This is a genomic window from uncultured Bifidobacterium sp. (assembly GCF_945269915.1).
In the GTDB taxonomy this organism is placed as follows: Bacteria; Actinomycetota; Actinomycetes; order Actinomycetales; family Bifidobacteriaceae; genus Bombiscardovia; species Bombiscardovia indica.
In genome coordinates, this window is the sequence record NZ_CALYOY010000011.1 from 1 (window position 1) to 53,919 (window position 53,919).

44 protein-coding genes are annotated in these 53,919 nt (G+C 63.6%); 7 read left to right on the plus strand and 37 right to left on the minus strand.

The features are described 5' to 3' along the window. Window positions 1-301: 301 nt before the first annotated feature. From Q0K62_RS03200 to Q0K62_RS03210, 3 genes are all read right to left on the minus strand, one after another. Window positions 302-838, minus strand: coding sequence for a PIN domain-containing protein (locus Q0K62_RS03200; protein ID WP_297316540.1), 537 nt, complete (start codon window positions 836-838; stop codon window positions 302-304). Then, entirely contained in the window at window positions 835-1,626 is a 792-nt protein-coding gene (locus tag Q0K62_RS03205; RefSeq protein ID WP_297316541.1) for a hypothetical protein, read from the minus strand. Before Q0K62_RS03205 ends, Q0K62_RS03200 begins: the two co-directional genes overlap by 4 nt. 203 nt (window positions 1,627-1,829) lie before the next feature. Beyond that, on the minus strand, window positions 1,830-2,096 hold the full coding sequence (locus Q0K62_RS03210; RefSeq protein WP_297316542.1) for a hypothetical protein: 267 nt from the start codon (window positions 2,094-2,096) through the stop codon (window positions 1,830-1,832). A 105-nt stretch (window positions 2,097-2,201) separates the two neighbouring features. Between Q0K62_RS03210 and dtd the strand changes: the two genes are divergently transcribed. Then, a complete protein-coding gene (gene dtd, locus Q0K62_RS03215; protein WP_297316543.1) occupies window positions 2,202-2,696 on the plus strand; it encodes a D-aminoacyl-tRNA deacylase in 495 nt (164 codons plus the stop codon). Between the two features lie 98 nt (window positions 2,697-2,794). Here dtd and Q0K62_RS03220 read toward each other — a convergent pair whose 3' ends face one another. The 12 genes from Q0K62_RS03220 to mraZ form a co-directional block, all read right to left on the minus strand. After that, a complete protein-coding gene (locus Q0K62_RS03220) occupies window positions 2,795-3,964 on the minus strand; it encodes an FtsQ-type POTRA domain-containing protein (RefSeq protein ID WP_297316544.1) in 1,170 nt (389 codons plus the stop codon). Next, a complete protein-coding gene (gene murC / locus Q0K62_RS03225) occupies window positions 3,961-5,571 on the minus strand; it encodes a UDP-N-acetylmuramate--L-alanine ligase (protein WP_297316577.1) in 1,611 nt (536 codons plus the stop codon). Before murC ends, Q0K62_RS03220 begins: the two co-directional genes overlap by 4 nt. A 159-nt stretch (window positions 5,572-5,730) precedes the next feature. Next, on the minus strand, window positions 5,731-6,951 hold the full coding sequence (locus Q0K62_RS03230; protein WP_297316545.1) for a UDP-N-acetylglucosamine--N-acetylmuramyl-(pentapeptide) pyrophosphoryl-undecaprenol N-acetylglucosamine transferase: 1,221 nt from the start codon (window positions 6,949-6,951) through the stop codon (window positions 5,731-5,733). A gap of 14 nt (window positions 6,952-6,965) precedes the next feature. Further along, window positions 6,966-8,183 carry a putative peptidoglycan glycosyltransferase FtsW gene (locus Q0K62_RS03235; RefSeq protein ID WP_297316546.1) on the minus strand — a complete coding sequence of 406 codons (1,218 nt, stop codon included), beginning with the start codon at window positions 8,181-8,183 and terminating at the stop codon, window positions 6,966-6,968. Beyond that, window positions 8,167-9,600 carry a UDP-N-acetylmuramoyl-L-alanine--D-glutamate ligase gene (murD, locus tag Q0K62_RS03240; RefSeq protein ID WP_297316547.1) on the minus strand — a complete coding sequence of 478 codons (1,434 nt, stop codon included), beginning with the start codon at window positions 9,598-9,600 and terminating at the stop codon, window positions 8,167-8,169. The genes Q0K62_RS03235 and murD overlap by 17 nt, the downstream gene beginning before the upstream one ends. 88 nt (window positions 9,601-9,688) lie before the next feature. Continuing rightward, window positions 9,689-10,792 carry a phospho-N-acetylmuramoyl-pentapeptide-transferase gene (gene mraY, locus Q0K62_RS03245; protein WP_297316548.1) on the minus strand — a complete coding sequence of 368 codons (1,104 nt, stop codon included), beginning with the start codon at window positions 10,790-10,792 and terminating at the stop codon, window positions 9,689-9,691. Between the two features lie 74 nt (window positions 10,793-10,866). Beyond that, window positions 10,867-12,393 (minus strand): UDP-N-acetylmuramoyl-tripeptide--D-alanyl-D-alanine ligase, encoded by a 1,527-nt coding sequence (gene murF, locus Q0K62_RS03250; protein ID WP_297316549.1) that lies wholly within the window; start codon window positions 12,391-12,393, stop codon window positions 10,867-10,869. A 9-nt stretch (window positions 12,394-12,402) separates the two neighbouring features. Then, a complete protein-coding gene (locus Q0K62_RS03255; protein WP_297316550.1) occupies window positions 12,403-13,281 on the minus strand; it encodes a UDP-N-acetylmuramyl peptide synthase in 879 nt (292 codons plus the stop codon). 48 nt (window positions 13,282-13,329) lie between these two features. Continuing rightward, window positions 13,330-15,096 carry a penicillin-binding protein 2 gene (locus Q0K62_RS03260; RefSeq protein WP_297316578.1) on the minus strand — a complete coding sequence of 589 codons (1,767 nt, stop codon included), beginning with the start codon at window positions 15,094-15,096 and terminating at the stop codon, window positions 13,330-13,332. A gap of 14 nt (window positions 15,097-15,110) precedes the next feature. Continuing rightward, window positions 15,111-15,578: a hypothetical protein gene (locus Q0K62_RS03265; protein WP_297316551.1), complete on the minus strand. Its 468-nt coding sequence runs from the start codon at window positions 15,576-15,578 to the stop codon at window positions 15,111-15,113. Next, window positions 15,578-16,672: a 16S rRNA (cytosine(1402)-N(4))-methyltransferase RsmH gene (gene rsmH, locus Q0K62_RS03270; RefSeq protein WP_297316579.1), complete on the minus strand. Its 1,095-nt coding sequence runs from the start codon at window positions 16,670-16,672 to the stop codon at window positions 15,578-15,580. The genes Q0K62_RS03265 and rsmH overlap by 1 nt, the downstream gene beginning before the upstream one ends. A 38-nt stretch (window positions 16,673-16,710) precedes the next feature. Further along, complete coding sequence (gene mraZ, locus Q0K62_RS03275) at window positions 16,711-17,145, minus strand: division/cell wall cluster transcriptional repressor MraZ (protein WP_297316580.1); 435 nt, start codon at window positions 17,143-17,145, stop codon at window positions 16,711-16,713. Between the two features lie 483 nt (window positions 17,146-17,628). Between mraZ and Q0K62_RS03280 the strand changes: the two genes are divergently transcribed. Continuing rightward, window positions 17,629-19,905 carry an AAA family ATPase gene (locus Q0K62_RS03280; RefSeq protein ID WP_297316552.1) on the plus strand — a complete coding sequence of 759 codons (2,277 nt, stop codon included), beginning with the start codon at window positions 17,629-17,631 and terminating at the stop codon, window positions 19,903-19,905. A gap of 2,454 nt (window positions 19,906-22,359) precedes the next feature. Here the strand turns inward: Q0K62_RS03280 and Q0K62_RS03285 are convergent. From Q0K62_RS03285 to Q0K62_RS03295, 3 genes are all read right to left on the minus strand, one after another. Then, entirely contained in the window at window positions 22,360-22,518 is a 159-nt protein-coding gene (locus Q0K62_RS03285) for a hypothetical protein (protein ID WP_297316553.1), read from the minus strand. 251 nt (window positions 22,519-22,769) lie between these two features. After that, window positions 22,770-23,231 (minus strand): transcriptional regulator NrdR, encoded by a 462-nt coding sequence (gene nrdR, locus Q0K62_RS03290; protein ID WP_297316581.1) that lies wholly within the window; start codon window positions 23,229-23,231, stop codon window positions 22,770-22,772. A gap of 116 nt (window positions 23,232-23,347) precedes the next feature. Then, entirely contained in the window at window positions 23,348-23,611 is a 264-nt protein-coding gene (locus Q0K62_RS03295) for a LysM peptidoglycan-binding domain-containing protein (RefSeq protein ID WP_297316554.1), read from the minus strand. A gap of 404 nt (window positions 23,612-24,015) precedes the next feature. Here Q0K62_RS03295 and lexA point away from each other — a divergent pair, with 404 nt between their 5' ends. Further along, the gene (gene lexA, locus Q0K62_RS03300; protein ID WP_297316582.1) at window positions 24,016-24,699 is read left to right on the plus strand and encodes a transcriptional repressor LexA; all 684 of its coding nucleotides are present in this window, start codon (window positions 24,016-24,018) and stop codon (window positions 24,697-24,699) included. A 96-nt stretch (window positions 24,700-24,795) separates the two neighbouring features. On the opposite strand, the gene Q0K62_RS03305 is transcribed toward lexA, so the two are convergent. The 3 genes from Q0K62_RS03305 to hflX form a co-directional block, all read right to left on the minus strand. After that, complete coding sequence (locus Q0K62_RS03305) at window positions 24,796-25,734, minus strand: cation diffusion facilitator family transporter (protein WP_297316555.1); 939 nt, start codon at window positions 25,732-25,734, stop codon at window positions 24,796-24,798. Window positions 25,735-26,031: 297 nt separating this feature from the next. Beyond that, window positions 26,032-26,994: an L-lactate dehydrogenase gene (locus tag Q0K62_RS03310; protein WP_297316556.1), complete on the minus strand. Its 963-nt coding sequence runs from the start codon at window positions 26,992-26,994 to the stop codon at window positions 26,032-26,034. 214 nt (window positions 26,995-27,208) lie between these two features. Continuing rightward, window positions 27,209-28,684: a GTPase HflX gene (gene hflX, locus Q0K62_RS03315; protein ID WP_297316583.1), complete on the minus strand. Its 1,476-nt coding sequence runs from the start codon at window positions 28,682-28,684 to the stop codon at window positions 27,209-27,211. 276 nt (window positions 28,685-28,960) lie between these two features. Between hflX and Q0K62_RS03320 the strand changes: the two genes are divergently transcribed. Genes Q0K62_RS03320 through Q0K62_RS03330 form a run of 3 tightly spaced genes read left to right on the plus strand, consistent with a single transcriptional unit; the run spans window position 28,961 to window position 34,635 of the window. Further along, the gene (locus Q0K62_RS03320) at window positions 28,961-29,617 is read left to right on the plus strand and encodes a methyltransferase (RefSeq protein ID WP_297316557.1); all 657 of its coding nucleotides are present in this window, start codon (window positions 28,961-28,963) and stop codon (window positions 29,615-29,617) included. Continuing rightward, a complete protein-coding gene (hrpA, locus tag Q0K62_RS03325; RefSeq protein WP_297316558.1) occupies window positions 29,614-33,738 on the plus strand; it encodes an ATP-dependent RNA helicase HrpA in 4,125 nt (1,374 codons plus the stop codon). The genes Q0K62_RS03320 and hrpA overlap by 4 nt, the downstream gene beginning before the upstream one ends. A 3-nt stretch (window positions 33,739-33,741) precedes the next feature. After that, entirely contained in the window at window positions 33,742-34,635 is an 894-nt protein-coding gene (locus Q0K62_RS03330; RefSeq protein ID WP_297316559.1) for a hemagglutinin, read from the plus strand. A gap of 96 nt (window positions 34,636-34,731) precedes the next feature. Here Q0K62_RS03330 and Q0K62_RS03335 read toward each other — a convergent pair whose 3' ends face one another. The 16 genes from Q0K62_RS03335 to Q0K62_RS03410 all read right to left on the minus strand — a co-directional run bounded on the left by Q0K62_RS03335 (window position 34,732) and on the right by Q0K62_RS03410 (window position 53,385). Further along, on the minus strand, window positions 34,732-36,069 hold the full coding sequence (locus Q0K62_RS03335; protein ID WP_297316560.1) for a glutamine synthetase family protein: 1,338 nt from the start codon (window positions 36,067-36,069) through the stop codon (window positions 34,732-34,734). Between the two features lie 46 nt (window positions 36,070-36,115). Beyond that, window positions 36,116-36,847 carry a bifunctional 1-(5-phosphoribosyl)-5-((5-phosphoribosylamino)methylideneamino)imidazole-4-carboxamide isomerase/phosphoribosylanthranilate isomerase PriA gene (priA, locus tag Q0K62_RS03340; RefSeq protein ID WP_297316561.1) on the minus strand — a complete coding sequence of 244 codons (732 nt, stop codon included), beginning with the start codon at window positions 36,845-36,847 and terminating at the stop codon, window positions 36,116-36,118. 1 nt (window position 36,848) lies between these two features. After that, complete coding sequence (gene hisH / locus Q0K62_RS03345) at window positions 36,849-37,613, minus strand: imidazole glycerol phosphate synthase subunit HisH (RefSeq protein ID WP_297316562.1); 765 nt, start codon at window positions 37,611-37,613, stop codon at window positions 36,849-36,851. Window positions 37,614-37,643: 30 nt separating this feature from the next. Continuing rightward, window positions 37,644-38,393 (minus strand): hypothetical protein, encoded by a 750-nt coding sequence (locus Q0K62_RS03350; protein ID WP_297316563.1) that lies wholly within the window; start codon window positions 38,391-38,393, stop codon window positions 37,644-37,646. Continuing rightward, the gene (hisB, locus tag Q0K62_RS03355) at window positions 38,390-38,992 is read right to left on the minus strand and encodes an imidazoleglycerol-phosphate dehydratase HisB (protein ID WP_297316564.1); all 603 of its coding nucleotides are present in this window, start codon (window positions 38,990-38,992) and stop codon (window positions 38,390-38,392) included. Before hisB ends, Q0K62_RS03350 begins: the two co-directional genes overlap by 4 nt. Window positions 38,993-39,128: 136 nt before the next feature. Beyond that, window positions 39,129-40,277 (minus strand): histidinol-phosphate transaminase, encoded by a 1,149-nt coding sequence (locus Q0K62_RS03360; protein WP_297316565.1) that lies wholly within the window; start codon window positions 40,275-40,277, stop codon window positions 39,129-39,131. Then, a complete protein-coding gene (gene hisD / locus Q0K62_RS03365) occupies window positions 40,274-41,671 on the minus strand; it encodes a histidinol dehydrogenase (RefSeq protein ID WP_297316566.1) in 1,398 nt (465 codons plus the stop codon). The genes Q0K62_RS03360 and hisD overlap by 4 nt, the downstream gene beginning before the upstream one ends. An 83-nt stretch (window positions 41,672-41,754) precedes the next feature. Further along, window positions 41,755-45,312, minus strand: a complete 3,558-nt coding sequence (dnaE, locus tag Q0K62_RS03370) for a DNA polymerase III subunit alpha (protein WP_297316567.1) — start codon at window positions 45,310-45,312, stop codon at window positions 41,755-41,757. A 77-nt stretch (window positions 45,313-45,389) separates the two neighbouring features. Beyond that, a complete protein-coding gene (locus Q0K62_RS03375; protein ID WP_297316568.1) occupies window positions 45,390-46,319 on the minus strand; it encodes an RluA family pseudouridine synthase in 930 nt (309 codons plus the stop codon). Further along, a complete protein-coding gene (locus Q0K62_RS03380) occupies window positions 46,316-46,879 on the minus strand; it encodes a signal peptidase II (RefSeq protein WP_297316569.1) in 564 nt (187 codons plus the stop codon). Before Q0K62_RS03380 ends, Q0K62_RS03375 begins: the two co-directional genes overlap by 4 nt. Window positions 46,880-46,889: 10 nt before the next feature. After that, entirely contained in the window at window positions 46,890-48,221 is a 1,332-nt protein-coding gene (locus Q0K62_RS03385) for a DivIVA domain-containing protein (RefSeq protein WP_297316570.1), read from the minus strand. 97 nt (window positions 48,222-48,318) lie between these two features. Beyond that, entirely contained in the window at window positions 48,319-48,603 is a 285-nt protein-coding gene (locus Q0K62_RS03390; protein ID WP_297316571.1) for a YggT family protein, read from the minus strand. A 70-nt stretch (window positions 48,604-48,673) separates the two neighbouring features. Then, window positions 48,674-49,138: a cell division protein SepF gene (locus tag Q0K62_RS03395; protein WP_297316572.1), complete on the minus strand. Its 465-nt coding sequence runs from the start codon at window positions 49,136-49,138 to the stop codon at window positions 48,674-48,676. Window positions 49,139-49,155: 17 nt separating this feature from the next. Further along, window positions 49,156-50,337 (minus strand): cell division protein FtsZ, encoded by a 1,182-nt coding sequence (ftsZ, locus tag Q0K62_RS03400; protein ID WP_297316573.1) that lies wholly within the window; start codon window positions 50,335-50,337, stop codon window positions 49,156-49,158. A gap of 290 nt (window positions 50,338-50,627) precedes the next feature. Next, complete coding sequence (gene dusB / locus Q0K62_RS03405; protein WP_297316574.1) at window positions 50,628-51,854, minus strand: tRNA dihydrouridine synthase DusB; 1,227 nt, start codon at window positions 51,852-51,854, stop codon at window positions 50,628-50,630. Between the two features lie 13 nt (window positions 51,855-51,867). Next, window positions 51,868-53,385 (minus strand): glycine--tRNA ligase, encoded by a 1,518-nt coding sequence (locus tag Q0K62_RS03410; protein ID WP_297316575.1) that lies wholly within the window; start codon window positions 53,383-53,385, stop codon window positions 51,868-51,870. A 197-nt stretch (window positions 53,386-53,582) separates the two neighbouring features. On the opposite strand from Q0K62_RS03410, the gene Q0K62_RS03415 reads away from it, so the two are divergent. Then, window positions 53,583-53,919 (plus strand): MTH1187 family thiamine-binding protein (locus tag Q0K62_RS03415; protein WP_297316576.1); only part of this gene is annotated, 337 nt, incomplete at its 3' end.

Here is a 53,919-nt window from a genome sequence, read left to right on the forward strand (position 1 = left end):
CAGCTCCACTCGAACACAGCCGCCCGGGTTCGCCCGGACGGCTTTTTGCTGCTCTCCTTGATTTCATCCTGGGAACCGCAGATTGTATTGGACGGTGCCTGGATGGTTGCCAGGACCCTCCCCGTCGCATAACAACGTGGAACTGCAGATCAGCAGAGCGAAACGACTGTGCCAATAGCCCGGAATACAAATTCAACAAATCCCTGTTCATACCAGTAGAGCAATACTTCCAATGCCATATCGCACTATTCTCAACACACTACGCACACATATTCATCGGTTGGCACTTATCGAATAGACCTCATTCATCGAACAGGGTGATTGGACATTCTGGAGGGTGGCGAACACTGATGCCGATACTCGCTGTGGCATTGGCTTTCTTGACGAATTCAATGAATTTATCATCCCACGAATATACTACGGTGGCATTCGCGTATTTTGCCGTAGCCAATATCGCAGAATCGATAGGACGGATACACTGTATTGACGTATTATCGTGGTACCACTCGGCAGCAGGCAAGGTAAGATCCGCAAAATCAAGCGTGGAATCCTCACACCACTGCATCACTTGCTGTTTCATTTCTTTGTATTGTCTTTTAGTCGGGTTACCGTCCGCATGAATAATATGGTCCGACGACAGTTCAATCAGGGCGATGGAAGGAAGCAGAAGTTCAAACTGCCCACTGATGGCATCATCCAACAATCGTTTTGATCGGTCCAAACACGTCGCGGGGAGATTGTCCATCTTCCCCAGAGCGACGTTCAAGATAACGTTGGTATCAACAATGGCACGCGCGGGGTAACGAAGTCCATCTTCCCTCTCCATATTTAGGGTCATTGGCTATCCCCTCTGGTGATCCGTTGCTCTCCGCAGCTTCTCAGCGAGTCGATGATACTGACAGAGTTCACACCTGACGGCAACTGTATCTTTATGGTATTGACCAAGTCATCAGCCGTGACCGGTGCGCGATGCTTCTTCTGAATCGTTTGAATTCCTTCAGCATCCATCGAGAGACAATCATCAGCATCAAGCCGAATAAACCCCGTAACCTCTATCAGCCTTCCAGGATTGAGCGTGCTCACGACACCATCAAGATCACTCGGGAAAGTGACCTTTACCCTTCTACCGCTCGATTTATCCACCAGCCCGATCGACCTATGATTCCTCTGTAATATGAGCTTGTCGATTTTCCCCTGAATGCGACCGAAGGAACGACGTGCAGCCTTCTTGAGAAGACGCTCTAAGTTCTCAAGCAACTGTTGGTCGAGGATGCTAATCTGACCATCGATATTCAGAATCAGGTCTGATTGAGTTTCATGAACAAGAGCGTTGGAGTTTTCTATGACCCGTTTAAAAGTAATCAACGCAACCTGATTAGGTTCAGCCGATGAGGCCATGCCGGCAAAGGACCTCATCACTTGTAAAGATCGATTGGCCAAGGAATCATAAACAAGAGGTTCAGCAGTCATATGGACGCTCGCTATACGTGCCTCGGTGACTATCCAATCGTCGGCCTCTGCTTGAGACAACAATTGAGAAAATGCCTCAGCCGCCAGATTAAAAGCTCTAGCCGTAACTTTTTCAGGAGGGCAATTGACTTCAAAACTAAAGTGCGGCACGTCCATTGTCCCTCCCTCCGATCCTACTGGATAAGCGTATCATTGACCACCCGTATGCCATAGGAATCAATCGTTTGGAAAATAACCGATCTGGCGCTGTACCGTACACAGCACAAAACGGAACTGATCTAATCGAATATTGACTTTGCAATACCGATCAGCGCCCGAGCACCAAGCAGGTCGTCATTCAGTGCGCCTTTGCTCGGCAATCAGGAGTATCTCCGCTCAAGCTGTGCATAACGGGATTCGCGGGCGCCCAGGCGGATGGATTCGATATCGGCTTTGACCTGACGGTACCGGGCGGCCAGATCGTCGCGTCGGGATGGCGACAGGGTGGGGTCATCCAGCTGGTAGAGGATCTGATCCTTGCGCTTCTCCAGTAATGTGCGGATACGAGTGTGGTATTGGTCGAGCAGCTCAGGCCCGGAATACCCGGGTGAGCGCAGAACTACATCTGCCGGGTCCTGATACTTCATTGGAGCGAATATACCGGTCCGTGGATTAATACAAGCTTTATCTCGCCATAGGCATAGGCGGCCACGGATCGGCGCGGTCCTGTGGTCGCCTCTAGACTGGCAGACATGAGAATCGTCATACAACGTGTTTCCAGGGCACATGTGGATGTGGTCGATGACCGGGGCCAGCCCGATGGGGAATTCGAACCACAGCAGATCCGGCAGGGGCTGCTGCTCCTGGTGGCGGTCAGTGACCAGGACGGCCCTGAGCAGGTGGCCTATGCGGCCCGGAAAATTGCCAAGATGAGGATTTTCGAGGACGACCAGGGCAAAATGAACCGTTCGGTGGTCGATTGCCGGGGGCGGATCATGTCGGTCTCCCAGTTCACCCTCTATGCCGACATCCGCCACGGCAACCGTCCCAGCTTCATCGGAGCCGGCAGGCCCGACCATGCCGAAGAGGTCTGGGAGGACCTCAATCAAGCCCTGTCGGAATACGGCATCGAGGTGATCACCGGCAGCTTCGGTGCCCACATGAGGTTGGACTTCGTCAACGACGGACCTGTGACCATCCTCCTGGACACGGACGAGCTGATGCAGGCACCCGCCCACCAGGGCTGACTTTACGCAAACGAAGGAGGGCGCAAACCACCGCAGCCGGTCAATGGCTCGATGGACACATTCCTGCTGAGGGCAATATGAAACGGCTGTACCACCGCTTACTTGACGATGGGTCTGAGCGGGGCGGAGACATCGAGCTGGTGTTTGTCACCGATCTTGCTGGGATCATTGATGATCTTGTCAACGACGGCCAGCTTGAGCTTCAGGTCGGAACCATCTCCCCAGATGATCACACGCTCCCCCCTGTTCAGCTCCGTGGTGATGGAATCCTGGGTGTCGGCGGTCACCTTGGTCACTGAGTGACGCATGTCCTCGGGCATGGAGGAGAGGATCAGCAGGGTCTGCTTGACGGTCCGGTCGCTCTTGCCGCGCTCCAGATTGGCCACCTGGATGATGGGGATGTTCTTGGCCGGCCTGTCGACGGCGTTGAGCACCCGCCCCTTCCGGTCGACGGCGGTCAAAGTGCCCTGGGAATCCTTGAGGATGGCCGTGGGCTCCTGGGCCCTGAAAGTCACATCCAGGCCATGGGGGAAGTGCTTGTGCACCTGGGCATCGGTCACGCCGGCCATACCGCCGATGTCCTCTTCAATCGACTTGGTCGAAACCAGCATGAGGGAACGGTCGCCCTGCTCCCTGACGATGGACTCCACCTTCTTGTTCGCCACCCAGGCGTTGCCGCCGGAGACCTCGATATCCTCGGCTTGGAGCCGGAAGACCGGTGATATGAAGAGAAGCCAGACCAGGGCCGCGATGAGGGTCAGAACCAGGAAGGTGACACCGGCGCGGATAAGGATGACACGGCGGCTGGCCGACTTCTTCTCGTTGACCCTGGCCTCGAAGTCGATGACCTTGGGACGGACGAAGACCCCCATGCCCTCCTGGTCCCGGTCGACCCCGATGCGATTCGACACGGCCTGGTCGGAGGGCATGGCACGGGCATCAACGAAATCGTCGGCCCGGCTTTCCTGCTCCGAGCGAATCGCGCGCGGGGACGACTGGTCGGCAGTGGTCGCAGTCTTCCCCTTGGATCTCCGACGGGAGGGAATCAGTTCCTTGGATCGACGGCGCCTCCGGGACTTCCCGGACTCCGTGGGTTCCCCGGAGTGCCCGACCTGTTTGGAACGCGGACCGCCGCCCTGTCTGGAACCCTCTTGCGACACAGCCCCGTCCGCACCCGACACCGCATCCTTGGAGCGGGAGCGGATGGATCGCCCGGACCGTCCATGCCCGTCCGGGTTCCGGGAGCTGACGACTCTGCGGGATGTCACCGTGTCTCCTCTTTCCTACCCTGGCCTGAGAACCTGACGGAGAGTTCATCAAGGATGACCTGCCCCATGGTGGTGATGTCGCCTGCACCGACCGTGATGATGACATCACCGGACCGGGCACGGTCGGCCAGGTCCAGAGCCGCCTGGTGCATGTCCCGGCAGGCATGGAAGGAGGCCTGATGCACATCTCCGGCGGCTGTGGTCTGGCGGGCCTGCAGAATGGTGTCGGGACCAACCTCGGGGTAGTCCTCCTGGCGTTCCCGGGCGGGGAAGATACCAGTCACGGTCACATCATCGGCCCGGTTCAGGGCCGAGGCGAACTGGTCGGCGAAGATTCTGGTCCTGGAGAAGAGATGAGGTTGGAAGAGCACACGGATGGTCCGGTCCGGGTAACGTCTGCGGGCGGCATCCAACAGGGCGGCGATTTCAGTGGGATGATGGGCGTAATCGTCCACCAGGGTCACCCCACCGACCTCTCCCCTGACCTCGAACCGCCTGGAGGCCCCGCGGAAACCACCCGCCGCACGGGCCGCGGCCCGAGGGTCCAGGCCCAGGAGGGTGCAGGCGATGATGGCCGCTGTGGCATTTCGGGCGTTGTGGATGCCGGGTATGGCCAGATCGACTGGCACCTCGACGCTCCGGTCCGCACTATCCCCGGAATTCCCTGAATCTCTGCCGGTATCGTCCCCGGCCCGGTCAAGGAGGTCGGCCGGAATCTGCAGAGTGCAGTGCTCACGGCCCGATCCACTGGCCTCGGACTCGGATACGATCCTGACCAGGCTGGCCCCCTTCAGGGCCTCTCCCAGCTCCGAGCGCGTTTCGGTCGAGTAGACCACCACCCTGGCCTTGCAGGTCCCGTTCAGGTCCCGCAGGACCTCCAGGGCACCCTGGTCATCTCCGCAGATGACCAGATACCCCTGGGCATGGCGGACATGGTCGACGAAGGCCTGGCGGAAGGCGGCCGGGGTTCCGTAATGGTCCAGGTGGTCGGGTTCCACATTGGTCACGATGGCGATGGTGGGGCGGTACTTGCCGAAGCTCCCGTCCGACTCGTCCGCCTCGGCCACCAGCACGTCACCCTGGCCGACATGGCCCCCGTCGATGGCCCCCCGTGCGGTCTGGATGGAACCCCCGATGGCATAGCTGGGGTCGGCGAGCCTGCCGGTTCCGGCATTGGCCAGAATGTGGGCGGTCAAGGCGCTGGTGGTGGTCTTGCCGTGGGCTCCGGCCACGGTGACCGAACGCCTGGAGGCCATGAGGAGGGCCAGGATGTCGCTCCGGTGCAGGAGTCGGGCACCCTGGGCTCGGGCCGCCAGGATCTCGGGGTTGTCGGGCTTGATGGCGCTGGACCAGACCACGGTCCGGGCACCCGCCACGTTCCCGGCGCTCTGCCCCAGGCGGACCGTGATACCCAGCCGCTCCAGGCGGTCGGTCTTCTCGCTGGCCTGCCTGTCGGAACCGGAGACCTGCACGCCGACCTGGTGGAGCATCTCGGCCAGGACACTCATTCCGGCACCCCCGATACCGATGAAGTGGGTGGCTCCCAGGTCCTGGGGGTCGGTGATCCCCGTTCCGGCCAGGGCATCCCGGGTCGGGTCCAGGGGCAGGGCAGACGGGTCCGCTTCCCCGGTGGTTGGGTTCCTACGATCAGTGCTGGGCAAGATACATCTCCTCGGACGATTCCATACTGACTCCATTATGACGGCAGACCTGTACGCGCAGGGTGGCCCTATCCGCCCACCGACCCTGCCTGCCCCACCGGGCCTTCAGCCCTTTTCGGCCACGGAAAGAATCCTGGAGGTCATGACCTGGGCCGCATCGCGGATGCCGTAATCCCAGGCATGGTGCCGCATGGTGCCCAGCCTGTCCACATCGGCCAGGAGGGCGGGCACCTGCTCTTCGATCCAGGCGGGGGTCAGGTCGGCATCGGCCACCATCAGCCCTCCCCCGGCCTCGACGACCGGCTGGGCGTTGAACCGCTGCTCCCCGTTGCCGATGGGCAGGGGAACATAGACGGCCGGCAGGCCCAGGGCCGTCAACTCGCTGACCGAACCTGCCCCGGACCGGCAGATGACCAGGTCGGCACAGGCGAAGGCCAGATCGATACGTTCCAGGTATTCGGCCATGTGGTAATCACCGGAACCACGGTGGGCCGGATCCAGGTCGGTGACCACCCCATCGCCCAGATCGCGGACAACCTGCTCCTGCACCTGGCCGCTCTTGCCGCGCCCGGTCAGGTGCACCACCTGCCCAAGTTCCAGAAGCCTGCCCGCACAGGCGGATACGGCCCTGTTGAGGCTGGCCGCGCCCAGAGAGCCGCCGGTCACCAGGACCACCTTCCGCTCGGGGTCCAACCCCAGCTGTGCCGCGGCCTGGACCCGGGCAGCCCGGGAGTCACGCTCCATTTTCACGACCAGGTCGGCGATGGCAGGCCGCAGGGGCAGCCCGACCCGTTCGACCGGGATACCCGGACGGGCCTTGATGCCGGTGTGATCATAGGCCGTGCCCACATAGTCCGCCCACCGGGCACCCAGCTTGTTGGCCATGCCGGCCCTGGCATTCTGCTCATGAATCAGGATGGGCAGGCCCATCACCTTGGCGGCCCTATAGACCGGTGCCGAAGCGTAGCCGCCGAAGCCTACGACCAGATCAGCCGATTGTCGGCGGAGAATCTCCTTGACCCTGCCGACCTCCCTGCCCCACCGCATAGGGAACTTCAGGGCATCCGTATTGGGACGACGGGGGAAGGGTACCTTCTCGATCGTATCCAGGGGGAATCCCGCAGCCGGAACCAGGTCGTGCTCCAGACCTACGGCGGTGCCGATGACGCTGATTCGGGCCTGGGGGCACTGCCCGCGCAGGGCGGCCGCCACGCTGAGCAGGGGGTTGACATGCCCTGCCGTGCCGCCACCCGCCAAGACCACATGGGGCCCGTCTCCGGACCCGTCTCCCTGCTTCGCCATTCCTGTCCGACCCCTGTCACTCATGCTGAAAATCCTACTCAGGCCCCCGTAACGAGGGCCTTGACGTCGGGTTGGGTCCGAATCATCCGCAGGGCCACCCCGGCCGCCATCAGGCACATGATCAGGGCCGTGCCACCCGCGGAGACGAAGGGCAGGGGCAGACCGATGACCGGCAGGAGCCCGAGGACCACGCAGATGTTGATCAGGGCCTGGCCCACCAGCCAGACGTCCAGGCAGACCAGGACCATGCCGGCGTACCGGTTCTTGGTGGTCAGGGCGATCCGCAGCATGCACCAGCCCATGATGATGAAAGCCAGGATGACCAGGGCAGCCCCGAAGAAGCCGAGCTCCTCGCCGATAACGGCGAAGATGAAGTCGTTGTGGGCCTCGGGCAGGTAGTTCCACTTCTCCCGGGAATTGCCCAGACCCACCCCGCTCAGACCACCGGATGCCATGGCGTAGAGACCGTGAATGGATTGATAACAGACGCCCTGAATGTCATCGGCCGAGCACTTCCCATAGGCCGCCATGATGCGCTGGGTCCGGTTTCCGTTGCCCATGACCGAGAAACCGATGATACCGACCAGGCCGACCACGGCCAGGCTCAGGAGCCACCTCAGGGGGAAACCGGAGACCAGAAAGGCCACGAAGCCGATGATGACGATGATCATGGCCGTGCCCAGGTCCCTGCCCAGCATGATCAGGCCGAAGCTGAGCACGAACCCACAGATCGGCGTCAGATACGGTGTCCACGGGTGGGTGGGGGTCTTCCCCTCCCGGATCTCTCGCTGGGCCTCAATCAGGGCCTGGGGAAGCCATATGCACAGGGCCAGCTTCAGCATCTCGGCCGGTTGCATGGAGATGCCCCCGATCGAAATCCACCCCTGGTTGCCGTTGGCCGAGCGCCCCAGTGGGGTACGGGTCAGAAGCTGGAAGAACTGGCTGAAGACCAGGAAAGCCAAGGACCAACGCTGGTAATCCTCCACCTTGATCCGTTGGGCGGCGAAGGCGATGACCAGGCCGATCACACAGTAGACGGTCTGCCGGACCACCTGGCTCCAGGGGGAGCTGCCCTGGGCCACCAGGTCGACCGAGGACGAGGAGAAGACCATCATCAGTCCGAAGACCGTGGTGGCTATGACCGAGGCCAGGAACCCGTAGTAGCACCAGAGCGGGTTCATGATGGCCCGCCATCCCCGGTAGGGGTTCTGGGGCATGCCTGTGCCGCCACCGGTCGAGTCAGTGGTTTTCGCCATGAGCCTTCACCCACCTGTCGGCCTGATCCGCGAACTGCTGGCCACGATCGGCGTATGACTTGAACTGGTCCATGGAGGCACAAGCCGGCGCCAGGAGCACCACCTGCCCGGGGCGGGCGTAGGAACCGGCGGCCTGGACGGCCCTGGCCATGACATCCTGCTCGGGCTCAGGGTTTATCAGTGTCAGGGGAAGGTCCGGGGCCTCGGCCTCGAAGGCCTGGAGCATGGTGGTCTGGTCCCTGCCGATGATGACCACGGCAGACATCCGCCGGGCCTGTGTCCTCACCAGGTCCTCGAACCGGGCTCCCTTGGCCAGGCCACCGGCGATCCAGACCACGGAACCATCCTGGTAGCTGGACAGGGAAGCCATGGCCGCGTGGGCGTTGGTGGCCTTGGAATCGTCCACGAACCGGATGGCGTCCGGTCCGGAACCCAGACTGGCGACGGTCTGGATCCGATGGTCTCCGGGTGTGAAGACTCGCATGGCTTCCAGGGCCGCACCCCTATCGGCACCGGCTCCCAGGCAGAGGGCCAGGGCACACAGGGCATCGGCCAGGAGGTGGGGGTAGACGGTCCCGTCGGGTTCGCTCAGATGAGCGAGGTCCGACAGCCTGACCAGTCGCTCGGCCCTGTCTGGCTCACCACCGGCCAGGCCGCTCTTGTCGACGATCCAACCCCGGTCCACGCCGATCTGCCCTGCTGTGGGGCTGCCAAGGGTGAACCCCACCTTCAAGCATCCGGGGGCCGGGTGGGCCCGGTCGGTCAGAACGCGGACCCGGTCATCATCGGCGTTGTAGACCAGGGCCTTGCGCACCCCTTCATAGACCTTGGCCTTGTCGGCGGCGTAGCGCTCGAACCCGCCGTGCCAGTCCAGGTGGTCGGCCGCCAGGTTGGTGATGGCCGCGCATTCCAGGGCCAGGGAATCGGTGAAGTGGAGCTGGAAGGAGCTCAGCTCGACGCAGAGGCAGTCGTTCGAGGGGTCCAGAACGGCCTGGGATACGGCCTTGCCGATGTTGCCGACCGCCGGTGCCCGCAGGCCCGAGGCCTCCATCATGGCCGAGGCCATCTGGGTGGTCGAGGTCTTCCCGTTGGTGCCGGTGATGCCGATCCAGGGGGCGGGGGCACCGGTCCGGGCGCTGTCCACCCGCAGGTTCCAGGCCACCTCGACCTCGCTGACCACCGGGATGCCCCGCCGCTGCGCCTCCAGGATGAAGGGGGTGCGGGGGTTGAAGACCGGCGAGGTCATGACCAGATCGACCTGGTCCCAGTCGATGGCATCAAAGTCATGGAGATCGGCCTGGGCCACCTTCTGGTCCAGGGTGGTCACAGCGGCCGCACGTCCCTGCAGGGCCTCGGCCACGCTTCTGCCCGAGATGCCCAACCCTACGACCAGCACCCGCTTGTCACTCATGTCCATGAAGGGAAACACCCCGTTTCATCGGGCCGGCGGTTCCTGGTACTGATACCGGTCGCCGGCGGACCGCTACCCTGCACATTTCTGCCGCTCAGACGGGGAGCCCGGACCGGACCACCCAGTCCACATAGAAGAGGACCAGGGCCAGGAGGACGAAGATCAGGTCGATCATCCAGAACCTGACCACCACCTTGGATTCCTGCCACCCCATCAACTCGAAGTGGTGGTGGATGGGCGCCATCTTGAAGACCCGTTTGTGGGTCAGTTTGAAGTAGCCCACCTGAATCACGTCCGAGGCGGTCTCGACCACGAAGAGCCCGCCCAGGATGACCGCGAGGAGCTCGGTGTGTGTGGCGATGGACAGGGCCGCGAAGAGCCCGCCCAGGGCCAGGGAGCCGGTGTCGCCCATGAAGATGGAGGCCGGGTTGGTGTTGTACCAGAGGAAGCCGAAACAGGCCACGGCCGCGCAGCAGGCGATGATGGTCAGGTCCAGGGGGTCGGAGACGGCGTAGGAGTGGCCGGGATGGCCCGCTCCCTTGAGGTGGTAGCTCTCCCAGAAGGCGATGATGGTGTAGCCGGTGAAGGCGATCATGGAGCTTCCCGATGCCAGGCCGTCCAGACCGTCGGTCAGGTTGACGGCATTGCTCCAGGCCGTCATGAGGAGGTTGACCCAGATGATGAAGAGGATGATGGCCACGGCATGGCCGGCGAACTCGAAGTTGATGATGGGACGCTCCACGAAGGAGATACCGGCCTGGGCGCTGGGGAAGCCGTTCTTGGTGGGGAGCTGGAGGGCCAGTATGGCGTATATGGTGGCCAGGATGAACTGACCGGTGAACTTGGCCCTGACCGACAGACCCAGGTTCTGCTTCTTACGGACCTTGGCAAAGTCGTCGATGAAGCCCAGGCCGCCCATGGAGAGCATGGCGAAGAGGACCAGCATGGCCGAGAGGGATGGGGACTCCCCCCGTGACAGGTAACGGTAGAGCGCGGAAACGGCCCACCCCAGGAGGATGGCCAGGTTGATGACCAGGCCGCCCATGGTCGGGGTGCCCCTCTTGACCTGGTGGGACTTGGGACCGTCCTGGCGGATGTACTGCCCATAGTGAAGACGGTGCACCAGCCTGATCAGCAGTGGGGTCCCGGCCAGTGTGACCACCAGGGAGACCAGAATTCCTATGATGAGGGCTATCACTGTGTGTGCTCCAACTCTTGGATCATGTCCGTGAACGTTTGCGCCTGAAAACCGGCTTTCAGCTTACCCATACCTCAACCCTGCCACCTCTCCGCCAGGGCCGAGAGGCCGGACATGTGCGACCCCTTGAGGAGAACCAGGGATCCGGGGTGCCTGGCGGCCAGGGATTCGACCACTTTGCCGGCCTGATCGGCATCCTGGGCGTACCTGACCAGCATGGGGGCGGTTCCCCCCTCGGTCTCACCGGCGGTCTCCCCACCGGCCCCCCTGACCATGGCCCGGACCAGGGCATCCGCCGACTCGTCGGGGCAACCCACGGCGACCAGGGCATCCAGGCCAAGCTGACGGCAGTAGGCACCGACCTGCTCGTGGAGCTGTGCAGACCGGTCCCCCAGCTCCAGCATGACCCCCAGGACGGCAATCCGGTATGGCTCGGCACGGCCCTTGGCACCCTGCCAGGTGGAGAGGGCATCCAGACCGGCACGCATGGAATCAGGATTGGCGTTGAAGGAGTCGTCGATCAGGGTGAACCCCGCCCGCGCGGTCCGCACCGTCCCCACGGCCATGCGGTGGGGGCTGATCCTGTCATCCCGGCCCAGTCCTTCGGCGATGGAACGGGGATCCATGCCCATATGGTGGGCCACCGTGGCCGCCGCCAGGGCGTTCATGACGTTGTGGGTGCCTGATATGCCCAGGTGAACCCGGACCGGCTCGGCATCGGCGAGGGACAGGGTGAAGGAGGGCCTGTCAGAACGGTCCCGTTCCACGTCGGATGCACGGGCATCCAGGACAGCCGTCTTCCCATTCATGCCGAATCTGAGTACTCCGCCCCTGGCCAGGGGAGCCATGGCCGCCACCCGGGGATCGTCGGCGTTGAGGACGGCCAGGCCTCCTGGCACCAGACCACGGACGATTTCGCTCTTGGCCTGGGCTATGCGTTCCACGGACCCGAACTCGCCCAGGTGAGCCACACCCACCTTGAGGACCAGGGCCAGGTCGGGGGGAACGATCTGCGTCAGGTGCGCAATCTCCCCGACATGGTTGGCTCCCATCTCGGCCACCAGGAACCGGGTGCCCTCCCCCACCTGCAGGGCCGTCAGGGGCAGGCCGATCTCGTTGTTGAAGGACCCGACCGGGGCCACGACCTCCCCCAGCTTGGCCAGGAGGGAGGCCAGGAGGTCCTTGGTTGTGGTCTTGCCCACAGAACCGGTGATGCCGATAACGGTGAAGTCGGCGCCCGCCGCCCGGCGCAGTTCGATATTGTGCTTGGCCAGGAGACCCAGGGCCTCGACCGTATCCTTCACCAGGATCTGAGGCAGGTCTGCCCCGGAGACCAGATGGTCGACCAGGGCGGCGCGCACCCCCCTGGCACCCATGCCGGGCAGGAAGTCATGCCCGTCAACGCGTTCGCCACGGATGGCGATGAAGAGGGAACCCTCCTCCGCCAGCCTGGAATCGGAGACCACCTTGAGGGACTCACAGGGGTCGTCAACCCCATCGGTCGGCCGGGAAGCCGCGACGGGGACCAGACGGCCAGACAGGCACCGGGCCACCTCCTGCAGGGTCATGGGCATGGTCCCTGCCTGAACACACTGAGTCATCCTCACCTCTCAGGACATTTCACGGGAGACGCGCAGGGCGCTCCTGATGTTGTTGCGCTTGACCCCGGCGGCCATGACCATCGATATGCACAGGGAGAGGTCCTCGATGGGCGCCTCCGGGGGCAGGGACTGCCTGGCCATGGAATCCGAGTCGTCGCTGCGTCGGGCCACGGTGGTCCGACCGCCAAGATTGAATCCGAACCGCCTGGCCTGGGAGATCATCCTCGTGTGGCGCAGGTCCCGCCCGGAGGCCGTCTTCGGCCCCAGACCCACCACGTCCATGTCGACCGACTGGAGGGCGTCGTTCTGGAGGGTCTCCTCCCCCACCGAGATGACGACCGCGGCGGCACCGTCCTCAAGATATATGGACAGGCAGCGCTGGATGTCGAACATGCTCAGGGGGTAGTCCATGCTGAGTTCGCGGTCCAGGGAATAGGAGCCGTGTGCGCTGATGACCCCGACCGGGTTGCCCAGGACATGCAGGAAGTCCGCCAGGGTGTCCACGCTGCTGTAAACGTCCGACCCGACCAGGCCGAAGACGGCCAGGGAACTGGACGGGTCGCCGGCTGCGTTGGAGAGGAGCTGCCCCATCTGGGAGGGCAGCATGGTGCCGAAGAGGAGGGGGATCTGTGCGTTGCGGATCCTGTGCCGGGCGGTGGGTGGCAGGAGAACGGCATAGGCCCCGTGGCGCTCCGCCTCATCCACCATGTCCTGGTCGGCCTCTTCCGTCGGTACATAGAGACTGCCGGGACGAACCGAAACCAGGTCGTTGGCAAGGGACGTGACCGTCACCGGTTCAGCAAAGGAGGGTATCAGGGTCAGCCCATACCTCCCCTTGAGCTGCCCCAGGGTCATTCTTCGGGAGATTGACTCGCTCAGCGCGCTCATACTCCAATCTCTCCTTCGCTCGGGATGGCCGACGACATCTCGCCGGTATCACCATTCTACCGGGATAGCATCGGTTCTGGGCGTGGAGGCCGGCACCCTGTATTTCTGCATAAGGAATTCACCGATTTGGGCAAAGACGGGGCCGGCCGTGATGCTGCCGAAGACCCCGTCGCTGCTGGTGGGGTTCTTCAGAACCACGGTGACCACATAGTGGGGATCGTCGGCCGGGATGACGCCCACCCAGTCGCTGATGATGCCGGTCAGCCCGCCGGAACCGTCGGCGACCTCCGCCGTGCCGGTCTTGGAGGCCACCCGGTATCCGTCCACCTTGGCCGTGCTCTGGTATTCCTCGGCCACCGATTCCATCCCGTTCATGACCGAGGCGGCCACCTTCTCGTCCACGACCCTGACCTGGTTGGCGTTGGTCTTCCCCTCGTTGAGGATGATGGACTGGTCGGAGCGGACGCCCTTGTTGGCCAGGGTGGCGATGGCGTTGGTCAGCTGGATGGCGTTGGTGGCGTATCCCTGGCCGAAGAGGACGGTGTTGCGGGTACGGCGGTCCCAGGTCTGCGGGGTGGTGAGCAGACCCTTGGACTCCCCCGGCAGACCCAGGGCCGAGGGTTGTCCGATGCCGAACCTGGTCAGGTAGTCGTAGCGCTTCTGGTCGGGGTACTTGTCGCCTGCCATGACCATGCCCACGTTGGAGGAGTTCTGCAGGATGCCGGCCAGGGTCCAGTGCTTGGTCGGATGGTCGAAGGCGTCCTTGTACTGCTGGTTGTCCACGGTGATGTGGTCGGGGACGGTGAACTTGTCCGCCATGGTGTGCAGCTGCTCCTGGAGCATGCCCGATATGGAGATGGTCTTGCCGATGGATCCCGGCTCGAAGGTCTCGGCCACGGCACGGGAGGGATGGATCTTGGCATCGTCACTGCCGGCCTGGTAGTCATCGGTGTCGGCCAGGGCCACAATTCGGTTGGTGCGGGTGTCCTGGACCACTGCCAGGGCCCAGTCGGCGTGGAAACGATCACGGCCGTTCTTCAGGGCCTGACGCACGTACCACTGGACGTCCTGGTCTATGGTCAGGGTCACGTCCTTGCCGTCGACCGGCGGGTTGGACTTGGTCATGGTGCCGGGAATCTGCTGGCCCAGCATCCCCTGCTGGTAGACCTCGTACCCGTCCTTGCCGGTCAGCTGTCTGTTCTCGGTCTGCTCCAGGCCGGCGACCCCCTTGCCCTCGTTGTCGATGCCGCCGATCAGGGGACCCATCAGGTCGGCATGGGGGTAGGTGCGTTCACTGCTGAGCTCGGCCGTGATGATGCCGGCCAGACCAAGCTTGTCGATCGACCGCTTGACCTCGGGCGTGACCTGCTTGGCCAGGACCACATAGCGGCCTGGCACGCTGAGCTTGCCGCCCAGTTCCATGGCGTTCATCTTCAGGTCGGGCGCCAGAAGTCGGGCCACACCGGCGGCCCCATCGGCACCCACCGGCCTGCCCTTGATGCTGTGGCAGTTGTCGCGGGTCTTCTCGGTGCAATCGATGGGGACGAAGTCGGCAGCGGCCTTGGGATCGCCCACGATCGTGTACCGTTCCAGACTCTGGGCCAGCACCCGCCCGTTCACATCCAGGATTCGCCCGCGTTGGGCCTTGAGGGTATGGGGTACGGTGCGACCCTCGGACGCGGCCTGGGCCATGGAACGGCCGTCGAAGAGTTGGATGTAGGCGAGTTTGCCCAAGGCCGCCAGAGCTGTCAGGACCAGGACCAGGCCCACCACGAGTGACCTGCGGCAGAAGGGGCGCCGCCAGGCTGTGGACATTCCTGATTTGCGGCTCAATGCTGGCCGCCGGTCTTGTCGGAGGACGGGGCCTGGTAGCCCTGGAGGTCTATGGAGTTCAGCCCCTGCTGTGGTTGCATGCCCAGCTCCTGGGCCTTGTCGGGAAGGGACGCCTGGAGCTGATCCAGCTTGTTCTGGTCATCCTGGACGTCCTGGGTCAGGTTGCTGATCGAATTCTGCACCCGGGTGGCCTCGAAGGAGTTCTGGACCATCTGGGTGCGCAGCATCAGGGAACCGAACATCGAGGTCGCCAGGAAGATGACGGCCACCAGGATATGCATCATGGGGGTGCCACGGGTATGGGTCCAGGAGATGACCCTCCTGGCCCCCTCCACCATGGCCCGGCCGCCGGTTTGAGTTCCCTTGACCAGGTTGAGTTCAGGACGGGTTGAAATAGGCTGGGATTGCGGGTGACCCTTCCCGGGTGTCGCTCTGGAGCGCACGGTACGAGCTGCCGATGCCATCACAGTCCCCTTCCGTAAGCGTGTACGGACCCAGCCGAGGCCGACCGGCCCCCGCCCCTTCCATTGCGGCCCCTGGTGTCAGAACAGATCTGACCTTCCAGTTCCCGGCGACGCTCCTGGGGGATGGAATCCGTCAGTTCCACCGCCCTGAGCCGCACCGAGGCGGAACGCGGGTTCAGTTCGAGCTCCCGCCGGTCGGCCTTGATGGCGCCATGGGTCAGGTCCCGGAAGAAGGGCCTGGCTTCTTCGGGAACCACGGGCAGACCCGCGGGCAGATCCACATGCAGCCCGGCCCCCATGAACCGCTTGACGATTCGGTCCTCCAGGGAGTGGTAGGCCTCCACAACCAGGCGCCCCCCTAGGGACAACCGCAAAGCCGCCTGCGGGAGGGTGCACTGGAGCTTGTCCAGTTCCCCATTCACCTCGATGCGCAAGGCCTGGAAGACCCGCTTGGCCGGATTGCCGGGAGCCCTGTGGGCCTTGGGCACAACCCGGTCGACCAGCCTTTCCAACCGGGACGATGAGGTCAGGGGTTCCTTGGCGCGTTCCTCGACGATGGCCCGGGCTATGCGGCCGGAGTAGCGCTCCTCCCCATAGGTGCTGAAAATCCTGGCAAGGTCCTCCTGGCTGGACTCGGCAAGAATCTGGCTGGCCGTGAGATCCTGATCGGTATCCATGCGCATATCCAGGGGGGCGTCCCTGCGGTAGGTGAAGCCACGGTCCTCCTGGTCGATCTGCAAGGAGGAGAGGCCCAGATCCATGAAGACCAGGTCGACCACGTCGACCCCCTCCTGGTCGAGGACCTGGTCCAGCTGGTCGAAGGCCGCATGGACAGGTCTGAACCTGTCGGCCAGACCTGCGTCACGCATCCTGCCCGTGGCCAGGTCCAAGGCCTCCTGGTCCCGGTCGATGCCTATCAACCTGGCCTGGGGGCACGCCCGGAGGAAGGCCGTGGCATGGCCTGCCAGGCCCAGGGTACAGTCCACCGCGGTGGCACCGGGATGGTCGAGGGCCGGAACGGCCAGGTCCAGGCAGTCCTGCAGGAGAACAGGCTGATGCACCTCTCCCCTGTCGACGGCCTCCTGGTCGGGCATGCCGGTCATCATGCGCCGGTCCGCTTCCCGAGCGCCCATCAGAAGTCCACCGCCGGCAGAACGTCGTCCGCAATGTCGGAGTAGCCCTGCTCCTTGCTGTCCAGGTATGTCTGCCAGGCGTCCTGATCCCAGATCTCGGCCCTGGTACCCACGCCGATCACGACCACCTTGGAGGTCAGACGGGCATAGTCCCGGAGCATGGGGGGTATCAGAATGCGGCCCTGTCTGTCCGGAATCTGGTCAACGGCACCGGAAAGGAAGACGCGCAGATAGTCCCTGGCCCCCTTGTTGCCCATGGAGGTGTGCTGGATGCGAACCGCCATCCTGCGGAACTCATCCACCGGAAGGAGGCTGACGCAGCGTTCCTGACCCCTGGTCATGACCAGCCCCCGGCCCAGTTCTGTCCGGAACTTGGCGGGCAGGGCCATCCGGCCCTTGGCATCCATTTTGGGGGTGTAGGTACCCAGGAGCATAGGCGGCAGAAGGGATGAGACCTCGTCTTCGTCCAAGGTCCGGGCCTTTTCATCATCCACGGCGGAGGGGGTTCCGGCATGTGGCTCATCTGCCATGGTCCCCACCTCCTTCACCCTCAAGTCGCCCACGACCATCACTGATATCGGATGGTCGGTATCCACAGTGTTCCCCACTTTACCCCACAAATCACCATAAATCACCACCGATTGTCCAATTTGATGACGAATCAACGAGTTGATCCCCCAAAATGCGCATATCCGGCGTTTCCTGGGAGGGGTGAGGACTTCGCCATGATTGTCGCCGACGATTTCCCGACGGCTTATCGCACCTGGCCGAACCGGCCGAAATCGCGCCTGCTCGCATGCAAGGAGTCAGGGAGGGGAGGAAGCGGGAAAAGGTAGAGGTCACGCGCTATATTTGATAACCCGGTTTTGTTCAATCGCCTTGGCCGAGCGTGAATTCACCACAGAAATGGGACGCACATGTCGAGCTATTCCTCGCAGCTAAATGAAGAACAGGGTGCAGTGGACAGTGCCTATGCCAGGCTGGACGACCTTCGTAGACAGGCACGGACCAGGCTGGACGTGGTCAGGGCGGCCGGTTCCCACGGTTCCCCCACCCAACGCACCGAACGCGACTCCTTCGCCACCATGTACGAGGACAGGCTGGCCCAACTCAGGGCTGTGGAGGATCGTCTGGTCTTCGGCCGGCTGGACACCAGGGCCGGCGAGCGCCGGTACATCGGCCGAATCGGTCTGCTCAACGCGGACCATGAACCCATCCTGACCGATTGGCGGGCCGATGCGGCACGTCCCTTCTATGAGGCCACCCCCTCCAACCATGGCGACGTCGTCATGCGCCGCCACATCACCCTGAGCTTCCGAAGGGTCACCGGCATCGAGGACGAGATCCTCGACCTGCAATCCCCGCGGGTCGGCCAGGCCGCCGACAGCGGCACCCTGGCCGGGGAAGGGGCCCTCATGGCCTCACTGTCCAGCCGCCGTACCGGTCGCATGACCGATATCGTGGCCACCATCCAGGCGGAACAGGACAGGATCATCCGTGCCGACATGGCCCAGGCCCTGGTGGTCCAGGGCGGCCCCGGCACCGGCAAGACGGCCGTCGCCCTGCACCGGGCGGCCTACCTGCTCTATACACACCGCCGGATGCTCGAACGTTCCGGGGTCCTGGTCCTGGGCCCCAGCTCCGCTTTCCTCCACTACATCGACCAGGTCCTCCCCTCCCTGGGAGAGACCGGGGTCCTGAGCAGGACCATGGCAGACCTGATACCGGGCATCAGGGCCGAGCGGCAGGACGACCCGCACACCGCCCGCCTCAAGGGGGACCGTCGAATGGCCCAGGTGGTGGCCAATGCCGTGACCGCCCGCGAGCGTGTCCCATCCACCCTGCCCACGGTCATGGTGGATGGGGTGCCGGTCCCCATGCTGGCCGTGGACCTCCAGGAGGCCCTGGCCGACGCCCATAGGAGCCGGCAAACCCACAACCAGGCCAGGGCGGTCTTCGTCCGCGCCGCCCTCCATGCCATGACCACCCGGTATGCCGAGCGGGTGGAGTACGAGCCCAAGGAGGAGGAACTGGCCAGGGTCACTTCCCTGCTCAGACTCAACGACAAGGTGCGCAGGACCCTCAACCTGGCCTGGCTGCCCATGAAACCCACCTGGCTGGTCGACAATCTCTGGTCCCGTCCCGACCGTCTACGCCGCTACGCCCCCTGGCTGGGCCAGGATGAGATCGAACTCCTGACCCGCCCCAGCGGCGCGGACCTGACCGTGTCGGACATCCCCATCCTGGATGAGGCCATGGAGCTGCTGGGCCCCGACCCCCGGGAGGAGGAGCGCCGCAGGGCCGAGGAGGCACAGCAGGAGGAGGAGCGGCGTTTCGCCCAGGACACCCTGGCCCAGAACGGCATCGGCTCGGGCATCGTCACCTCCCGGATGCTGCTCGACTCCATCAACGGACATGACGAGACCATGGCGGCCCAGCAGGCGGCCAACGACCGGGAATGGGTCTTCGGCCACATCGTCGTCGACGAGGCCCAGGAGCTGACGGCCATGGATTGGCGGATGCTGATCCGACGATGCCCCTCCCGCTCCTTCACCATCGTCGGCGACGTGGCCCAGACCTCGGCCCTGGGCGGCACCAGGTCCTGGGCGGAGACCATGGACCCCCTCTTCGGCCCCGACGGATGGGACCTGCGCCAACTGACCATCGACTACCGCAATCCCAGCCAGGTGTCGCAGATGGCCTCCGCCTTCGCACAGTCTGAAGGGCTGCAGGTCTCCACCCTCAAGGCCGTCAGACAGGTCGAGGGAGCCGTTGAATGTCTGGTCGCCCCCGACGATGACCGACTGCCGGAAGTCGTTCAGAGCCAGGTCCGGACCCTGGCAGAACAGTACGTGGGGCAGGACGGGACCGGACGATTGGCCGTCATCGCACCGGACGGACTGATCGGCACTGTCCGCGAATCCGTCGGCCAGGCCCTGATCGGTTTCCCCCGGGCGGAAGCCATACGTGACCAGCCCGTCTGGGACCGGCAGGTCCTGGTCACGCAGACCGGGGATACCAAGGGGTTGGAGTTCGATGCGGTGGTCCTGGTCAACCCTGGCCGGATCGAGGACGAGGCCCCCTCCCGCCTGACCGCGGCATCGGACCTCTATGTGGCCATGACCAGACCCACCCAGAAGCTGGTCGTCATCCAGACCAGGGAGGATGCGGCCGCATTGCCTTTCCCGCGATAAGTATGTAAGGCGGATGCCTGGCATGGCGCCCCCCCCCCCATTGCGGGAAACCGTCCTCTCCGCTTCCCCGCAGCCGCCTGCTTGGGTCTCATCCATCTCGTCATCGCCCCTCGCGCTTGATTTGGATAGAGACACCGGTGGTGGTGCCGTTGTATGACGTCACCCCCGTCAAAGGTGCTGTCCATATAGGAGACCATCTTCAGCTTCTTGCTGGACCGTCCACCCGACTGGGAGGGGACGACGGGCACCCCCCAGCCTCGGATACCCAGGCACGGCGGTGTTGTTCTTTGACGAATCCGCGAGTTCGATGTCGCATCCATTCCCGGCTTGTCGGTCCATATCTTCCGGCTCCGTCCCGGACCTCGAACCGCAGCTGGGTGAACATGTCGGGGAAGTACAGGTTGTCCACGGGGTTGATATTGTCCGCAAGGGTGGGGAAGGTGCTTCTTGATCTTGTTATTGGGATCCGGATTCATGATCCTGATATTCAGCGCTCCGATATCCGGACCGATGGAGGTGACGGTCATGGACCACTCTTGGGGACCGGTGGCGTAGGAGTCCCGCAGGATGACGGTAACCGGCTCCTTATCTCGCTCCCCGTTGAGACCCGGTTGACTCATCCTCCTGGCGGTCATCAGGGGCACCTTGAATCCGGTATCGGCATGTGCCTGCCCTGCTCCCCCTATTCCCGTACAAGCCGACATCAGCCAACGTCGGCACAAGAATCACGGACAGAAGCGCCGGAATCGTCCTGACCGACTTTGCAGGACCCCACCTGCTTGATTCCAAACGGGTCCCTCTCCGGGTTGATGGCACAAGGATCGGTCCCTCCCTCTCCTGGTACCCATGAAAAGGAGCTTCTGGGAGTGGCCATGTCACGACGCACTGTCTCCTCCCCGATACCCAACGGAATCGGTCCATGTGAACGTTCCGGAACCGTTCCAAGCGGCCCTTCTTCATATACCCAGGGAGGAATCAAACACGGGCGGCACCTCGCCACCGACACGCCTCCTCTGCTTATATACCCACAAAGAGGAGACCGGTCTCGAAGAGATGTTCAGGACCATCACACCCCCCACGGAGAGGAGGTTGAAGAACTCATCCACCTTGTTGACAAGCGGCCCTCAACCCCCATAGTGAAGAGTCCTGCTGCAGTAGGGGCCTTTACTGCGACCGAGCTATCCGCGTGGAAGAGGCCTGCCCTATCCCGGCCCGTATCACCCATTTGGCATCAAGGACGTCTTCTTCCACAGACGGTTGCCGTTGACATCAATGGCATCAAACTGCCTGGGCTCATCCCTGTACACACTGTTGTCGGTTACATCGGCGGCCTCCGGCACGACCATACGGGTGGCCGGGGCTCCCAGGCCCGGAGTCTATGGCTCTTGGTCAGCAGCGCTCCGTATCCATGGCCTCCGGCCCCCTTCGGATACCCGCCGTTCTCCTTGGACACCTTGGATACGAGGGGAGCCGGAACCGGATTGAAACAGCATGCGTCCTTGCCGGAGGACCGGGAACAGGGAGCCTGCTTCTGCTTCTTGTCGGTGTCATCGTCACTGGAGGAACACCCCCAGGAGCCCTTCATCGCTGATTCCGGCAGATACGGCGAAGGCACGGCCGGCAGTACATGGTGTCATCCGAATCAACGGCATAGAAATTCTCATATCCACTCCACAGGGCCTTGACGAGGACGCCCGGGGGCAAAGCTCACAGGGGTTGGTGCCGGGGATACGCACGTCTCCGTCCCACTGGCCTTGTCATCAAGGTCATGGTCGATCACAGGCCATTCGTCCGGATTGTGTTCGCTCCGGGATCCGCTGGTCTTGGCATTGTGCTTGCCCGCTCCTCTGTCACCGAAGACGTTGTGCCCACCGGTTCATACGGTTCCGTTCCCTTTCTGACAACTCGTTGGATGCCACGTCCTTCACCTTGAAGGTATTGTCGCCCCGGGTAGGTGCCTATCGGGGTGCCCGGACCGTCTATGGGCCACCAGGTGGCGCCGGATTCCTGAGGATTCGCCTGATTGATGGGGTCGGGGAATACCTTCGGTGGTGCAGTCAGGTCTTTGTACACCCCATATGCACCTCCTCTTGCCACCTTCTTTTCCGACTCATACCCCGGTAGCTGGGTTATGGCCGTGTTGACCGTGGTGGAACCACCGCCTTGGGTCTTGTCACCCATCCTTGGATGTTCCCATAGCAGTCCCACAGCCATGGTGGCTTAGGCGGACCCGGCCACCTCCTTGATGCAACCAAGACCATGCACAACAGCCGGCTTGTTGCTGGCCTGGCGCTTGTCACCATCCTTTGTGTTCGGCGCCGCCCCGTTCCTGCCGCCGGTCCACGATCGATGCTCCCCGGTGTCGGTGTGTTTGCAACCCGATCCGCACTACCCCAAACCCACAGATTGCCCACTTGTCCGGGACCCTGGTCGCATCCGAGGAGCAGGTTCCCCTCACACCAGCCCATCACCGAAGTTCGTGTAGGAGGAATCGATATTCACGCAACGATTCCGAACATAGGCCACGTTGGCTACACCAGCTCCAGCGAACATGACCAGAGCCAAGACCACGGCATACAGGACCTTGATGATATTCGTCCATGAACGGTTCACAACAAGATCTCCTGACTGGATCAGGCGCGAGTCAAGGCTGTCGGATTGCGGACACCGCCGATCAATACCGGATTCACCATGATACCGATTCGGAACACAACGCCATCAGCAAGCCGGAATACCGTGTACCGATACAGGACAATAGTGGATTATCACAGCTGTTGTTCTGAAAAGCTCCACTTATCAGTCTCGAGCGAACTACGGTCCGGAACGGGGTCAGAAGATATCACGGGGGGGGGGGGCAGGGATACCTACCGCGATTCGGTTCTATCCTCTTCGCGCAGAACGTCGATGGCGGACTGGAAATCCTCGAGATCAGCGAAATTCTGGTAGACGGATGCGAAACGCAGATAGGCAACCTCGTCAAGTTTGCGCAACGGGGTAAGGATTGCCTTGCCGACCTCCTCCGAATCCACCTGGGCCAACCCTCGCGACCTCAGATCCTCCTCGACCTGCTGGCCCAGCTGCTTAAGGTCAACCTCATCAATGGGCCTGCCCTGGCATGCCTTGCGAACGCCGGAGATGACCTTGTCACGGTCAAAGGGTTCAGCATTCCCGGACCTTTTCATGACCAGAAGGATGGAGGTCTCGACAGTGGTGAACCGGCGCGAGCAGTGCGGGCATTCTCGACGACGCCGAATTGCATGGCCGTCTTCGCTGATACGGGTGTCGACAACCTTCGTATCCGGGTTCTGGCAGAAAGGACAGTGCATGCTTTTCATCTTAACGCCAAATCACATCAATAGACCAGACCGACGAAACCCTGGCCACATTCCCCATATTCATCGGAGGGTGGCACCACCCGGTTCACCCGAAGGCAGAGTCCCGATCAACCCTGATCGCTCGGAACCAGAAGACGGTCCCCAGCCTGGAGGTTTGGCGTAGAGAGGTTGTTGATCTTCATGATGCGATCGACGTTGGCATTGACGTCCTCACCGGCAGGGGTAATCAAGGCCGCGTAGGTCCAGACACTGTCACCCGGACGCACCGTGTATGACACCACCGCCTGTGGACCAGTACTGGACTCGGCAAACTGTGCGCCTATCCCCAATCCACCAAAGACAAGGGCCAGACCCAGGAGAAAAGCAATCACCTTTCCCCTGGCGTTCAGATGATAGCGACGACCTGAGCTCTGCCGACCGGCGGATCGTCCTTGTGCCGACCAGGAAGAGGCAGCCATCCCGGACCGAGACACGGGAGTCTTCGCTACAGTACTACTGGTCATGACCACACCTCTCTCGAACGTTTGTTCTATCGAACATCTGTTCTCATTGTGGCACACGCCGACCGGTTTGACAACCTCTGTTCGAACATTTGTTTGATTTTTCTCATCTTTGGGATACACTGTCAGCAGAAGCCACAGAGAAGGAGCCCGCCTTGACCACCATCCACCTCATCCAGGAGACTGCGGCGGTTCCCGAATCCGATCAGACACGAACCTTGACCGGGCGCCCCGGGGAGGACCTTGCCCGCACCAATCGGAAGGGGGCCACCGAGGTGGAGGAGAGAGAAGGGAAAAAGAACCAGGAGGCTCACACCGACCTGACGGACCGCCAGGAACGCGTCCTCCAAGCCATCCGTGCCCACTTGGAGGAGCAGGGATACGTCCCCTCCTTCCGTGAGATCGGCAGGGATGCCGGGCTGAAGAGCACCTCATCGGTCAAGCACCAGCTTCAGGTCCTGGAAGAGCTGGGATACATCCGGCTCACCGCCAACAAGGGACGCGCCATAGAACTTGTCCAGGAGCAGGAACCAACGGCCAGGATCGTTCCCTTCCCCACACCTGATCAGGATGAGGCCATCGCCAATTCGCATGATGTCCCCCTGGTGGGCAGGATAGCGGCTGGCCAACCAATCCTGGCCGACCAGCACATAGACGATGTCATGCGGCTACCGGAACGGTTGACCGGAACAGGACAACTCTTCATGCTGGAAGTCCACGGCGACTCCATGGTGGATGCCGCCATCTGTGACGGGGACTTCGTGGTGGTACGGCAACAGAACCAGGCGGAGAACGGTGAAATCGTTGCCGCCCTCCTGGACGATGAGGCCACCGTCAAGACCTTCCGTCGGGATGGGGACCACATCTGGCTGATCCCCCACAACCCGGCCTACTCCCCCATCGACGGCACCCACGCCACCATCATGGGCAAGGTGGTCACCGTCCTGCGCAAGGTCTGATTCCGCCCATCATCACAGCTCACCTCCCGCCCACCTGGAGGTGAGCTGTGTTTTACCTCCTTACTGGTGCTGCTGGACTCCGGACGGCTGCGCGCCTCACATATCAAGATGTTCACCACTCTGGTCACGATGCCCCAGGGGCTCGATCTGGAAGGTGGTGTGCTCCACGGAAACAGGGAAGTGGGTACGCAGACACTCCTGCATGCTGGTCAGGATACGTTCACTCTCGGCAGGGGAAGTACCCTCCTTGACCGTGACATGGGCCGACAGCTGTGGCAACCCGCTCGAGACGCTATTGGCGTGGAGGTCATGCACTTCAAGCACACCCGGGACCTGTTCCAGGTGATCCCGTACCTGCTTCATATCCAGCCCCTGCGGGGGTTCCTCCAGAAGCACCCTGAAACTTCGGGAGAGCAGGCCCAGGGCCCGGGGGATGATCAGGATGGCGATGATTCCACCGGCCACTGCGTCGAACCCGTTCCAGCCCGTCAGAAGCATGACCACGGCCGAGACCACCACGGCCACCGACCCCAGGGCATCGTTCATGACCTCCAGGAAGGCCGCCCTCATGTTGAGGTTGTCCTGGTGGCTGGATCCCAGGACGAGGATGGACCCCACGTTGGCGGCCAGCCCCAGGATGCCGAAGAAAAGGAGGAGCCCTATGTCCTCGACCTGGCCATCGCTGCCCCCGAACAGACGCCTACCGGCCTCGAAGAGGGCATAGACACCGACCAGGAGGAGCACTAAGGCACCGCCGGCCGCCGTGATGACCTCCAGCCGTGACCACCCCCAGGTCCGGTTGGCCGTAGGGCGGCGGTCCATAAGGATGGCAGTAACGGTCGAGGCGATCAGGACGGCCATATCGGTCATCATATGACCGGCGTCCACCAGGAGGGCCAGGCTGTGGGTGATGAAGGCTCCGGCGACCTCCGCCATGAAGACGGAACCGGTCAACCCCAGGGTGGTCAGGAGTTGCCTGCGATGCCGGCGTCCGGCTTCACTGGACACCCCAGTATGCTCATGATCTTCGACCATCAGTGGATACCTCCCCGCAATCGATTTGCCCCAGGACCCGACGGGCCATACATCACCAGGCGGCACATCCTGGATGAGAGGTCTTCTCCTCAATGTCGACGCCGAACCACCCGGCTCACATGCGGTGCCATCCTAACATCATGAAAACGGGGTCGGGGAATATCTTCACAAAAGAAATGGGGCATCCGGATTGCTCCCGGATGCCCCCATGCCAGTTCAGGCCCGGACCAGTCAGGCTTCGCCGCGCCCGCAGGACCCGGAGCTCAGAACGAACCGGTCCGGATGGATGCACACAAATCAGAAACCGAACTTGCCGGCCGTCTCCTTCAGGGTATCGGCGGACCGCTTCAGGGCCGCAAGTTCGCCATCACTGAGCGGGGTGTTGATGTGGGTGTTGACACCCTCGCGGTTGAGGACGCTGGGCACCGACATGCAGACACCCGTGATGCCATGGAAGTCCTCCAGAAGCGAGCTGACGGGCAGAATCCGGTCCGTCCCGTTCATGATGGACTCGATAATGTCGACACCGGACATGGCGATGGCGAAGTTGGTCGCACCCTTGCCCTCGATGATCTGGTAGGCCGCGTTCTTGACCTCCTGGTGGATCTCCTCGCGCTTGGCCGCATCCAGGGGCTGGTGGCCGGGCAGTTCCTTCCAGTCGCACATGGGAACCCCGCCGATGGTGGCGGAGGACCAGAGCGGAACCTCGGAATCGCCATGCTCGCCGGCAATGTAGGCGTGGACGTTCTTCACGTTGACACCGGTCTGCTGGCCGATCAGGTAGCGCAGTCGGGCGGAATCAAGGTTGGTGCCCGAACCGAACATCTGGTTGGCGGGTAGCCCCGACAGGTCCAGGGAGACCCTGGTGACGATATCGACGGGGTTGGTGATGAGCATGAAGATGGCATTGGGGGCGACCTCGACCATCTGCGGGATGATGGACTTCATCATCTCGATGGTGGCGCCGGCCAGGTCGAGGCGCGTCTGCCCCGGCTTCTGCCGGGCACCGGCGGTGATGACCACCATGTCGGCCCCTGAACAGATCTGCGGGTCATCCGACCCGTCAATGGAAACAGTCGGATAGAAGCTGGAGCCGTGCTGCATATCGCGCACCTCCGCCTCCACACGCTGCTTGTTGACATCCTCGAGCACAATCTCGCGTGCAATGCCACGCTGAGCAGCCGAAAATGCCAGGGTGGAGCCCACCGCCCCAGCTCCTACAATCGCAAGCTTGGTTGGCCTGATTGGTGATTCCGCCATAGTTCTTATTGGACCTCTCTTATCGGAACCCGAGAAAGACGGGTTTGCCGCTTTCATTAAACCCACTGTATCCGTAGTATATGACCTTCGGTCATGATTTCCCTATCACAGGCGATTGTACGGGACCTTCACCGCACAGACCAGCCGATCAGAACTTCAAAACAATACCGAGAAAGACTCGAACCGACCAGACCAGCCAAGGTCGCCAACGGTTTCAGTCTATCGACTCCTTCATGAGGGCAGCCGCCAATCCGTCATCCACATCGGCGCTCAGCCCTATTCCGTCAGGTCGGTAGTCCAGGGCGGTCACCCTACCGAATTGTCTGACGCGAGCCAACAAGGACCCGCTGGTATAGGGCAGGAGGGCCTCCACATGGACCTCGGGCCTGGGCAGGAGGGATTCCACCCGCTCACGCAGATCGTCGATACCGATTCCGCTCCGTGCGGAAACCTGGAAGGCATCGGGCTCAAGGTTGGAAAACCTCTCCCGGGTGGCCCGATCAATCAGGTCGACCTTGTTGAAGACCAGGACCCTGGGGATGGACCCCACGCCCTCGATGTCGGCCAGGACCTTGTCGACGGCGCGAATCTGCCCGAAGGGGTCGGGGTGGGAGCCGTCCACCACATGAAGGATCAGATCGGCCTGGGCCACCTCCTCCAGGGTGGATTTGAAGGCCTCGACCAGCTGGGTGGGCAGGCGACGCACGAACCCGACCGTGTCGACGTAGACATAGAGTCGCCCGTCCCTGGCCTTGGTCCGGCGCACGGCCGTATCAAGGGTGGCGAAAAGGGCGTTCTCCACCAGTTCCCGGGACCCGGTCAGCCGGTTGGTCAGGGAGGACTTGCCGGCGTTGGTATACCCCACCACGGCCACGGCCGGCAGGCCGTACCGCTGCCTCGACCCCCTCTTGACCTGTCGGGAGGGGGCCATCTGTGCGATCTGACGCTTCAGGCGGGTGATACGGTGACGAATGACACGGCGATCGGTTTCGATCTTGGTCTCACCGGGGCCTCGTGACCCGATGCCACCGGACTGACCCGCGGCCTGGCCACCGGCCTGACGGGAGAGGGATCCACCCCAACCACGAAGCCTGGGCAGCATGTACTCCAACTGGGCCAGCTCCACCTGGGCCTTGCCCTCCCGACTGGTGGCATGCTGGGCGAAGATGTCGAGGATCAGGGCGGTCCTGTCGACCACCTTGACCTTGGTCATGTCCTCCAGGGCACGTCGCTGGGAGGGGTGGAGGTCATCATCGGTGATGATCGTATCCGCCTCGAGCCTGGCAACGATATCGGCCAACTCCCTGGCCTTGCCCGAACCCACGTAAGTGGCGGGGTCGGGCTTGTCCCGCTGCTGGAGAAGGCCATCCAGGACCTCCGCCCCGGCTGTCTGGGCCAGGGCGGCCAGCTCACGCAGGGATTCCTCGGCTCCCTCCACATGGGTCTGGGCATTCGACCAGACGCCGACCAGAACCACCCGTTCCAGGCGGACCTTCCGGTACTCGACCTCGGTCACATCCCGGAGTTCGCCCAACCCTTCGACGTGCCTGAACTGGCTGCGCCGCTGGCGTTCCTCCCACTCCACCTGTTCACCGGCCGGGGGCGACCCCCCTGCGGACCGGTCGGAAAGGACCTCGGACCGCCCGGCCAGGGGGTCGACGCGTTTCGGACGGGTAGGCGGGGACGGCACCTCCCCCCGAGGCCCGGACGGGTCGGGGTTGGCGGCTTTGCCGGGGTCTGCACCGTCTTCTCTGGGATGGTTCTGGGTCAAAGGCACCTCTGCACACATGGACTATGGAATCCGCCGGGAATCCGGTATAAGCGGAATCACGGCATGGTCTTTATTATCATCGTCTTAGCAGACATTGAAGAAGCCACGGGCTGAACCAGGTAAGAGGCCTTCCGGAAGGGCCGCTGGCGGACAAGGATGAAGACTGGCAGGACGGATGGAACGGACAGGACAGGCATGATGGACAGGAACCAGGGAACCCCCACTGACGAACGGCGGTCGGCCCACCGCGACGAACAGTACTTCACGGCCAGTCCCGCCTCCCCCGACGAACGCAGGACCATCCAGGTCAACCTGGTGGGCCATCAGGTTCCGGTACAGGTCTCCAACGGGGTCTTCTCGGCCAACAGACTGGATCTGGGCACCTCGGTCCTCCTGAAGAAGGTCCCTGCCCCCCCGCAGACCGGGGACTTCCTTGATCTGGGCTGCGGATGGGGCCCGATCGCCCTCAGCATGGGCCTCCTCTCCCCCCAGGCCCGCATATACGCCGTCGATATCAACGAACGGGCCCTGGACCTGACCAGGCGCAACGCCGAATCCAACGGCCTGGGAGGAATCAGGGCGGTCCTGCCCGACCTGCTGCCGGCCGACCTCACCTTTGACCTGATCTGGTCCAACCCGCCCATCCGGGTCGGCAAGGAGGCGCTTCACGAACTCCTGATGGGCTACCTGCCCCGTCTGAATCCCCGGGGCAAGGCCTACCTGGTCGTCCAACGCAACCTGGGTGCGGATTCCCTGATCCCCTGGTTGGCCCGGAGTCTGGGACCCGACTGGACGGTCGGCAAGTTCGCCTCGGCCAAGGGCTACCGAATCATCGAGGCGGGCCGGGCATGAGGTTTCAGTACCCGGCGGAGCTGCCGGTCAGCGCGGCCAAGGATGATATAGCGCAGGCCGTCAGGACCTCACAGGTGGTCATCGTCTCCGGCCAGACCGGGTCGGGCAAGACCACACAGATACCCAAGATCCTCCTGGAGATGGGGCGGGGCACCCACGGTCATCAGATCGTCCACACCCAGCCAAGGCGCATCGCGGCCCGGACCGTGGCCGAACGCATCGCCTCCGAGACCGGGGTGCGGCTGGGGGATGAAATCGGCTACCAGGTCAGGTTCACCGACCGGTCCTCCAAGCGCACCCGCCTGCGTGTGGTGACTGACGGCATCCTCCTGGCCCAGATACAGGGCGATCCCCAGCTGCGGGCCTACGACACAATCATCATCGACGAGGCCCACGAGCGCAGTCTCAACATCGACTTCCTCCTGGGATATCTGACGGCCCTCCTGCCCAGGCGGACGGACCTGAAGCTGATCATCACCTCGGCCACCATCGATTCCGTCAAGTTCCGGGACCACTTCGCCAAGGCCCTCCACACCAGGGTGCCGGTCATCGAGGTTTCCGGCCGGACCTACCCGGTCCAGACCCTCTACGAGCCCGCCGGTTCGGCACCCGCCCTGATGCGGTCCGTTCCGGGATTCCCCTCCGGTGGCTTCGACCAGGACGGGGACCGGGACCAGGACGACCTGGATGTGCCCACCGCCGTGGCCAGGGCCTGCGCCGAGCTGGTCATCCACTCAGCCCATGTGGGGGGACCTCGTGACGTCCTGGTCTTCGCTGCCGGCGAGCGTGACATCCGTGAATACGAGACGGCCCTGAGGCACCACTTCGGCCCCCGGACCTCGGACATGCAGCGCCCCGACGCGATTGAGCTGGTCCCCCTCTTCGCCCGGCTCTCAGCCAAGGAGCAGCACCGGGTCTTCGAACACCGCAACCACCAGCGCATCGTCATCGCCACCAACGTGGCGGAAACCTCCCTGACCGTGCCCGGCATCCGCTACGTGGTTGACCCGGGACTGGCCAGGATCAGCAGGTACTCCAAGTCGGCCAAGGTACAGCGCCTTCCCATCGAACCCATCTCACAGGCCTCAGCAGACCAGCGGGCCGGGCGCTGCGGGCGTGTGGCCGACGGCATCGCCATCCGCCTGTACAGCAAGGACGATTACGACACCCGCCCCAGGTTCACCGACCCGGAGATCCTGCGCACCTCCCTGGGTGCGGTGGTCCTCCACATGCTCTCGGTGGGCGTGGCGCGGACGGCCGAGGACGTGACAGGGTTCGGTTTCATCGATCCACCGGACACCCGGGCCGTGACCGATGGCTTCAACGAGCTGACCGAGCTCCAGGCCGTGGCCCGCCACCGCGGGGAGGTCAGACTGACCCCCCTGGGCAGGAAACTGGCCAGGATCCCCATCGATATCCGCCTGGGCAGGATGATCCTCCAGGCCGGTCAGGACGCCACCCCGGACACCCTGGCGGCCGTGCTGGTGGTCGTGGCCTTCCTCTCCCTCCAGGACCCCCGCGAGCGCCCCGAGGAGAAGCGGGAGGAGGCCGACCGTCTCCACGCCCGGTACGACGATCCGTCCAGCGACTTCCTGACGGCCCTGAACATCTGGCACCGCTTCTTCCCCGGGGGGAAGCAACCCTCCAACTCCGTCCTGCGCAAAGCCTGTAAGCAGGAGTTCATGAGTTTCCTGCGGATGCGGCAATGGCACGACCTCTACCAGCAGCTGGTCCAGATGTGTCAGGGAGGGCACATGAGGGTGGGCACCCCCAAGCCGGTCAAGGGGCCCGACAAGGAAATACTCGAACTCCCCTTGGCCCAGCAAGCCGCACACGCCCTGGTCTCCTCCTGGGACGACCAGGGAATCCACCGGGCCATGCTCTCCGGTCTCCTGTCCAGCATGGGGATGCAGATCATCCACGAGCCCAAGGCATCGGACTTCACCGGACTCAAGGGGGCAGCCAGGGCCAAGGCCATGAAGCGAGCGCAGAAACGGTCCAAGAACGAATACCGGGGGGCCCGGGGGACCCATTTCGCCATCTTCCCCGGGTCGGCCGTCTCCAAGAGCACCCCCGCCTGGATCATGTCGGCCGAACTGGTCGAGACCTCCCGTCTCTGGGCAAGGTACTGCGCGGCGATAGACCCGGCCTGGGCCGAACCCCTGGCACGTTCACTGACACGGACCACCTATGCGGAACCCCACTGGTCGGCCTCACGCGGGTCGGCCGTGGCCTCCTCCAAGGTCCTCCTTTACGGGCTGCCCATCGTTCAGGACCGTACCGTTCAATGGGGGTCCATCAACCCCACCCAGGCCCGTGAGTTCCTGGTACGCCAGGGCCTGGTCGAGGGCGACATCCGCCAGCACTTCCCCCATGATGGCTTCATCCAGGCCAACCGGGACATCCTCCGGGAGGCCGACGACCAGACCAGCCGCACCCGCCGTGTGGCCGAGAGCGTCAACGAGGAGGACCTGGCCGACTTCTACTTCGAGCGGCTGCCCAGGGAGGCCACCTCGCTGGCGGCCCTGAGCAACTGGTGGCGGCACAACCGCGACAGGAACCCCCACCTCCTGGACTTCGACCCGGGCCAGGTGGAACGACTCACCCAGGACGAGGGGGGGTATCACCCCGGCGACTACCCCGACCACTGGCACACCCTGGGCAGGGACGGGAGCGAATTGGACCTCCCCCTGACCTACGTCTACGACCCCAGAGACCCCAACGACGGGGTCACCGTCCATATACCGGTCGGGGCACTCTCACGCCTGAATCCGCAGGAGTTCACCTGGAACGTGCCGGGACTCCTGGATGATTTGATCGTCTCCACCATCAAGTCCCTCCCCAAGACCCTGCGGGTCCAGTTCGTCCCCGCCCCCGACACGGCCAGGGCCATCCGGCGGTGGATAGACGGACACTACCCCACCCTCCCCGGCGGGGACCCGGATCAGCAGGGCCAGGAGGCCGTCTATGGGTCTGCCGGCAACTCCGGAGGCGACGCCGCCGGGGGCCACCGGCCGATAGACCAGGAGCCGCCCGAAGGCGCCTGGCCCGACTTCAACCATGTCTTCACCGCCGCCGCCATCGACGTGGTCGGCGCACAGATCCATCCCGAGGTCTTCGACCAGGCCCAAGAGGACCGGCTTCCCTCCTACCTGCGGATGACCTTCCAGGTCGAGGAGGGAACCAGACGCAGGCGCCATCCCGACAAGGGTGGTCGATCAGGTCCAGGCGGACTCAAGGTCCTGGGGCAGTCCAAGTCCCTGGCCGAACTCCAGTCCCGTCTTGCCGGTCAAGCCAGGGAATCCGCCCGGAACGTGGTGGGGCGCAAGGCCTCCCAGGCCGCCAAGGAGGGCCAGGTGGTCAAGCGGGCCGACCTCCTCCACAAGGCAGGTGCCACGACCGTTCCCCGGAAGGACATGATCTGGCAGGCCGCCCTGGAGAAGCTTGAACTACCGGCCCAGCGCATATCCTCGCGCTGGCTGAGCCGCGAATCCCTGATGCTGGCATCGGCCCCCTACCCCGGCACGGAGGCCCTGGCCAAGGACCTCCAGCTGGCGGCCGTCAAACGCCTGATCCCCGAAACCGGGGCCATCACCGATGACCGCATCCTCCAGGAGACGGTGGCCGGGCTGGGTCAGGTCTTCGAGGACACCGTCTACCAGGTGGCCAAGGATGTGATCGCCATCCTCCAGCGCTACGCCGAGGTCGACAAGGCCGTCTCCGGACCGGCCGACCTCCCCCTCCTCTCCGTCCTGCAGTGGATCCGCCAGCATGCATCATCCCTGGTGGCCAAGGGGTTCATCGGGGCAGATCCACCCTATGCGCTTCCCCGCCTCCAGACCTACCTCCATGCCGACCTGATGCGCCTGGGAAAGGCCCGGCGGGACAAGGACCGGGATGTACGCTGGGCCTGGCAGGCCCAGACCGCTCAGGATAAGGTGGACAACGCCCTGAAGGCGGCGTCGGCCCTGCCCAACGGCCCCGCCCGCGAGGCGGCCATGGACAGGGCCCAGGAGGCCAGGTGGATGCTGGAGGAGTACTACGTCTCCATCTGGGCCCAGGAACTGGGCACGGCAACACCCGTGAGTCTGCAACGCATCGAGAAGATCCTGGAGGCCTGAACCATGGGAAAGACAAGGAAGAGGCGGTCCGCCGGAGCAGGCCTGACCCGGGCCTGGAAACGGATGGACACGACCCACCGTATCGAGACCGTGGCCGCCGCCCTGATGGCCCTGGTGCTGGTGGTCGCCCTGATCATCGTCTCGGCGCGCTTCATCTCATACCGCCGACTGGTGGACAGGACCCGGGAGCATCAGAACGAGACAGCCCGTCAGTACGAGTTCAACCCGGGCAGGATCATCACCGACCGGCGTTTCCATGACACCACCGGCATGAACGCCGAGGATGTCCAGTCCTTCTTGGACCGGAAAGGGGCCTCATGCACCGGCGACTCCTGCCTGAGGACCATGAAGGTGGACACCCCCAGCCCCAAGGGCGATGGGCTCTGCGATCCCTACCAGGGAGGGAAGGGCCAGACCGCGGCCCAGATCATCGACGGATCGGCCAGGGCCTGCGGCATCAGCCAGAAGGTCCTCCTGACCATGCTCCAGAAAGAGCAGCACCTGGTCACGGCCAAGAATCCGGACCCCACCCAGATCCGGTCGGCCATGGGGCTCTCCTGCCCCGATGACGCCGCCTGCGACGCCAAGTATGCCGGGTTCTTCAACCAGGTCTACGGAGCAGCCAAGCGGTACAGGTACTATGAGACCCACCGGTCCGACTACCGGTTCCGGACCGGGGCCATCAACCAGGTCAGGTTCAGCCCCGATGCCTCCTGCGGCACCGCCGATGTCTACATCGAGAACGATGCCACTGCCCTGCTTTACATCTACACACCCTATCAGCCCAACACCGCGGCCCTGGCGGCCGGCGACGGGGAGGGCGACTCCTGCTCCAGCTATGGCAACAGGAATTTCGTCATCATCTATGACTCCTGGTTCGGCCGGGCCGATAGATAGACCCAACCGCCTGACGCGGCAGAGCCGTTTCCCCGGAGATGATGCCACCACCGGCCCGCGGGGTGTAGCTCCATCCCCACTGGTCGGCGGACACGCTTACAGGCGGGGCAGGTAGTACTCCAGTTCGTAGGGGGTGACCTGGCGGCTGTAGCTGTTCCACTCCTTGTGCTTGTTGCGCAGGAAGTACTCGAAGGTGTGCTCGCCCAGGACGTCGGCCACGAAGTCCGACTTCTCCATCAGCCTCAGGGCGGAATCCAGGGAGTCGGGCAGGGGGGCGATGCCCATGGCCTGACGCTCCGAATCGGTCAGCTCCCAGACGTCATCGCTGGTGGGCTCGCCCAGGGTCATCTTCTGCTCGATCCCGTCCAGTCCGGCGGCCAGGAGGACGGAATAGGCCAAATAGGGGTTGGCCCCAGGATCCAGTCCACGGAACTCCATCCGGGCCGAGTTCCCCTTGCCGGGCTTGTACTGGGGAATTCTCAGGAGGGCGGAACGGTTGTTGTGCCCCCAGCACACGTAACTGGGCGCCTCCGCCCCTCCCCAGAGCCGCTTGTATGAGTTGACGTACTGGTCGGTCACCGCGCAGATCTCAGCGGCGTGGGCCAGGATGCCGGCCGCGAACTGGCGGGCGGTCTGAGACATGTTGAACTCCTGGCCCACCTCATAGAAGGCGTTGCTGTCGCCCTCGAAGAGGCTCAGATGGGTGTGCATGCCGGAGCCGGGCTGGTCGGTGAAGGGCTTGGGCATGAAGCTGGCATAGATCCCCCGCTCCAGGGAGATCTCCTTGACCACCGTCCGGAAGGTCATGATGTTATCGGCCGTAGTCAGGGCATCGGCGTAACGCAGGTCGATCTCGTTCTGACCGGGGCCGGCCTCGTGGTGGGAGTACTCCACCGAGATGCCCATCTGCTCCAGCATGTTTACGCAGGCCCTGCGGAAGTCCATCCCCGGGCTGCGGGGCACGTGGTCGAAGTAGCCGCCCTCGTCAATCGGCACCGGGGGCTTCGACCAGTCCTCCTGGTTTTCGAAGAGATAGAATTCGATCTCAGGATGGGTGTAGAAGATGAATCCCTTATCCTTGGCGCGGGCCAGGGCTCGCTTCAGTACGTGCCTGGGATCCCCGCTGCTGGGCTCACCATCCGGGGTGAGCACATCGCAGAAGATCCTGGCCGTACCCTGGGGTCCCCCCCGCCAGGGCAGGATCTGGAAGGTGGATGGGTCCGGTCTGACGATCATGTCATCCTCGGAGACCCGGGTCATGCCTTCGATGGCGGACCCATCGAAGCCCAGGCCCTCCTCGAAGGCCACCTCCAGCTCGGCCGGCGCGATGGCCACCGATTTCAGGGTACCCAGAACGTCCGTGAACCAAAGCCGTATGAACCGAACATCGCGCTCCTCGACAGTGCGCAGCGCAAATTCCTCTTGCTTATCCATAGAGCTCATGTTCCCATTCCTATATTTCGCAGTCTTGCTTATTGCGTTAACAATGCCCGGAGACCAGGTCCAGGGCCTGACCCAGGGTGAAGGCCCCCTCGTAGAGGGACTTGCCAAGGATGGCGCTGTCCACCCCACGGTCGCTCAGGCCGGCGATGGCCTCCAGGTCGGCCAGGCTGGATATGCCGCCCGAGGCGGTCACCCTGGCGGAGGTCCGGTCGGCCACCTGGCCCAGGAGGTCCAGATTGGGGCCGGTCATCATCCCGTCACGGGTCACGTCGGTGACCACGTACCGGCCGCACCCGTCCTGGTCCAGGCGTTCCATGGTTTCGAAGAGGTCACCGCCCTTCCGGGTCCAACCCCGGGCGGCCAAGGTGTGCCCGCGCACGTCCAGACCCACGCAGACCTTCTCCCCGAACCGTTCCAGGACCCGACCGGTCCACTCCGGATCCTCCAGGGCGGCCGTGCCGATGTTGACCCGAGTGGCGCCGGCGTCCAGGGCGGCCTCCAGACTGGCATCGTCACGGATGCCGCCACTGAGTTCCACCTTGACCCTGTCGCCCAACTCATTGACCAGGGCGGTCAGCTTGTCGCGGTTGTCACCAGTGCCGAAGGCCGCATCCAGGTCGACCAGGTGGAGCCATTCGGCACCCTGGTCCGCCCAGGCCTTGGCGGCATCGGCAGGTTCCCCGTAGACCTTCTCGGAGCCGGAGACCCCCTGCCTGAGCCGGACCGCCTTCCCGTCGCGGACATCTACCGCCGGTAGGAGCGTCAGCATCTCATTCACCTCTCTCGGATGGGAGTCCGGAAGCCCCGGAAAGGGTCCGTATCCAGTTGGTCAGCAATCGTGCGCCGGCCTGGGCCGACTTCTCGGGATGGAACTGGGTGGCGCTCAGGGGTCCGCATTCGTATGCGGCCACGAACCTGCTGCGCCCGTAGGCCGTCCAGGTGACCAGCGGTTCGCCGGCAGTCAGGTCTTGCGGGGCCTTGGCCGACTTCGCCCCTGATTCGGCCTCCCGGTCTTCCTGGAGCACCGGCAGACGGAGGGGAAAATCAGGCTCCGCCCCCCTCTCCGCTCGAGTATCCAGGACGGCCATGGCCGCATAGGAATGGACGAAGTAGAAGCTCTGGTCTTCGACCCCCGCCAGGAGTTTCGACCCCTGAGCCACCTGGACCTGGTCCCATCCCATGTGAGGGACCACATCGGCATCCAGCCTGGAGACCCGACCAGGAATCAGTCCCAGGCCCGGTTCGCTCCGACCGTCCTCGTCACCGGACTGGAACATGACCTGGAGACCTACGCAGACCCCCAGAACCGGCAGCCCCCGGGCCACCCGACCACGGATGACCCTGTCGCCGCCGACGGCGCGCAATCCCGCCATGCAGGCCCCATAGGCACCCACTCCGGGAATGACCAGGCCATCGACCTGCATGGCCAGGTCCGGGTCGGCGCTGAGTTCCACATCGACGCCAAGCTGGGAGAGGGCATGGACCATGGATCTGACATTGCCGAACCCATAATCAAGCACCTGTATCCTGGTCATGACCCTCCTTGCAGGTTGTGTCCTGAACCTCTACTCGACGCGACCCTTCCGGGCCGAACCGCCTGTTCCGAATCTGGTGTGCGCGGCGATGATGCCCATGGCCTTCTCGCGGTTGTAGTCGCCTGAGTCGAACATCGTGGCCCCGTCCTCGCGCAGCCCGTCCACCGTGATGGTCCCGATCATCAGGTCCTCCACGAAGTCGGGCGTGGAGGCAAAGAGCATGGGAGGCGCAAAGGTCTGCCCGGACTGACCGTTGATCCAGAGGGTCACCTCGAGCTTGTCTGCCCTGTTGACGGCCAGGATGGCGCTGAGCCCGGAAACGACCGTTGTCAGGTCGCGGATGGCTGTCTCGGGCCCGTCCCCGTCCAGGTTGCGCAGAACGGCCACGGCACCCTCACGGGCCTGGATGCACCAGGCGGAAATGTCAGAAAGCTGGCAGAAGGCAGCCAGAAGTTCGGCCGAGGCCAGACGGGTCACCATGACGGCCGCCTTGGCCCGGTTACCGATCAGACCCTCAAGTTCCTGATCAAAGTCGGAGGACGCCCCTTCAGCCTCCCTCAGCCCCGCCGCAGACCCGTCGGCGGACTCGGGATGCGTGGCGGGATCAGGTTGCGTCCCATCCCCGGAATCCTCATCGGAGTCCCCGCTGCCCTGGCCCTGGTCCTCGCTGAACTCGGCCTCGAAACCGGCCATGGCCTGTTCGATCTCCTCGTCGCTCAGATGATGGCCCGAATCCGGCAGACCCTCGTTCCTCCGGTCCTTGTTCTCGTCGGCACTCATAGCGACCCCTTGGTGCTGGGAATGCCCTCCACCCTGGGATCGGGCTCGACCGCGAAGCGCAGGGCCCGGGCCAGGGCCTTGAACTCGGCCTCGGCGATGTGGTGGGGGTCCCGCCCGGCCAGGAGGGTCAGGTGGAGGCAGATGCCGGCGTGCATGGCGATGGACTCCATGACATGCCTGACCAGGGAACCGGTGAAATGCCCGCCGATCATGGCGTATTCGAATCCCTGGGGTTCCCCGGTGCACACCGCGTAGGGCCTGCCGGAGATGTCGACCACGGCACGGGCCAGGGCCTCATCCAGGGGGACGGTGGCATCGGCGAACCGCCTGATGCCACGCTTGTCGCCGAGGGCCCGGGCCAGGGCCTCACCGAAGACGATGGCCACATCCTCGACCGTGTGGTGGACATCGATCGGGGTGTCCCCGCTGGCCTCGATGGTCAGGTCGATCAGTGAGTGCCTGCCCAGGGCCGTCATCATGTGGTCATAAAAGGGAACCGAAGTATCGATATCGGTCACCCCGGTACCGTCCAGGTCCAGGCTCAGACTCACCTTGGATTCGCTGGTCTGGCGGGTGATGGTGGCTGTTCTGCCTGCCATTGTTGCTCCTCTGCTTTCTGCCGTGCGCACCGGCCCATCCCACGGACCCCATCGGCCCCTTCAGGGCCTGGCCCCATCCGGTCGTCAGGCGCGGCGTCTAGACCACAGCATAGCCGTGCCGCTGGTCCACCACCCCCTACGACCCTTCCAGGACCCCGACCAGGGTCTGGCGGAACCGTTCCATCTCAGCGTCAGTGCCCATGCAGACACGCAGATAGCCCTCGGGGCCAACGGCCCGGATCAGCACACCCTGGTCCTTCATGGCCTCGAAGATGGCATCTCGGTCCGGGAAGGTGCCGAAGAGGATGAAATTGGATGCCGATGGCACCACGGTCAGTGGTCGACCATGGTACTCCTGACCGGCCAGCCACTCGGCGGTCGCCCGGCGGGCCCTGCGGAGCTGGTCCACCCGGGCCAGCTGGAGGTCCGTGTGCTCCAGGGCAGCCAGGGCGGCGGCCTGGGTGAGGGCACTCAGATGGTAGGGCATCCGGACGATGCGGACGGCATCGATGATTTCCCTTGATGCCGCAAGGTACCCCACTCTGGCACCGGCGAAGGCAAAGGCCTTGGACATGGTCCGGCTGACCGCCAGGTGGTCGTATCGACCGATCAGGCTGACCGCGGAGGGGGTGCCCGGATCGCGGAACTCGATATAGGCCTCGTCCACCACCACGATGGGCCGGGCCTGTGGACCGGCTCCCGCCACCCGGATCTGGGAGCAGACCTCCAGGAGCCTGGTCAGATTCTCCATGGGGAGGGGGGTTCCGGTGGGATTGTTGGGGCTGGTGACCAGAACCATGGCGGGGCCCAGTGCCTTGATTCGTTCGATGGTGGTGTCCATGTCCAGGCTGAAATCAGACAGCCGGTGGGCCAGCTCCCAGTTGGTGAAGGTGTCCCTGGCGTACTCGGGGTACATGGAGTAGGTCGGATCGCAGCCCAGTACGGTCCTGCCCGGGCCCCCGAAGGCCTGGAAGAGCTGGAGCATGATCTCGTTGGATCCGTTGGCCGCCCAGACCTGCTCAGGCCCCAGGCAGGCCCGGGACTCCCCCTTCAGGTAGTCCGCCAAGGCCCGGCGCAGGTCCTCGTGCTCCCTGTCCGGGTATCGGTTGAGGCCGGGCGCGACCTTGCGGACGCGCCTGCAGATGGCCTCGACCACCTCCGGGTCCAGGGGATAGGGGTTCTCGTTGACGTTCAGACAGACGGGAACATCAAGCTGGGGAGCACCATAGGGCTCCTCCCCGACCAGGTCCGAGCGGAGGGGCAGATCGGCGGGGATGGCACTCACCGCAGACCGGCCTTCTCTTCATTGGACTCCAGGTCGGCCTTGTCGTAGGGGTCATTCAGGAACCTGCTCAGGATGCACTCACCGTGGGCAGGCAGGTCCTCGGAGACAGCGAAATCGTTGATCTTGGCCGCTATGGGCTTGAGTCCCTCCCTGTCGTACTCGATGACCTCCACGGGCTTCATGAAGGTGTGGACGCCCAGGGCCACGTCGAACCGGGCCGTGCCGCCCGTGGGCAGGACGTGGTTGGACCCGGACATGTAGTCGCCCAGGGGCACCGGGGAGTAAGGACCGCGGAAGATGGCGCCGGCGTTGCGGATACGGTCGATGACCGGGTCGGGGTCGGCCGTCTGGATCTCCAGGTGCTCGGCGGCGTAGGCGTTGGCCACCGCGATGGACTGGTCGATCCCGTCGGTCAGGATGATTCTCGACTGGCTGCCGCCCAGGGAGGTACGAACCCGCTCGGCGTGCTCGGTCCGTGGCACCCTGTGCCCCAGGGCCTCCTGGACCCCCTGGGCCAGGTCCGGGCTGTCGGTGATCAGGACCGACCCGGCCAGCTCATCGTGCTCGGCCTGACCGATCAGGTCGGCCGCCACCCATTCGGGGTTGGCCTGGCCGTCGGCAAGGATGGCGATCTCGGTGGGTCCTGCCACCGCATCGATGCCCACCATGCCGGAGACCATCTGCTTGGCCGTGGCCACGAAGATGTTGCCCGGGCCGGTGATCTTATCGACCGGATCGCAGAGAATCTCCCCATCCTGGGGTTCGGAGCCCTTGGCCCCATAGGCGAACATGGCCACGGCCTGGGCCCCGCCCACGGCGTAGACCTCGTCCACACCCAGGATGGCGCAGGTGGCCAGGATGATCGCCGCCGGAAGACCACGGGGGTCATCGGAAGAGGGAGGCGTGGCCACGGCCAGGGAGTCGACACCGGCCACCTGGGCAGGCACCGCATTCATGATGACCGATGAGGGATAGAGGGCCTTGCCACCAGGCACATAAAGTCCGACCCGCTCCACCGGGATCCACCGCTCGCTGACCCTGGCACCGGGGGCCAGGTCGGTGGCCATGGGTTCGGGCACCTGGGTGGTGCAGACCTTGCGAATGCGGGCGACGGACTCCTCGATGGCATCCCTGACCCTGGGGTCCAGCCCCTCCAGGGCCTCCTGCATGGCCGAGGCGGGCACTCTCAGATCATGGGGACGCACATGGTCGAACTTCTCCTCCAGATCACGCAGGGCGGCGGCGCCCCGCTTACGTACCTGGTCCAGTATGGGCTGCACCTGGCTGCCGGCCTCGCGGGTGCCCATATCGGCCCTGGGCATGGCGGCGAGGAGTTGGGCGCGGGACATGATCTTCCCACGCAGGTCCATGGTTCTCATCATGAGGTTTGACATACCTCGATGGTAGTGAACTTTTGTGTCACCAACACGGGTGATTCGTCACCATCCCATATGGTGAGACGGTTCGGGGGTGAAACCTAGGCGGACGGCAGGCAGGAGGGCCCGAAGACCGACTTGATCTCAGCCAGCATGGAGGTGTCGTGGGTGGTCCGGAACCCATCCCCGAAGGTCAGCATGCGCACGTTGCCCTTGTCGTCGGTCACGGCCAGTCTGACCTGACAGTACCCGGGATGGGTCTTCAGAATCTGGGCCAGCCGTTGCATCCGTCCACGGTCCAGGGCGGTCCGCGGCAGCGTGATGGTCAGGGGCCTCTCGTCGGCCGACTCCAGCATGGGGACCTCCATGTCGGTGACACGCAGGCTGGTCGCCTCGTCACGCAACTCCACCTGCCCCCGTACCCGGATGATCGAGTCCAGGGAGAGGTCATCGGCGTTGGCTTCGTATACTTTTCCGAAGAACATGCACTGTATCGAGGATTCCAGATCCTCGATGGTGATGATGGCCCAGGGGTTCCCTTTCTTGGAGACGCGCCTGTCGACCGCCGTGACCATACCGGCCAGGGTCACGGTCTGGTTGCCCATGGTGTTGGCCCGATTGAGCAGCTGGGCGATCGACATGTCCCTCATTCCGGCCAGGACAGAGGTCATCCCGCTCAGGGGATGGTCGGAGACATAGAGCCCCAGCATCTGCCGCTCGAAGTTGAGCTTGGTCGACTTGTCCCACTCATCAATATCGGGGACGGTGACCTGGGCGTCTCCCAGGGCATCGGACTCGTCCTCTCCGTCACCGGTCTCGGCGAAGAGGTCGAACTGTCCTTCGGCCTGTTTGCGCTTGATGGGCATGACCTGGTAGATGGCCTCGTCATGGATCTGGAAGAGGGCCCTCCTGTTGGGGTCGATGCCGTCGAAGGCACCCCCCTTGATCAAGGATTCCACGGTCCGCTTGTTGAGGACGTCCATGGGTGCCCGCTTGACGAAGTCGATGAAGTTGATGTACTTGCCCCGGGGGCCGGACCGCTCCTTGACGATCTCCTCGACCGCCTTGGCACCCACATTGCGGACGGCCGCCAGGCCGAAGCGGACCACGTCGCCGACAGCGGAGTACTCCGCCACGGACTCGTTGATGTCCGGCGGCAGAATCTGGATACCCATCCTCCGGGCCTCACCCAGGTAGAGGGCGGTCTTGTCCTTGTTGGTTCGCTCGTTCTCCAGGAGGGCGGCCATGAACTCCACCGGGTAATGGGTCTTCAGGTAGGCGGTCCAGTATGCGATCAGGGCGTAGGCCGCGGAGTGGGCCTTGTTGAAGGCATACCCAGAGAAGGGTACCAGGACGTCCCAGACGGCCTGAGCCGCCTCCCGGGAGTAACCATGCTCCTTCATCCCCTCGAAGAAGGGAACCTGCTCCTTGGCCAGGACCTCGGGCTTCTTCTTGCCCATGGCTCGGCGGAGCACGTCCGCCCTGCCCAGGGAATAGCCCGCCAGGATTCGCGCCGCGGACTGGACCTGCTCCTGGTAGACGATCAGACCGTAAGTCTCGTCCAGCACGGTCTTGAGGGGCTCGGCCACCTCGGGGTGGATGGGTTCGATCTTCTGCAGGCCATTCTTGCGCTTGGCGTAGTTGATGTGGGAATTCATATCCATGGGCCCCGGCCGGTAGAGGGCGATCAGGGCGGATATGTCGTTGAAGTTATCGGGCTTGAGCATCCTCAGGAGGGAACGCATCCCATCGCCATCGAGCTGGAAGACACCCAGGGTGTCGCCCCTGGCCAGGAGCTCGTAGGTCTCCTTGTCGTCCAGGGGGACCTTTTCGATGCTGATCGGGTCCTTCCCGTTCCGTTCGATGTTGTTGATCGTATCCCTGATGACCGAAAGGTTGGACAGCCCCAGGAAGTCCATCTTGACCAGGCCCAGGGTTTCGCAGGTATGGTATTCGAAGGTGGTGGTCACCGTACCGTCGTTGCGCTCCATCAGGGGCGAGGTGTCGGTGATGGGGTTGGATGCCATGATGGTGGCGCAGGCGTGCACACCGGTCTGGCGGATGATCCCCTCGATGCCCTTGGCCTCCTCGGTGATACGCTTCACGTCCGGGTTGGTCTCGTAGAGGTCGCGGAACTCCTTGGCCTCGGCGAACCGCTTGGAGGTGGGGTCGAAGATCTCCTTCAGGCTCATGTCCTTCCCGTTGGCGGAGGGGGGCAGGGCCTTGGTCACCTGGTCGCCCATGGCATACTCGTAGTCCATGATCCTGGCAGAGTCCTTCAAGGCCTGCTTGGTCTTGATGGTGCCGTAGGTGACGCACTGGGCCACCTTGTCCGAGCCATACTTGTCGGCTACATACTCCAGGACCTTGGCCCTGCCGTCGGGGTCGAAATCGATATCGATATCAGGCAGGGAGACACGTTCCGGATTGAGGAAGCGTTCGAAGATAAGGCCGTGCTTCAGAGGGTCCAGCTCCGTGATCCCCATGGCATAGGCAACCATGGAACCTGCGGCGGAACCGCGGCCCGGCCCCACCATGACCCCATGGTGCTTGGCCCAGTTGATGTAGTCGGAGACCACCAGGAAGTAGCCGGTGAACTGCATCTGGCAGATCACACCGCACTCGTAGTCGGCCTGGTGGGAAACCTCCTCGGGGATCCCATCCGGGTACCGGTTTTTCAGCCCCTCGTCCACTTTCCTCAGGAAGAGGGAGGTCTCGTCCCACCCCTCGGGGCAGTCGAACCGGGGCATGAAGGCCCCGTCCTCATGGTCGTCGAACATGACGTTGCAACGTTCGGCGATCTCCAGGGTGTTGTCGCAGGCTTCGGGGAAGTCCTTGAAGATCCGACGCATCTCCTCGGCTGAGCGGATGTAGTAACCGGAGCCGCCGAACTTGAACCGTCCGGGGTCGGTCAGTCGGGAACCGGAGTTGATGCAGAGCAGGGCATCCTGGGCCGAGGCATCCTCCTCACGAACATAGTGGGAGTCGTTGGTGGCCACCAGGGGGGCACCCAGCCGCTTGGCGATCTCCAGAAGGTCCTTGGTCACCCGGCGCTCGATCTCCAGGCCGTGGTCCATCAGCTCGACGTAGTAGTTCTCCTTGCCGAAGATGTCCTGGAACTCCCCCGCCGCCCTCAAGGCCTCGTCGAACTGGCCCAGGCGCAACCGGGTCTGGACGATTCCCGAGGGGCAGCCGGTCGTGGCAATGACGCCCTGATGGTAGGTGGACAGGAGGTCCTTGTCCATACGGGGCCACTTGCCCACCAAACCCTCCAGGTTGGCCACCGATGAGGCCTTGATCAGGTTGACCAGCCCCTGGTCGTCACTGGCCAGGAGGGTCATATGGGTGATGAAACCACCGCCGGAGACGTCATCGGAACGCTGCTCCTCGGTGCCCCAGTGGACCCTGGTCTTGTCCTGACGGGCCGTTTCGGGGGTCACGTAGGCCTCGATGCCGATGATGGGTTTGATACCCGCATCCACGGCTGTCCGCCACATCTCATAGGCACCGTGCATGTTGCCATGGTCCGTGATGGCCACGGCAGGCTGGCCCTGGGCCTTGACCTCGGAAACCAGATCGGGGATCTTTGAAGCCCCATCCAGGGTGGAATAGTGGGTATGGGTATGCAGGTGGACGAAGTTCGACTGGGAAGAGGACATACACTCCAATCTAGCCGTCGCCCTGGCCGAATCGCCGCAGTCAGCTCCCTGCGTATACAGGTTGCCACCGGGGCCCGTCAGTCCTTGCGCTGGAGGCTTTCCTCCCGTTCCCGGTCCAGGGCCCGGCGTAGGTCGGCCGGGTAGGAGGAGACCACCTTGGTCCAGATGTGGGTGCGTGGATGTCGGAATTCCAAGCGCATGGCGTGAAGCCACTGCCTGGTCAGGCCAAGACGTCCGGCCAGGTCGGGATTGGCCCCATACATGTGGTCACCGACCAGCGGATGGCCGATGGATGAGAAGTGGACCCTGATCTGGTGGGTCCTGCCGGTCTCCAGGTTCACACTGACCAGGGTGCTGGAGCCGAAGCGCTCCATGACATCCCAGTGGGTGATGGCCTCCTTGCCGACCGGGGTGACCATGAAGCGGAAATCGGAGACCCTGGCCCGCCCGATCGGAGCCTCGATCGTCGCCTTGTCCTGGACCAGGTTGCCCTGGACCAGGGCGTGATAGATCTTGACCACCTCGTGGTGGGCGAACTGCCGGCGCATCTCCTTGTAGGCCAGGTCGGACTTGCAGACCAGCATGAGGCCGCTGGTACCCGCATCCAAACGGGAGACGATGCCCTGGCGATCCTGGGCCCCCATGGAGGTGATGTGGGTCCCCCGGTGGAGGAGGCTGCCCAGGACGGTCGGTCCGGTCCACCCCGCCGAAGGGTGGGCGGCCACACCGACCGGCTTGTCGACGACGACCACGTCCTCGTCCTCATAGACCACGGGCATGTCATCGGCCACCGGTTCCACCTCGTCAACGGGATCGGGCTGGTCCAGCTCGATCAGATCCCCGCTGAGCAGGGTGGAGGACTTGGTCACCTTCCGGCCCATGATCCGCACCTGGCCGCCGACGATGAGTTCAGAAGCCTTGGCACGGGACATGCCCAGCATCTTGGACAGGGCCATGTCCAGACGTTTGCCCACCAGGGCATCAGGGGCCGGCAGGAGCTTGGTCACAGTGCAGCTCCCCCGTGCTCCTCCCCAGCCGTCGTGTCGGCATCGGATTGCCTGGCAACGGCGACGGGGTTGAACCGCACTTCGGCCAGGATCAACAGGACGATGACCAGACCGGCCACGGTCAGATAGATGTCGGCGATATTGCCGACCGACCACCCGTAATCCAGGAAGTCGACCACCTTCCCGTTCAGGAAGCCGTCGGCATAGGCCACCCTGTCGATCAGGTTCCCCGCAGCCCCGGAGAAAGCCAGGGAGAGGGCCAGGGTCCAGGCCATGGATGTCGTTTTCAGAGCCAGGACGATGATGACCAGGCAGGCCACGACGGCGATGATCGAGATGACCCAGGTGGCCCGGGAACCCAGCCCCAGGGAGGCCCCTGGGTTACGCAGGAGTCTCAGGGTGACGAGGGAGCCCAGGAAGGGGTGGGTGGCGCCATCGGCCAGGACGATCCGCGCCAGGGCCTTGCTGACCTGGTCCAGGCCGATGGCCACTGCCGCCAGGCATGCAAAGACGGCCACGCGCTGGCGCAGCCGTCTGGATACGTGTCGTGAAGAGTTCACAGCCGGATGCTCAGTTGTTGTCCCCGGTGTTCTTCTCCATGGACTGGAAATTGCTGGTATCCGAAATCTGGTTGACCAGCTGGTTCAGGAACTCGGTCAGCTTGCTGCGGTATCCGGCCTCGAACTGCTTGAGTCCCTGGATGTTGTCCTCGAGCACCTTGGACTGCTCGACCAGCTTGCTCTTGACCTCTGCCGCATAGCGATCGGCACCGTCACGGGTGTTCTTGTCGTACTCCTGGGCCCTGGTCTGTACCTGGGTCTCGTACTCGTCGGCCTGGTCGTGCTGGTTCTTGGAGTAGGTATCCGCATCCGAACGGGTCTTGACCGAGTACTCGTCAGCCTGGGAACGCACGCGCTCCGAATATCCGTCGGCCTCGGAGTGCACCCTCTTGGAATACTCGTCGACCTCGGCGTGGGTGCGCCTGGAGTAGTCCTCGGCCTTCTTGACGATCTCATCGTGTTGGGCCTGGCCCTCGTCCACCAGCTGGGCGGCGTTGGCCTTGCCCTTGTCGACATACTGGTCGTGCAGCTGCATGGCCAGGGTGAGCATGGCGGTGGCACGGCCGGCCTCACTGTTGGCCTCGGCACCTGCTCCGGCGATCTTGCGCAGGCTGCCGGTCTCGGTCGAGGGCTCGACCTTGGAGACCTGCTCGCGCAACTGCTCCTCGCGCTTCCGGGACTCTTCCAACTGTTTGCCGAGCTGCTCGAACTTGGCCCGCTGCTCCTGGCCGACCTGCTGGGCCTGGGCCACCTGCTGGCGGACCGCATTCACGCTCTGCTGGGCCGTGTTCAGGTCGGACTTGGCCTTGTTGAGCTCATCGGTCAGGTTCTGAACCTGCTGACGGGCCGCGTCGCGCTCCTTCTGGACCGCGGTGAGCTGGTTGGCCAGTGACTCGGAGCTGTTACCATTGGCAGCCTGGGCGGTCAGCTGGTCGATCTGCGAGTTCAGCTGCTCGACCTGGCGACGCAGCTGCTCGTTCTGCCCGCTCAGGGTCTTGACCTGACCCTCGGCCTCCGCCAGCTGGCGGGTGGTCTGTGCATCGGGGGACGGCGCCTGGGCGGCCTGACCGTTTGCAGTACGGTTCTTCAGGTCGCGGTTCTCGGCCTGGAGGGACTCCACCTGGGCGCTCAGATCGGAAATCTTGGAGTTCAGGGAAGCAACGTCAGTTCCCAGGGACTGGGTCGAAGCCGTTCTGCCTTGAATGGCCTGCTTGCCCAGGGCCTCAACCGTCTCGGTCACCTCGTCGAGGAAGTCATCCACTTCGTCAATGTCATAACCGGCATGAAGCCTCACTACTTGGAAGTTGTGCTCCCGTATGTCTTTGGGCGTCAAAAGAGCCATATGATTCTCCACCTCGCTTCGAGCCACTCAGCCCGATTGTTTTTCTCTTATTGAATGCTAGCACGGAGCATGCCGATTCTCCGTCTTACCGTCTTCCTCAAATGAGGATCTGTATCACAATCAGGATGAAATACAGGACCATGAAGGAGACGTCCAACTGGATCCGACCCATGGGCAGGGGCGGGATGTAGCGACGGAGCCAACGCAGTGGGGGCTCCGTCAGCGCATAGACGACCCGAATCAGGGAGGCGACGACACCCCTGGGATACCAACGTGGCATCAGGACCATGGCCCAGTCCAGGATCATCCGGATGAAGAGGACCAGAAGATAGGTGTCGATGAGGATGCTGACCAGGTAACGGAGCAAGGGAATGACGATCATATGATGAAACTCCGGGAATGGGCCGCAAGGATGAACATCCGCCCCGGCAGAAGGGCGGGGGAAGACGCGGTCACTGGGCGAAGAGGCCCTTGGCGGTGGACGAGGACTCGACCTCTTCCACCTTGATGTTGACCTGGGCGGGGCTGAGCAGGAAGACCCTGGGGGTCACCCGTTCGATGGACCCGCGGACGCCGAAGACCACACCCGCGGAAAAGTCCACGATCCGGTAGGCCACCGACTCGGAGACCCCGGTCAGGTTGAGGACCACCGGGACCCCGTCACGCAGGGCTCGGCCAACCATCTGGGCATCCTCGTAGGACTTGGGATGAATGGTCGTAATGCGGTTGACATGGCTCTGGAAGGGGGTGGACTCCCCATCCTGGCTGGATGCCGATGACTGGGCGGACATGGGGGTCACCGAGTGATCGGTATCGAAACCGTCACTGGTCTCCTCCTCATCCATGACCTCGTCATCATCGTCCACGACGTCGGTCATCCCCAGGAAGGACATCGCGTTCTTCATCAAACCTGCCATCTTTGCTCCTTATCGCATCACCGAAGGAAATCGGGAATATCAAGATACCCCGGATCGGCCGAATTCCCATCATCTTCGGTCGTCGGGGGGACCACCTCATGCTCGGAAGTCTGATCGGAGACCGCCTGATCCCGCTGGGCGGCCGAGGCCTCCTGAAGTGGGGGCACGGAAGGGGCCGGATCGGAGGCGGTTGCCTGGTGGGCGGGCGCAGCCTGGGTTTCCTCCTCATCCTTCTTGGCGTTGGGGTCGAAACCTGCGGCGATCACGGTGACACGGACCTCGTCCCCATAGGCGTCGTCCAGGGCCAGGCCCCAGATGATCTGCGCCTCGGGGTGGATGGCGTCCTGAACCAGCTGGGCGGCCGCGGAAGCCTCCTGCATGGTCAGGTCAGTGGGTCCGGCAACGTTGATCAGGGCACCGTGGGCACCCTCGATGCTCTCCTCCAGCAGGGGGGAGCTGATGGCGATCTCGGCGGCCTGGGTGGCCCTGTCCTCGCCACGAGCGGCACCGATGCCGAAGAGGGCGGTGCCGGCATCCTTGAGGATGGCGGTCACGTCGGAGAAATCGACGTGGATGTAGGAGTTCATAGTGATCAGGTCGGTGATGCCCTGGACACCGGCCAGGAGGGCGGTATCGGCGGTCTTGAACGCATCCATGACCGAGACCGTGCGGTCGGAAAGATCGAGCAGGCGATCGTTGGGGATGACGATCAGGGCATCGACCTCCTTGCGGAGGTTCTCGATACCGGACTCGGCGGAAGCCGAACGCCTGGGCCCCTCAAAAGTGAAGGGCCTGGTGACCACGGCGATGGTCAGGGCACCCTGCTGCCTGGCAGCCCGGGCGACCAGGGGGCTGGCCCCCGTGCCGGTGCCGCCGCCCTCGCCAGCGGTGACGAAGACCATGTCGGATCCCTTGAGGACCTCTTCTATATCGGACTGGTGGTCCTGGGCCGCCTTGGCACCCTTCTCGGGGTCGGCACCCGCACCCAGCCCACGACTGTTGCTGTCGGACAGGGAGATCTTCACGTCGGCATCGGATCGCAGCAGGTCCTTGGCGTCCGTATTGATGGCCACAAACTCGACGTTCTGCAGGCCCTCAGCAATCATCCTATTGACCGCGTTGCCGCCTGCGCCGCCAACACCGACGACCTTGATGTTGGTCTTGTCATTGAAATTGTCAGTCTGGGCAATCTCGCTCACAGTATGCTCCCGTCACTCACCTTACGCTTAACTCTAGCGCAGACCATATACGCCAACACGCATTCACCCATAGGCGTTCCTGCCCCACGTGGCACCCATCAGCAATGCTCATGGCCGGCACGGACCTCCTGTGCGCAACCCGGACCCAACCGGATGGGGACCCATGCTGTCTCTGTCGCATATTCTAAACCACAACCGGGTATTTTCGGATACGACAATTCACAACCCCACCCGATACGGGGTCCACCAATCGGGTCCCCGCCTCCCGAGCCAGGGTCCAATCCCCACCCTCAGTAGGCCGCATCCATGGGGTCGTTGCCGAAGAGGGCCTGGCGTTCCTCGTGGGTGGTTGCTCTGGAATCAAGCCAACCGTAAGGCAGACGAACCTTCTTGGCATACCGGACCCGACCCCTGGGCTTGCCGGCCACAGCCGCCGGATAGGGCATTTCCTGATCCAGGCCGGCAATGCACCCATCCAACTGGTCCAGGGTCTCACAGGACATAAAGGCACGGCGCGTCGCTCCCCCGACCGCAAACCCCTTGAGGTACCAGGCCACGTGCTTGCGCATGTCATGCACGGCCATGGTCTCGTCACCGTCATAGAAGTCCACCAGGAGGCGGGCGTGACGGGCCATGATCCGCCCCACCTGACCCAGGTCGGGCTCCTCACGGATGGAGGATCCCCGGAGGGCGTGACGGATGTCGGCGAAGATCCAGGGACGGCCCTGGCAGCCACGGCCGACGGCCACGCCGGCACACCCGGTCTGCCTGACCATATCCAGAGCATCCTCGGCCGTCCATATGTCTCCGTTGCCGAAGACCGGGATGCTCAGGGCCTGGACCAGCTGGGAGATACGGTCCCAGTCGGAATGCCCACCGTAATACTCGGCAGTGGTCCGGGCATGGAGGGTGACGGCGGCACAACCCTCCTCCTGGGCGATGCGCCCCGCCTCCATGAAGGTCAGGTGGTCCTGGTCGATGCCCACCCTGATCTTGGCCGTGACCGGGATCCCGGCAGGCCCACAGACCGACACCACCCGATGGACCAGGTCCTGGAAGAGGTCGGTCTTCCAAGGCAGTGCCGAACCTCCCCCGTGGCGGGTCACCTTGGGCACGGGGCAGCCGAAGTTCATATCGATATGGTCGGCCCACCCCCGATCCACCACCATCCGGGTGGCCTGCTCCATGATCTGGGGGTCCACCCCGTAGAGCTGAAGGGAGCGGACCTTCTCCTCCGGGGCGAACCTGCAGAGGCGGAAGGCCTTGGGATTGCGGGCCACCAGGGCCCGGGCCGTGACCATCTCGGCCACGTAGAGACCATCAGGGCCGTATTCACGACAGAGCAGGCGGAAGGGCCAGTTGGTCACCCCCGCCATGGGCGAGAGCATGACCGGGGTGGGCACATGGATGGGCCCAAGGTCCAGTGAACGGACCTGGACGGGTTCCTTGACCGGCGGTTGCCCGCTCCTGCTCAGGCCGGCATCGGGCTCCTGCGGTACCTCACTGACGGATCTCATCGAGGATTCGGCCTCAGTACTCACCGCCGGCCTCGGCCACCTTGACAGGGGCGGACTCGTCCTGCCCGGGCTCGGCCTGCACATCGGTGTATCCGTCGGCGGCCTGGGTGCCGGTGATCGAAGCCGGGCCCATCGGGTAACGCACACGCTTCTCCCCGATGCACTCGCGGACATAGTCCTCGACCTGGTCCAGGGCGACCCGATCCTGTTGCATGGAATCACGCTGACGGATGGTGACGGCGTGGTCATCCGGGGAATCGAAGTCCACGGTGATGCAGAGCGGAGTGCCGATCTCGTCCTGACGACGGTAACGGCGGCCGATGGCCCCGGACTCGTCGTAGTCGACCATCCACTCCTGCTGGCGGAGGTCCGCAGCCAGATCATGGGCGACCTGCTGAAGCTCGGGCTTCTTGGATAGCGGCAGGACGGCGGCCTTGACCGGGGCCAGCCTGGGGTCGAGACGGAGGACGGTGCGGCGGTCCACCCCACCCTTGGTGTTGGGTGCCTCGTCCACGTCGTAGGCATCGACCAGGAAGGCCATCAGGGAACGGGTGAGTCCGGCGGCGGGCTCGATCACGTAGGGGACGTACCGCTCGCCACTGGCCTGGTCGAAGTAGCTCAGGTCCTCACCTGAGTGCCGGGCATGGGCCTTCAGGTCGAAGTCGGTCCTGTTGGCCACGCCCTCCAGCTCACCCCATTGGGACCCCTGGAAGCCGAAGCGGTACTCGATGTCGACGGTCCGCTTGGAGTAGTGGGCCAACTTGGCCTTGGGGTGCTCGTAATGGCGCAGATTTTCGGGGTCGATGCCAAGGTCGGTGTACCAGCGGGTGCGGGCGTCGATCCAGTACTGGTGCCATTCCTCGTCGGTGCCTGGCTGAACGAAGAACTCCATCTCCATCTGCTCGAACTCACGGGTGCGGAAGATGAAGTTGCCTGGCGTGATCTCATTGCGGAAGCTCTTGCCCATGTTGGCGATGCCGAAGGGGGGCTTGGACCGGGAGGAGGCCATGACCGTCTTGAAGTCGACGAAGATGCCCTGGGCGGTCTCCGGGCGAAGGTAATGCAGGCTCTTGTCATCCTGGACGGGACCCAGGTGGGTCTGCAGCATCATGTTGAAGTCGCGCGGCTCGGTCCACTGGCCCTTGGTCCCGCAGTCGGGGCAGGGAATGTCCTCGAGTCCGTCGGCGGGCTGGTGACCGTGCTTCTCGGCGTAGGCCTCCTCCAGGGTGTCGGCCCGGTGCCGCTTGTGGCAGTTCAGGCACTCGATCAGAGGATCATTGAAGACGGAGACATGGCCCGAGGCCACCCAGACGTCGGTCGGAAGAATGACAGAGGTATCCACGCCAACCACGTCATCACGGGTGACGACCATGGACCGCCACCACTCGCGCTTGATGTTGTCCTTGAGGGCCACGCCCAGGGGACCGTAATCCCATGCCGAGCGGGTTCCCCCGTAGATCTCCCCCGCAGGAAAGACGAACCCCCGGCGCTTGGCCAGGGAGATGACCTCATCCAGTTTCGAGACTGCCACTGATCACACCTTCTCTTAGGGATCGCCGTATGGCACATACGGACCTGACGCTGGCCCCAAGCATACCGTCGGCTTATGACGGGCCCCAATCGGCGCAAGGGCTGTCAGAACCAGGACATACGATTTGCTTACCACGGCGGTATGGGGGACGGACCAACCAGGCACCCCACCCCCCACCATGATGAAAGGCTTCGGACATGGATGAGCACAGGAAGCACGGGGATCCGGCCTATTTGAACACGGTGGCCTCGGTCTCCATCGCCCCGAGCGGACAGGGCGAGGAGCTTTCGACATACGTGGCCCAGGCCATCAAGGTCATCCGCGAGTCGGGTCTGCCCAACCAGACCAACGCCATGAACACGATCATCGAGGGCGATCTGAGCCAGGTCATGCAGACCGTCGAGAAGGCGACCCGCATCCTGGCCGAGCAGGGATACAGGACGGGGGTCACCCTGAAGCTGGACATCCGCCAGGGCAAGCGGAACCAGATTCACCGGAAGGTTGAGCTGATCGACGACATCCTCTCGGATGATT

Excerpts from the sequence above, each read along its gene's own strand:
- Q0K62_RS03200 (WP_297316540.1), bottom strand. The coding sequence starts at position 838 with ATGACCCTAAATATGGAGAGGGAAGATGGACTTCGTTACCCCGCGCGT.
- Q0K62_RS03205 (WP_297316541.1), bottom strand. The coding sequence starts at position 1,626 with ATGGACGTGCCGCACTTTAGTTTTGAAGTCAATTGCCCTCCTGAAAAA.
- Q0K62_RS03210 (WP_297316542.1), bottom strand. The coding sequence starts at position 2,096 with ATGAAGTATCAGGACCCGGCAGATGTAGTTCTGCGCTCACCCGGGTAT.
- dtd (WP_297316543.1), top strand. The coding sequence starts at position 2,202 with ATGAGAATCGTCATACAACGTGTTTCCAGGGCACATGTGGATGTGGTC.
- Q0K62_RS03230 (WP_297316545.1), bottom strand. The coding sequence starts at position 6,951 with ATGAGTGACAGGGGTCGGACAGGAATGGCGAAGCAGGGAGACGGGTCC.
- Q0K62_RS03235 (WP_297316546.1), bottom strand. The coding sequence starts at position 8,183 with ATGGCGAAAACCACTGACTCGACCGGTGGCGGCACAGGCATGCCCCAG.
- murD (WP_297316547.1), bottom strand. The coding sequence starts at position 9,600 with ATGGACATGAGTGACAAGCGGGTGCTGGTCGTAGGGTTGGGCATCTCG.
- murF (WP_297316549.1), bottom strand. The coding sequence starts at position 12,393 with ATGACTCAGTGTGTTCAGGCAGGGACCATGCCCATGACCCTGCAGGAG.
- Q0K62_RS03255 (WP_297316550.1), bottom strand. The coding sequence starts at position 13,281 with ATGAGCGCGCTGAGCGAGTCAATCTCCCGAAGAATGACCCTGGGGCAG.
- Q0K62_RS03260 (WP_297316578.1), bottom strand. The coding sequence starts at position 15,096 with ATGTCCACAGCCTGGCGGCGCCCCTTCTGCCGCAGGTCACTCGTGGTG.
- Q0K62_RS03265 (WP_297316551.1), bottom strand. The coding sequence starts at position 15,578 with ATGGCATCGGCAGCTCGTACCGTGCGCTCCAGAGCGACACCCGGGAAG.
- rsmH (WP_297316579.1), bottom strand. The coding sequence starts at position 16,672 with ATGCCCGACCAGGAGGCCGTCGACAGGGGAGAGGTGCATCAGCCTGTT.
- mraZ (WP_297316580.1), bottom strand. The coding sequence starts at position 17,145 with ATGCTCCTGGGTACCTACACCCCCAAAATGGATGCCAAGGGCCGGATG.
- Q0K62_RS03280 (WP_297316552.1), top strand. The coding sequence starts at position 17,629 with ATGTCGAGCTATTCCTCGCAGCTAAATGAAGAACAGGGTGCAGTGGAC.
- nrdR (WP_297316581.1), bottom strand. The coding sequence starts at position 23,231 with ATGCACTGTCCTTTCTGCCAGAACCCGGATACGAAGGTTGTCGACACC.
- Q0K62_RS03305 (WP_297316555.1), bottom strand. The coding sequence starts at position 25,734 with ATGGTCGAAGATCATGAGCATACTGGGGTGTCCAGTGAAGCCGGACGC.
- Q0K62_RS03310 (WP_297316556.1), bottom strand. The coding sequence starts at position 26,994 with ATGGCGGAATCACCAATCAGGCCAACCAAGCTTGCGATTGTAGGAGCT.
- Q0K62_RS03320 (WP_297316557.1), top strand. The coding sequence starts at position 28,961 with ATGATGGACAGGAACCAGGGAACCCCCACTGACGAACGGCGGTCGGCC.
- hrpA (WP_297316558.1), top strand. The coding sequence starts at position 29,614 with ATGAGGTTTCAGTACCCGGCGGAGCTGCCGGTCAGCGCGGCCAAGGAT.
- Q0K62_RS03330 (WP_297316559.1), top strand. The coding sequence starts at position 33,742 with ATGGGAAAGACAAGGAAGAGGCGGTCCGCCGGAGCAGGCCTGACCCGG.
- Q0K62_RS03335 (WP_297316560.1), bottom strand. The coding sequence starts at position 36,069 with ATGGATAAGCAAGAGGAATTTGCGCTGCGCACTGTCGAGGAGCGCGAT.
- priA (WP_297316561.1), bottom strand. The coding sequence starts at position 36,847 with ATGCTGACGCTCCTACCGGCGGTAGATGTCCGCGACGGGAAGGCGGTC.
- hisH (WP_297316562.1), bottom strand. The coding sequence starts at position 37,613 with ATGACCAGGATACAGGTGCTTGATTATGGGTTCGGCAATGTCAGATCC.
- Q0K62_RS03350 (WP_297316563.1), bottom strand. The coding sequence starts at position 38,393 with ATGAGTGCCGACGAGAACAAGGACCGGAGGAACGAGGGTCTGCCGGAT.
- hisB (WP_297316564.1), bottom strand. The coding sequence starts at position 38,992 with ATGGCAGGCAGAACAGCCACCATCACCCGCCAGACCAGCGAATCCAAG.
- hisD (WP_297316566.1), bottom strand. The coding sequence starts at position 41,671 with ATGTCAAACCTCATGATGAGAACCATGGACCTGCGTGGGAAGATCATG.
- dnaE (WP_297316567.1), bottom strand. The coding sequence starts at position 45,312 with ATGTCCTCTTCCCAGTCGAACTTCGTCCACCTGCATACCCATACCCAC.
- Q0K62_RS03385 (WP_297316570.1), bottom strand. The coding sequence starts at position 48,221 with ATGGCTCTTTTGACGCCCAAAGACATACGGGAGCACAACTTCCAAGTA.
- Q0K62_RS03390 (WP_297316571.1), bottom strand. The coding sequence starts at position 48,603 with ATGATCGTCATTCCCTTGCTCCGTTACCTGGTCAGCATCCTCATCGAC.
- Q0K62_RS03395 (WP_297316572.1), bottom strand. The coding sequence starts at position 49,138 with ATGGCAGGTTTGATGAAGAACGCGATGTCCTTCCTGGGGATGACCGAC.
- dusB (WP_297316574.1), bottom strand. The coding sequence starts at position 51,854 with ATGAGATCCGTCAGTGAGGTACCGCAGGAGCCCGATGCCGGCCTGAGC.